General features: G+C 70.0%; 48 protein-coding genes, 3 rRNA genes and 2 pseudogenes (1 of these 53 cut by a window edge). 40 read left to right on the top strand and 13 right to left on the bottom strand.

Going from position 1 to position 57,671, the window contains the following annotated elements; translation table 11 throughout:
- Nucleotides 1-31: 31 nt before the first annotated feature.
- Both ACTRO_RS43500 and ACTRO_RS17535 read right to left on the bottom strand, forming a co-directional pair.
- Nucleotides 32-1,369 (bottom strand): DUF6882 domain-containing protein, encoded by a 1,338-nt coding sequence (locus ACTRO_RS43500; protein WP_051450989.1) that lies wholly within the window; start codon nt 1,367-1,369, stop codon nt 32-34.
- Nucleotides 1,370-1,465: 96 nt separating this feature from the next.
- Nucleotides 1,466-2,314, bottom strand: a complete 849-nt coding sequence (locus ACTRO_RS17535; protein WP_034264315.1) for an SAM hydrolase/SAM-dependent halogenase family protein — start codon at nt 2,312-2,314, stop codon at nt 1,466-1,468.
- A 287-nt stretch (nt 2,315-2,601) separates the two neighbouring features.
- Between ACTRO_RS17535 and aroC the strand changes: the two genes are divergently transcribed.
- From aroC to rrf, 8 genes are all read left to right on the top strand, one after another.
- Nucleotides 2,602-3,831: a chorismate synthase gene (aroC, locus tag ACTRO_RS17530; protein ID WP_034264313.1), complete on the top strand. Its 1,230-nt coding sequence runs from the start codon at nt 2,602-2,604 to the stop codon at nt 3,829-3,831.
- Between the two features lie 73 nt (nt 3,832-3,904).
- Nucleotides 3,905-4,438, top strand: coding sequence for a shikimate kinase (locus tag ACTRO_RS17525; protein ID WP_034264310.1), 534 nt, complete (start codon nt 3,905-3,907; stop codon nt 4,436-4,438).
- Nucleotides 4,435-5,517 (top strand): 3-dehydroquinate synthase, encoded by a 1,083-nt coding sequence (gene aroB / locus ACTRO_RS17520; protein ID WP_034264307.1) that lies wholly within the window; start codon nt 4,435-4,437, stop codon nt 5,515-5,517. The genes ACTRO_RS17525 and aroB overlap by 4 nt, the downstream gene beginning before the upstream one ends.
- A 53-nt stretch (nt 5,518-5,570) precedes the next feature.
- Complete coding sequence (efp, locus tag ACTRO_RS17515; protein WP_034264305.1) at nt 5,571-6,134, top strand: elongation factor P; 564 nt, start codon at nt 5,571-5,573, stop codon at nt 6,132-6,134.
- Nucleotides 6,135-6,191: 57 nt separating this feature from the next.
- On the top strand, nt 6,192-6,626 hold the full coding sequence (nusB, locus tag ACTRO_RS17510; protein WP_034264304.1) for a transcription antitermination factor NusB: 435 nt from the start codon (nt 6,192-6,194) through the stop codon (nt 6,624-6,626).
- 432 nt (nt 6,627-7,058) lie between these two features.
- Nucleotides 7,059-8,585: ribosomal RNA gene (locus ACTRO_RS17505) — 16S ribosomal RNA — on the top strand.
- A gap of 382 nt (nt 8,586-8,967) precedes the next feature.
- Nucleotides 8,968-12,091: ribosomal RNA gene (locus ACTRO_RS17500) — 23S ribosomal RNA — on the top strand.
- Nucleotides 12,092-12,197: 106 nt separating this feature from the next.
- Nucleotides 12,198-12,314 (top strand): 5S ribosomal RNA (gene rrf / locus ACTRO_RS17495).
- Together the 16S, 23S and 5S rRNA genes form the textbook arrangement of a ribosomal RNA operon.
- A 155-nt stretch (nt 12,315-12,469) precedes the next feature.
- Here rrf and ACTRO_RS48975 read toward each other — a convergent pair.
- Nucleotides 12,470-14,101, bottom strand: a complete 1,632-nt coding sequence (locus ACTRO_RS48975; protein ID WP_034264302.1) for a hypothetical protein — start codon at nt 14,099-14,101, stop codon at nt 12,470-12,472.
- Here ACTRO_RS48975 and ACTRO_RS48970 point away from each other — a divergent pair.
- The gene (locus ACTRO_RS48970; RefSeq protein WP_211244307.1) at nt 14,075-14,896 is read left to right on the top strand and encodes a tetratricopeptide repeat protein; all 822 of its coding nucleotides are present in this window, start codon (nt 14,075-14,077) and stop codon (nt 14,894-14,896) included. The genes ACTRO_RS48975 and ACTRO_RS48970 overlap by 27 nt on opposite strands.
- A gap of 119 nt (nt 14,897-15,015) precedes the next feature.
- On the opposite strand, the gene ACTRO_RS17480 is transcribed toward ACTRO_RS48970, so the two are convergent.
- Nucleotides 15,016-16,302, bottom strand: coding sequence for a DUF1015 family protein (locus ACTRO_RS17480; protein WP_034264296.1), 1,287 nt, complete (start codon nt 16,300-16,302; stop codon nt 15,016-15,018).
- A gap of 161 nt (nt 16,303-16,463) precedes the next feature.
- Here ACTRO_RS17480 and ACTRO_RS17475 point away from each other — a divergent pair, with 161 nt between their 5' ends.
- Together ACTRO_RS17475 and ACTRO_RS17470 are read left to right on the top strand one after the other, a co-directional pair.
- Nucleotides 16,464-16,934, top strand: coding sequence for a tetratricopeptide repeat protein (locus ACTRO_RS17475; protein ID WP_245594403.1), 471 nt, complete (start codon nt 16,464-16,466; stop codon nt 16,932-16,934).
- A 77-nt stretch (nt 16,935-17,011) separates the two neighbouring features.
- Nucleotides 17,012-17,827: pseudogene (locus ACTRO_RS17470) on the top strand (HAD-IIA family hydrolase); the annotation flags it as partial.
- 40 nt (nt 17,828-17,867) lie between these two features.
- On the opposite strand, the gene ACTRO_RS17465 reads toward ACTRO_RS17470, so the two are convergent.
- Complete coding sequence (locus ACTRO_RS17465; protein WP_034264293.1) at nt 17,868-18,218, bottom strand: SCP2 sterol-binding domain-containing protein; 351 nt, start codon at nt 18,216-18,218, stop codon at nt 17,868-17,870.
- A gap of 53 nt (nt 18,219-18,271) precedes the next feature.
- Between ACTRO_RS17465 and ACTRO_RS17460 the strand changes: the two genes are divergently transcribed.
- From ACTRO_RS17460 to ACTRO_RS17445, 4 genes are all read left to right on the top strand, one after another.
- On the top strand, nt 18,272-18,475 hold the full coding sequence (locus tag ACTRO_RS17460) for a hypothetical protein (RefSeq protein ID WP_051450988.1): 204 nt from the start codon (nt 18,272-18,274) through the stop codon (nt 18,473-18,475).
- Nucleotides 18,476-18,550: 75 nt separating this feature from the next.
- Nucleotides 18,551-19,498, top strand: coding sequence for a TlyA family RNA methyltransferase (locus ACTRO_RS17455; protein ID WP_034264290.1), 948 nt, complete (start codon nt 18,551-18,553; stop codon nt 19,496-19,498).
- A gap of 406 nt (nt 19,499-19,904) precedes the next feature.
- Complete coding sequence (locus tag ACTRO_RS17450) at nt 19,905-20,891, top strand: NAD kinase (protein WP_034264289.1); 987 nt, start codon at nt 19,905-19,907, stop codon at nt 20,889-20,891.
- 111 nt (nt 20,892-21,002) lie between these two features.
- Nucleotides 21,003-22,181 carry a low temperature requirement protein A gene (locus ACTRO_RS17445; protein ID WP_034264287.1) on the top strand — a complete coding sequence of 393 codons (1,179 nt, stop codon included), beginning with the start codon at nt 21,003-21,005 and terminating at the stop codon, nt 22,179-22,181.
- Here the strand turns inward: ACTRO_RS17445 and ACTRO_RS17440 are convergent.
- Nucleotides 22,166-23,221 (bottom strand): C40 family peptidase, encoded by a 1,056-nt coding sequence (locus ACTRO_RS17440; protein WP_157436312.1) that lies wholly within the window; start codon nt 23,219-23,221, stop codon nt 22,166-22,168. The two genes, ACTRO_RS17445 and ACTRO_RS17440, sit on opposite strands and share 16 nt — an antisense overlap.
- Nucleotides 23,222-23,579: 358 nt before the next feature.
- Here ACTRO_RS17440 and recN point away from each other — a divergent pair, with 358 nt between their 5' ends.
- The 11 genes from recN (at nt 23,580) to ACTRO_RS17390 (ending at nt 35,294) form a co-directional block, all read left to right on the top strand.
- Nucleotides 23,580-25,358, top strand: a complete 1,779-nt coding sequence (gene recN / locus ACTRO_RS17435; protein WP_034264282.1) for a DNA repair protein RecN — start codon at nt 23,580-23,582, stop codon at nt 25,356-25,358.
- Between the two features lie 67 nt (nt 25,359-25,425).
- On the top strand, nt 25,426-26,634 hold the full coding sequence (gene steA / locus ACTRO_RS17430) for a putative cytokinetic ring protein SteA (protein WP_034264279.1): 1,209 nt from the start codon (nt 25,426-25,428) through the stop codon (nt 26,632-26,634).
- On the top strand, nt 26,631-27,719 hold the full coding sequence (locus ACTRO_RS17425; protein ID WP_034264276.1) for a copper transporter: 1,089 nt from the start codon (nt 26,631-26,633) through the stop codon (nt 27,717-27,719). Before steA ends, ACTRO_RS17425 begins: the two co-directional genes overlap by 4 nt.
- Nucleotides 27,720-27,783: 64 nt before the next feature.
- The gene (locus ACTRO_RS17420) at nt 27,784-28,776 is read left to right on the top strand and encodes a hypothetical protein (protein WP_211244306.1); all 993 of its coding nucleotides are present in this window, start codon (nt 27,784-27,786) and stop codon (nt 28,774-28,776) included.
- Nucleotides 28,769-30,541 carry a murein biosynthesis integral membrane protein MurJ gene (gene murJ, locus ACTRO_RS17415; protein WP_051450986.1) on the top strand — a complete coding sequence of 591 codons (1,773 nt, stop codon included), beginning with the start codon at nt 28,769-28,771 and terminating at the stop codon, nt 30,539-30,541. Before ACTRO_RS17420 ends, murJ begins: the two co-directional genes overlap by 8 nt.
- Nucleotides 30,541-31,524, top strand: coding sequence for a glycosyltransferase family 4 protein (locus tag ACTRO_RS17410; RefSeq protein WP_034264273.1), 984 nt, complete (start codon nt 30,541-30,543; stop codon nt 31,522-31,524). The genes murJ and ACTRO_RS17410 overlap by 1 nt, the downstream gene beginning before the upstream one ends.
- 41 nt (nt 31,525-31,565) lie before the next feature.
- On the top strand, nt 31,566-32,381 hold the full coding sequence (locus ACTRO_RS17405) for a GOLPH3/VPS74 family protein (RefSeq protein ID WP_084316348.1): 816 nt from the start codon (nt 31,566-31,568) through the stop codon (nt 32,379-32,381).
- Between the two features lie 72 nt (nt 32,382-32,453).
- The gene (locus tag ACTRO_RS17400) at nt 32,454-33,146 is read left to right on the top strand and encodes a maleylpyruvate isomerase family mycothiol-dependent enzyme (protein ID WP_034264270.1); all 693 of its coding nucleotides are present in this window, start codon (nt 32,454-32,456) and stop codon (nt 33,144-33,146) included.
- 40 nt (nt 33,147-33,186) lie between these two features.
- The gene (locus tag ACTRO_RS50360; protein WP_211244305.1) at nt 33,187-33,357 is read left to right on the top strand and encodes a GrpB family protein; all 171 of its coding nucleotides are present in this window, start codon (nt 33,187-33,189) and stop codon (nt 33,355-33,357) included.
- A complete protein-coding gene (locus tag ACTRO_RS17395) occupies nt 33,357-33,752 on the top strand; it encodes a GrpB family protein (RefSeq protein ID WP_211244304.1) in 396 nt (131 codons plus the stop codon). Before ACTRO_RS50360 ends, ACTRO_RS17395 begins: the two co-directional genes overlap by 1 nt.
- A 198-nt stretch (nt 33,753-33,950) precedes the next feature.
- Nucleotides 33,951-35,294, top strand: a complete 1,344-nt coding sequence (locus ACTRO_RS17390; RefSeq protein ID WP_084316347.1) for a cellulose-binding domain-containing protein — start codon at nt 33,951-33,953, stop codon at nt 35,292-35,294.
- A 76-nt stretch (nt 35,295-35,370) separates the two neighbouring features.
- Here ACTRO_RS17390 and ACTRO_RS17385 read toward each other — a convergent pair whose 3' ends face one another.
- The 4 genes from ACTRO_RS17385 to ACTRO_RS17370 form a co-directional block, all read right to left on the bottom strand.
- A complete protein-coding gene (locus tag ACTRO_RS17385; protein WP_034264268.1) occupies nt 35,371-36,309 on the bottom strand; it encodes a hypothetical protein in 939 nt (312 codons plus the stop codon).
- Between the two features lie 112 nt (nt 36,310-36,421).
- A complete protein-coding gene (locus ACTRO_RS17380) occupies nt 36,422-37,438 on the bottom strand; it encodes a lytic polysaccharide monooxygenase auxiliary activity family 9 protein (RefSeq protein WP_245594402.1) in 1,017 nt (338 codons plus the stop codon).
- A gap of 294 nt (nt 37,439-37,732) precedes the next feature.
- On the bottom strand, nt 37,733-38,404 hold the full coding sequence (locus tag ACTRO_RS17375) for a dienelactone hydrolase family protein (protein WP_034264266.1): 672 nt from the start codon (nt 38,402-38,404) through the stop codon (nt 37,733-37,735).
- Nucleotides 38,405-39,936: 1,532 nt separating this feature from the next.
- Nucleotides 39,937-40,863: a helix-turn-helix transcriptional regulator gene (locus ACTRO_RS17370; protein WP_063628018.1), complete on the bottom strand. Its 927-nt coding sequence runs from the start codon at nt 40,861-40,863 to the stop codon at nt 39,937-39,939.
- Nucleotides 40,864-40,963: 100 nt separating this feature from the next.
- On the opposite strand from ACTRO_RS17370, the gene ACTRO_RS17365 reads away from it, so the two are divergent.
- The 10 genes from ACTRO_RS17365 to ACTRO_RS17320 all read left to right on the top strand — a co-directional run bounded on the left by ACTRO_RS17365 (nt 40,964) and on the right by ACTRO_RS17320 (nt 52,236).
- On the top strand, nt 40,964-42,439 hold the full coding sequence (locus ACTRO_RS17365) for an MFS transporter (RefSeq protein WP_084316345.1): 1,476 nt from the start codon (nt 40,964-40,966) through the stop codon (nt 42,437-42,439).
- Nucleotides 42,440-42,853: 414 nt separating this feature from the next.
- Nucleotides 42,854-44,713, top strand: coding sequence for an ABC transporter family substrate-binding protein (locus tag ACTRO_RS17360; protein ID WP_034264261.1), 1,860 nt, complete (start codon nt 42,854-42,856; stop codon nt 44,711-44,713).
- Between the two features lie 173 nt (nt 44,714-44,886).
- Nucleotides 44,887-45,879: an ABC transporter permease gene (locus tag ACTRO_RS17355; RefSeq protein WP_034264258.1), complete on the top strand. Its 993-nt coding sequence runs from the start codon at nt 44,887-44,889 to the stop codon at nt 45,877-45,879.
- The gene (locus tag ACTRO_RS17350; RefSeq protein WP_245594401.1) at nt 45,872-46,825 is read left to right on the top strand and encodes an ABC transporter permease; all 954 of its coding nucleotides are present in this window, start codon (nt 45,872-45,874) and stop codon (nt 46,823-46,825) included. The genes ACTRO_RS17355 and ACTRO_RS17350 overlap by 8 nt, the downstream gene beginning before the upstream one ends.
- Nucleotides 46,822-47,973 carry an ABC transporter ATP-binding protein gene (locus ACTRO_RS17345; RefSeq protein ID WP_051450982.1) on the top strand — a complete coding sequence of 384 codons (1,152 nt, stop codon included), beginning with the start codon at nt 46,822-46,824 and terminating at the stop codon, nt 47,971-47,973. The genes ACTRO_RS17350 and ACTRO_RS17345 overlap by 4 nt, the downstream gene beginning before the upstream one ends.
- Nucleotides 47,970-48,998, top strand: coding sequence for an ABC transporter ATP-binding protein (locus ACTRO_RS17340; RefSeq protein WP_034264256.1), 1,029 nt, complete (start codon nt 47,970-47,972; stop codon nt 48,996-48,998). The genes ACTRO_RS17345 and ACTRO_RS17340 overlap by 4 nt, the downstream gene beginning before the upstream one ends.
- Nucleotides 48,999-49,180: 182 nt before the next feature.
- A complete protein-coding gene (locus ACTRO_RS17335; protein WP_034264253.1) occupies nt 49,181-50,899 on the top strand; it encodes an ABC transporter family substrate-binding protein in 1,719 nt (572 codons plus the stop codon).
- 125 nt (nt 50,900-51,024) lie between these two features.
- The gene (locus ACTRO_RS17330) at nt 51,025-51,216 is read left to right on the top strand and encodes a hypothetical protein (RefSeq protein WP_157436311.1); all 192 of its coding nucleotides are present in this window, start codon (nt 51,025-51,027) and stop codon (nt 51,214-51,216) included.
- An 8-nt stretch (nt 51,217-51,224) separates the two neighbouring features.
- Nucleotides 51,225-51,554: a type II toxin-antitoxin system PemK/MazF family toxin gene (locus tag ACTRO_RS17325; protein WP_034264247.1), complete on the top strand. Its 330-nt coding sequence runs from the start codon at nt 51,225-51,227 to the stop codon at nt 51,552-51,554.
- A 70-nt stretch (nt 51,555-51,624) separates the two neighbouring features.
- Complete coding sequence (locus tag ACTRO_RS17320) at nt 51,625-52,236, top strand: HAD family hydrolase (RefSeq protein WP_034264244.1); 612 nt, start codon at nt 51,625-51,627, stop codon at nt 52,234-52,236.
- On the opposite strand, the gene ACTRO_RS17315 is transcribed toward ACTRO_RS17320, so the two are convergent.
- Genes ACTRO_RS17315 through ACTRO_RS51040 form a run of 3 tightly spaced genes read right to left on the bottom strand, consistent with a single transcriptional unit; the run spans nt 52,237 to nt 53,523 of the window.
- Nucleotides 52,237-52,680, bottom strand: a complete 444-nt coding sequence (locus ACTRO_RS17315) for a DUF4279 domain-containing protein (RefSeq protein WP_034264241.1) — start codon at nt 52,678-52,680, stop codon at nt 52,237-52,239.
- 25 nt (nt 52,681-52,705) lie between these two features.
- On the bottom strand, nt 52,706-53,062 hold the full coding sequence (locus ACTRO_RS17310) for a nuclear transport factor 2 family protein (RefSeq protein WP_157436310.1): 357 nt from the start codon (nt 53,060-53,062) through the stop codon (nt 52,706-52,708).
- A gap of 26 nt (nt 53,063-53,088) precedes the next feature.
- Entirely contained in the window at nt 53,089-53,523 is a 435-nt protein-coding gene (locus ACTRO_RS51040) for a DUF2000 family protein (protein WP_034264235.1), read from the bottom strand.
- Between the two features lie 48 nt (nt 53,524-53,571).
- On the opposite strand from ACTRO_RS51040, the pseudogene ACTRO_RS51035 reads away from it, so the two are divergent.
- From ACTRO_RS51035 to ACTRO_RS17285, 4 genes and pseudogenes are all read left to right on the top strand, one after another.
- Nucleotides 53,572-54,374 (top strand): annotated as a pseudogene (locus ACTRO_RS51035) (AraC family transcriptional regulator).
- Between the two features lie 772 nt (nt 54,375-55,146).
- A complete protein-coding gene (locus ACTRO_RS17295; RefSeq protein ID WP_034264233.1) occupies nt 55,147-55,863 on the top strand; it encodes a hypothetical protein in 717 nt (238 codons plus the stop codon).
- A gap of 86 nt (nt 55,864-55,949) precedes the next feature.
- Nucleotides 55,950-57,278 carry an IS256 family transposase gene (locus ACTRO_RS17290; RefSeq protein WP_051450066.1) on the top strand — a complete coding sequence of 443 codons (1,329 nt, stop codon included), beginning with the start codon at nt 55,950-55,952 and terminating at the stop codon, nt 57,276-57,278.
- Nucleotides 57,279-57,382: 104 nt separating this feature from the next.
- Nucleotides 57,383-57,671, top strand: the 5' portion of a protein-coding gene (locus tag ACTRO_RS17285) for an HNH endonuclease signature motif containing protein (RefSeq protein WP_034264231.1). It continues 272 nt past the right edge of the window; 289 of the gene's 561 nt are visible here — the first part of the coding sequence; the start codon lies at nt 57,383-57,385; its stop codon lies off the right edge, out of view.

Raw genomic sequence — 57,671 nt, 5'->3', positions numbered from 1 at the left:
GGCGTCACCCCGCGGCGTCCTTCGGTTACCCTCAGTGCAGTGAGATGCCGGTGAGCGCGCCGTCGCCGGACACCTCGGCCGTGAACGAGCCCAGTCCGGCCGCGCTGACCTCGATCCCGTCGGCGCTGCGGCTCCAGTCCCAGCCGTGGTGCTCGACGTAGCCGAGCACGCACTCGGTCGCGCCCTCCTCGAACTTGACCACGCCCTGGGTCAGGAACCGCGGCACCTCGCCGAGCTCCGGCCTGGCCGCGGGGATCGCCTCGTCGAAGGCCAGGTAGTAGATCCGCCCGCGCTCGCCCTGGCTGTGCCCGATGTACGCGCGCGCCCCGGCCAGCCCCATCACGGTCCAGGCCAGCATCTCGGCGGCGGTCTCCGGATCCTCGGCGTCGTCGTTCGCGGACAGGTCGAGCACCGGCGCCGCGAGCTCCGCGATCCCGACCTCGCCGGCCGCCTCGCACACCGCGCGCACCCGCTCGGTGATCCGCGGATCCGCCGACCACGCCTCGGGTTCGGCCCACGCCCAGCGCCAGCGCCCGTCCTCGGTCAGCCGCCCGAGCGCGTCCACCGCGAACTCCCGCCCGGCCTGCCGGTAGAGCCGCCGCTCGTGGTCCACGCTCCACTCGTCCACCGGCATGAACGCCAGGAACTCCTCGATCTGCTCGAGCACCCAGGCCGCGTGCCGGTTGCCGGCCTCGGTCAGCTCACGGCTGAAGGAGAGCACCCGGAGCGCGTCCGGCACGGGCTCTTCGGCGGGGGCTTCGAGGGCCTGCTCGGCGGGGGTTTCCGCGGCTTGCTCGGGCAGCCAGAGCGAGGGCGCGGGCGCGGACGCCTGCTGCGCCACGGCTTCCGGCACTGCGTCAGGTTCGGGTTCGGGTTCGGGTTCGGGCTCGGGCTGCGGCTCCGGCGCGGGCGCCTGGGCCGGCACCGCCCGCTGCCGCCGTCGCGCCGCCGCGAGTTCCTCGAGCATCTGCGCCGCCGCGGCCTGCCGCACCGGCTCGGCCACCGCGCCCACCTCGTAACCGCGAGCCCTGATATGCGCGACCAGGTCCGGTTGCGGCGGCAGCCGGTACTGGCTCAGGTAGTAGCCGACCGCCGCGGGCCAGATCCAGTACCCGTCCGTGTGATACGCCCGCGGAACCGCCATGCCCGCGTCCGGCGACATCTCGTCCGGCGCGGTCTTCGTCGTGGCCAGCGCCACCGGAGCCGTCGTCAGATACCGGGAGAGCGCCTCGAACTCGTCCTCGCCCACCGGCGGCCGCTTGATCAGCACGCCGCCGTTCGGCCCGCGCCCGTCGAAGACCTCGGCCACCCGCATCCGGGCCGGCGCCTCGACCGCGCCGCCGGTAGCCGCCTCTCGCTCGTCAGTCACGCTCCGAAGATCCCCTCGAGCCGCCGCGCCCGCGGGCGGCGGGCAGTCTCGGAGCGGTTTGGTCGCCGCCCTCGAAGAAGAAAGTCTAGCTACCGATCACCGGGAGATGTCCATGGTCGCGGGCAGCCGGACCGCCACCGAGTCCCCCGGCTGCAGTCCGAGCTCGAGCGCCGCCGAGTTCGTGTGCCGGGCCAGCGCGAACAGCCCGGCCGAGTCCAGGTAGCCCACGGACTCGCCCGGCCGGACGTCGGCGTGGCTGCGGCCGAACGGCACCTTCACCTCGCCGGTCCGGCAGTGCACCGTCAGCGTGTCGCCGACGCGCAGGCCGGCCTCCTCGAAGAGCCCCGCGCCGAGCGTGGTCTGAACCGTCCCCCACCGGTCCACCGAGAGCACCTCGCCCTCCAGCCGATGCGCCGTCAGCCGCGAGACCGGCTCGGGCAGCCGCACCAGCGCGTCCACCGGGACCTCCGGTCCGAGCGCGGCGGGGGAGAGCCCGGCCGCGATGTGCGCCGCCACCGGCGCGAACAGGTCCCGGCCGCGGAAGGTCGCGGAGATCGGGTGGCGCACGTGCGTCTTCGAGACGATCTGGTGCGCCGCGCTCGCCCCACCCAGCGCCCGCGCGGCCGGCAGCAGCAGTCCGTTGTCCGGACCGACCAGCACGCTCTTGCCCGCGATCACGGCGAGGGCCCGCCGCCGGGTGCCCGCGCCCGGCCCGGTCGCCGGATCGACCACGGCGAGCAGCACCCCGGCCGGCAGGTACGGCGCGGCCTGGGCCAGCAGCGCGCTCCCGCTGCGCAGATCCCCCGGCGGCACCTCGTGGCACAGGTCGATCACCCGGGCCGCGGGCGCCGTCGCGGCGATGACGCCGTGACAGATCCCGACGTGGCAGTCGCTCAGGCCGTAGTCGGAGAGGAACCCGATCCAGGACCTGGCAGAGGCGCTCACGCAGCCACCGCGCGAGCGCTCGGTAGGCGCGTTCGCGCACACTCTGTGCCTGATGATTCGCTCGCAAGCTCGCTCACGACGCGACCTCGCTAGAGCTCGGTCGGCGCGTTCGCGCACACTCTGTGCCTGATGATTCGCTCGCAAGCTCGCTCATTCCCGCACTGTAGGCAAGCCAGATGGCCGCGACGTGGCCGCCCGGTTACCGGGGGTCGCCCGCCCCCGGCCGGGTGCCCGCGCGGATCTGGACACCCAGGATCCGCAGACCCCCGGTGTGGGATGATCGGGGCATGTTGCGTTGGCTCACCGCAGGCGAATCCCACGGTCCGGCCCTCGTCGCGATCGCCGAAGGCCTGCCGGCCGGAGTGGAGACCTCGACCAAGGATCTCGCGCACGCACTGGCGAGGCGCCGGCTCGGGTACGGCCGCGGAGCTCGGATGAAGTTCGAGCAGGACGAGGTCGAGTTCCTCGGCGGCGTGCGCCACGGCCTGACCCAGGGCGGACCCGTCGCGGTGCGCATCGGCAACTCGGAGTGGCCCAAGTGGCGCACCGTGATGGCCGCCGACCCGGCCGAGGGCGAGGGCGAGCTCGACGCGATCGAGCCCGGCAGCTCCGGGCAGGCCCGCAGCGCCCCGCTCACCCGGCCCCGCCCCGGCCACGCCGACCTGGCCGGCATCCAGAAGTACGGGTTCGAAGAAGCCCGCCCGGTGCTCGAGCGGGCCAGCGCCCGGGAGACCGCCGCCCGGGTCGCGCTCGGCGAGGTCGCCCGCGCGTTCCTGCGCCAGGCCGCCGGCGTCGAACTGGTCTCGCACGTGGTCGAGCTCGGCCCGGTGCGGGCCAAGGCCGGCCTGCTCCCGCTGCCTTCCGACGAGGAGCGCGTCGACGCCGACCCGGTGCGCTGTCTTGACCCGGAGGCCTCGGCCGCGATGGTCGCCGAGATCGACGCGTGCCACAAGGCCGGCGACACCCTCGGCGGTGTCGTCGAGGTGCTCGTCTACGGCCTGCCCCCCGGCCTCGGCAGCCACGTGCACTGGGACCGGCGCCTCGACGCCCGCCTCGCCGCGGCGCTGATGGGTATTCAGGCGATCAAGGGCGTCGAGCTCGGCGACGGGTTCGAGCTGGCCCGGGTGCGCGGCTCGCAGGCCCAGGACGAGATGGAGCCCGCCAACCCGGGCGTGCGCCGGCGTACCGGCAAGTCCGGCGGTACCGAGGGCGGCATGTCCACCGGCGAGGTGCTGCGCGTACGCGCGGCGATGAAGCCGATCTCCACCATCCCGCGCGCCCTTGCCACCGTCGACGTCGCCACCGGCGAGGCCGTCACCGCGCACCACCAGCGCTCCGACGTGTGCGCGGTCCCGGCCGCCGCGATCGTGGCGGAGGCCATGGCCGCGATGACGGTCGCCGACGCCCTGCTGGAGAAGTTCGGCGGCGACTCGGTCCGCGAGACCCGGCGCAACGTCGAGGCCTACCTGGCCGAGCTGGCCGAGCGCGGCCTGCAGGTCGGTGGGGGAGCGGCATGAGCGAGCTCGCGAGCTCATCTACGAGCACAGTGCCTCGCGAATGCGGCCTACCGAGCTCCAGCGAGGTGGCGGTATGAGCCCCACGAAGCCTCTCGCCGTACTGGTCGGACCGCCCGGTTCGGGCAAGTCCACCGTCGGCGCGGCCTTGGCCGAACGGCTCGAGGTCGGCCTGCGCGACACCGACCACGACGTCGAGGCGCTGACCGGCTCCGCCATTGCCGACCTGTTCGTCGAGCGCGGCGAGGAGTACTTCCGCGAACTCGAGTCCGAGGCCGTGCGCGCGGCGCTCGAGTCGCACTCCGGCGTCCTCTCCCTCGGCGGGGGCGCGATCCTGCGCCGGGAGACCCGCCAGGCCCTGGCCCCGCACTACGTGGTGTGGCTGGACGTGAGCGTGCACAGTGCGGTCAAGCGGCTGGAGATGAACGTGCCGCGCCCGCTGCTGCTCGGCAACGTGCACAGCAAGTTCATCGAACTGCACCGGGCCCGCGCGCCGTTCTACGAAGAAGTCGCCAGCTGCCGGGTCGACACCAGCGATCTGACGGTCGAGGAGATAGTCGACCGGCTGTGCGAGCAGATCCCGTACCCGCCGAAGGAGTCCGAGGCTTGAGCACCGAAACGACGCGCATCCCGGTCGGCGGTGACGCGCCGTACGAGGTCGTGGTGGGCCGTGGCCTGCTCGGCGAACTGCCCGCGATGCTCGGCGACAAGGTCGCCCGGGTCGCCGTGGTGCACCCGAAGGCGTTGGCCGCCACCGGCGAGGCGGTGCGCGACGACCTCGCCGCGGCCGGCCTGAAGGCGATCACCATCGAGGTGCCCGACGCCGAGGAGCAGAAGTCCGCGCAGGTGCTCGCGTACCTGTGGACCGTGCTCGGCCAGGCCGGGTTCACCCGCACCGACGCGATCGTAGGCGTCGGCGGCGGCGCCACCACCGACCTGGCCGGCTTCGCCGCGGCCACCTGGCTGCGCGGCGTGCGCGTGGTGCAGGTGCCGACCACGGTGCTCGGCATGGTGGACGCGGCCGTCGGCGGCAAGACCGGCATCAACACGGCCGAGGGCAAGAACCTGGTGGGCGCGTTCCACCCGCCCGCGGGCGTGATCTGCGACCTCGCCGCGCTCGAGACGCTGCCGCGCAACGACTACGTGGCCGGCCTCGCCGAAGTGGTCAAGTGCGGGTTCATCGCCGACCCGCGCATCCTCGAGCTGATCGAGGGCGACATCGACGGCGCCCGCCGGTACGACGGCCCGCACACCCAGGAGCTGATCGAGCGCGCGATCCGGGTCAAGGCCGAAGTCGTCTCCCAGGACCTGCGCGAGTCCGGCCTGCGCGAGATCCTCAACTACGGCCACACCCTCGGCCACGCGATCGAGCGCAACGAGCGCTACCAGTGGCGGCACGGCGCGGCCGTCTCGGTCGGCATGGTCTTCGCCGCCGAGCTCGGCCGCCTCGCCGGAAAGCTCGACGAGTCCGTGGTCCAGCGGCACCGGGACGTGCTCGGCGCGCTCGGACTGCCGCTGACGTACGAGGCGTCGGCCTGGCCCAAGCTGCTCGAGACGATGCGGGTGGACAAGAAGTCGCGGGCGGACATGCTGCGCTTCATCGTGCTGGCGGGCCTGGCCAAGCCGGTCGTGCTGCCCGGCCCGGATATGCAGCTGCTGGTCAGCGCGTTCGGGGAGATCTCGGCCTAGCCGGTAGACTGGCGCAATCTCACCAATTTCCTCTAGCTAGGAGTCACCCGGCCGTGGCCTCGACCAATGATCTCAAGAACGGCATGACGCTCAACCTGGACGGCGAGCTGTGGAATGTCGTCGAATTCCAGCACGTCAAGCCCGGTAAGGGACCGGCCTTCGTTCGGACCAAGCTCAAGCACGTCCTGTCCGGGAAGGTCGTCGACAAGACCTTCAACGCCGGCATCAAGGTCGAGACCGCGAACGTCGACAAGCGCACCATGCAGTACCTCTACAAGGAGGGTGCCGACTTCGTGTTCATGGACCTCGACACCTACGACCAGCTGCACGTGTCCGGCGACACCGTCGGCCAGAACGCGGACTACCTGCTCGAGAGCGCCGAGGCCATGGTCGCCACGCACGACGGCGTGCCGCTCTACATCGAGCTGCCCGCGGCCGTCGAGATGGTCATCACCTACACCGAGCCGGGCCTGCAGGGCGACCGCTCCACCGGTGGCACCAAGCCGGCCACCGTCGAGACCGGCGCGGAGATCCAGGTCCCGCTGTTCATCGGCACCGGCGAGAAGGTCAAGGTCGACACCCGCGACGGCAAGTACCTCGGCCGGATCAACAACTAAGCGCGTTCCGCACGCTGTCACCAACCGATCCTGGCAACGAGGGACCTGACGAGAACCGTGGCTACACGCAACAAGGCACGCCGACGCGCGGTGGAGATGCTGTACGAGGCGGATCTGCGCAGCGTGAGTCCGTCCGCCGTGCTCGCCGAGCGGATCGCCCGGGTCCAGCAGCTCACGCCGCAGGACTCCGATCCGCGGATCGGCGAGTACGCGGTGAAGCTGGTGGAGGGCGTGGCCCGGCACCAGGAGCGCATCGACACCCTGATCGAGACCTATTCCGTGGGCTGGCCGCTGGACCGGATGCCCGCGGTGGACCGCAACCTGCTCCGGCTGGGCATCTTCGAACTGCTCTGGCAGGAGGACGTGCCGGACGTGGTGGCGATCGACGAGGCGGTGGGACTGGCGCAACAGCTCTCCACCGACACCTCGCCCCAGTTCGTCAACGGCATGCTGAACCGGATCATGGAGCTCAAGCCCTCGCTGCAGCGCTGACCGCGCCCCGCAGCCGGCGCCTCGGCGCCCATCGGCCACCCGGCCCGCACCCGATTTGACGGGGGCGGGCCGGACGCGTAATGTAGACCAACGTCGCCAAGAGCGATCGGACCGGGTCCAACCGGGCGATAGCGGAGCGGCGAAACCCCAACTTCGTGAGACGGATCCTCAAGCCTTAGGGCCGAAGGGATCGGTTTTCCGTCGTTCCGGTCGAAAGATCGAAACAGCGAGAAAACCCGGTGGAAATAACCGCCGCGAAAGTCTGATAGAGTTGGGAACACCGCAAGGGAAACGGAACAAAAACAAAGTACCTAGCGCGTGACTGTTTCTTGAGAACTCAACAGTGTGTCATTTGTTTACGATGCCAATAGTTTTGAATTGGCTAGTATATCCCGACCCCCGTCGGGATGTTTAGCCAGGTCATTGAATTCTTTTTTGGAGAGTTTGATCCTGGCTCAGGACGAACGCTGGCGGCGTGCTTAACACATGCAAGTCGAACGATGATCCGGTTTCGGCCGGGGATTAGTGGCGAACGGGTGAGTAACACGTGGGCAACCTGCCCTCCACTCTGGGATAACTCCGGGAAACCGGGGCTAATACCGGATATGACCTGGGGTCGCATGGCCTTGGGTGGAAAGTTTTTCGGTGGAGGATGGGCCCGCGGCCTATCAGCTTGTTGGTGGGGTGATGGCCTACCAAGGCGGTGACGGGTAGCCGGCCTGAGAGGGCGACCGGCCACACTGGGACTGAGACACGGCCCAGACTCCTGCGGGAGGCAGCAGTGGGGAATATTGCGCAATGGGCGGAAGCCTGACGCAGCGACGCCGCGTGAGGGATGACGGCCTTCGGGTTGTAAACCTCTTTCAGCAGGGACCAAGGGTGACTGAGTGTACCTGCAGAAGAAGCACCGGCTAACTACGTGCCAGCAGCCGCGGTAATACGTAGGGTGCGAGCGTTGTCCGGATTTATTGGGCGTAAAGGGCTCGTAGGCGGCCTGTCGCGTCGGGAGTGAAAGCCCACTGCTTAACGGTGGGTCTGCTTCCGGTACGGGCGGGCTAGAGTATGGCAGGGGAGACTGGAATTCCTGGTGTAGCGGTGGAATGCGCAGATATCAGGAGGAACACCGGTGGCGAAGGCGGGTCTCTGGGCCATTACTGACGCTGAGGAGCGAAAGCGTGGGGAGCGAACAGGATTAGATACCCTGGTAGTCCACGCCGTAAACGTTGGGCGCTAGGTGTGGGGACTGTTTCCACGGTCTCCGTGCCGGAGCTAACGCATTAAGCGCCCCGCCTGGGGAGTACGGCCGCAAGGCTAAAACTCAAAGGAATTGACGGGGGCCCGCACAAGCGGCGGAGCATGCGGCTTAATTCGATGCAACGCGAAGAACCTTACCAGGGCTTGACATGCACGGTGCACCTCTAGAGATAGAGGGTCCTTTGGGGTCGTGCACAGGTGGTGCATGGTTGTCGTCAGCTCGTGTCGTGAGATGTTGGGTTAAGTCCCGCAACGAGCGCAACCCTCGTCCTGTATTGCCAGCAGCATCTTCGGATGGCTGGGGACTTGCGGGAGACTGCCGGGGTCAACTCGGAGGAAGGTGGGGACGACGTCAAATCATCATGCCCCTTATGTCCTGGGCTGCACGCATGCTACAATGGCCGGTACAGAGGGCTGCGATACCGTGAGGTGGAGCGAATCCCGTAAAGCCGGTCTCAGTTCGGATCGGGGTCTGCAACTCGACCCCGTGAAGTCGGAGTCGCTAGTAATCGCAGATCAGCAACGCTGCGGTGAATACGTTCCCGGGCCTTGTACACACCGCCCGTCACGTCACGAAAGTCGGTAACACCCGAAGCCCATGGCCCAACCCTTTTAGGGAGGGAGTGGTCGAAGGTGGGACTGGCGATTGGGACGAAGTCGTAACAAGGTAGCCGTACCGGAAGGTGCGGCTGGATCACCTCCTTTCTAAGGAGCTTCTCGCCCAGGTAGGCCTGTAGTGTGCCGGCCGGGCTAGACCCGCTTCACCGGCGAGTGTCCGGTGGCGGTGCTCATGGGTGGAAACATCGTAGACAGCCGGGTCCCTTCGGGGTCCTGGCGGGCACACTGTTGGGTCCTGAAGGGACAGCCACAGTGGAGCCCGGATCGTGTGGTCCGGGTTCCTCGCGTGTGGTGGGTCTTCTTCGTCCGGGTTCAGGCCTGGGACGTATACCGCGCAGCCTTCCGGGGTTGTGGTCTGGTGGGTTCCTTGGTGGTCTGGGGTTCGGTGGGGTGTTTGTGAACTGGATAGTGGATGCGAGCATCTGAATATCGCCGCCTTTGAGCGGCGAATCAAGTCTGTTCTCTGTGTGTGTAAGTGTTTAAGGGCGCACGGTGGATGCCTTGGTACCAGGAGCCGATGAAGGACGTGTCTGGCCGCGATAGGCCCCGGGGAGCCGCCGAGAGGGCTTTGATCCGGGGGTGTCCGAATGGGGGAACCCGGCACCCGTCATGGGGTGTCACCCTCGCCTGAATGTATAGGGCGAGTGGAGGGAACCCGGGGAAGTGAAACATCTCAGTACCCGGTGGAAGAGAAAACAACATGTGATTCCGTGAGTAGTGGCGAGCGAAAGCGGATCTAGCCTAAACCTTGTGCGTGTGATACCCGGCAGGGGTTGCGTGTGAGGGGTTGTGGGACGTGCCTGGATCGTCTGCCGGCGATCCGACGAGTAAGAAACCTGTGGTGTAGTCGAACGGCATGCGAGTGGCCGACCGTAGTGGGTGAGAGTCCCGTAGACGACATGCTGCAGGCTCGTGGCGCTGTTCCCGAGTAGCGCGGGGCCCGTGAAATCCCGTGTGAATCTGCCAGGACCACCTGGTAAGGCTGAATACTTCCTGGTGACCGATAGTGCACGAGTACCGTGAGGGAAGGGTGAAAAGTACCCCGGGAGGGGAGTGAAAGAGTTCCTGAAACCGTGTGCCTACAATCCGTCGGAGCGTCGTCTCACCGGTAGCGGTGAGGCCGTGACGGCGTGCCTTTTGAAGAATGAGCCTGCGAGTTAGTGGCGCGTGGCGAGGTTAACCCGGGTGGGGTAGCCGTAGCGAAAGCGAGTCCGATAAGGGCGTTTATAGTCGCGCGTTCTAGACCCGAAGCGGAGTGATCTAGCCATGGGCAGGGTGAAGCGCCGGTAAGACGGTGTGGAGGCCCGAACCCACCAGGGTTGAAAACCTGGGGGATGACCTGTGGTTAGGGGTGAAAGGCCAATCAAACTCCGTGATAGCTGGTTCTCCCCGAAATGCATTTAGGTGCAGCGTTGCGTGTGCGTGCCGGAGGTAGGGCGCTGGATGGCCGATGGGCCCGACCAGGTTACTGACGTCAGCCAAACTTCGAATGCCGGTACGTTGAGCGTGGCAGTGAGACTGTGGGGGATAAGCTCCATGGTCGAGAGGGAAACAGCCCAGAACATCGACTAAGGCCCCTAAGCGCGTGCTAAGTGGGAAAGGATGTGGGACCGCGGTGACAACCAGGAGGTTGGCTTAGAAGCAGCCACCCTTGAAAGAGTGCGTAATAGCTCACTGGTCAAGTGGTTCCGCGCCGACAATGTAGCGGGGCTCAAGTACGCCGCCGAAGTCGTGTCAATGCCATGAGCCCGCCCCGGGTCGTTCCGGGGCCAGGTGTGGTGTTGGGTAGGGGAGCGTCGCATGTCCGGTGAAGCGGCCCTGTGAGGGAGTCGTGGAGGGCATGCGAGTGAGAATGCAGGCATGAGTAGCGAATCCACCGTGAGAATCGGTGGCACCGAATGACCAAGGGTTCCTGGGCCAGGCTGTTCCGCCCAGGGTGAGTCGGGACCTAAGGCGAGGCCGACAGGCGTAGTCGATGGACAACGGGTTGATATTCCCGTACCCGCTGTGGACCGCAAGGGCCGAGCCCCGTGATACTAAGCCCGCTGAATCTTCCGGAAGCCTTCGGGCCATGGGAGTGGAGGCCGGTGACCTGATCGGGTAGTAGGCGAGCGATGGAGTGACGCAGGAAGGTAGTTCATCCCGGGCGGTGGTCGTCCCGGGCCAAGCAGGTAGGCCGGCTGGTAGGCAAATCCGCCAGTCATCAAGGCTGAGATGTGATGGGGAGCCCGTAGGGGCGAAGTGGATGATCCTATGCTGTCGAGAAAAGCTTCTAGCGAGGGACACGGCGGCCCGTACCCCAAACCGACACAGGTGGTCAGGTAGAGAATACCGAGGTGTTCGGGTGAACTGTGGTTAAGGAACTCGGCAAAATACCCCCGTAACTTCGGGAGAAGGGGGACCCGTGCTGGTGACGAGCTTCGCGCTCCGAGCTGGTGTGGGTCGCAGAGACCAGCGGGAAGCGACTGTTTACTAAAAACACAGGTCCGTGCGAAGCCGCAAGGCGATGTATACGGACTGACGCCTGCCCGGTGCTGGAACGTTAAGGGGACCCGTCAGCCTCACGGCGAAGCGGTGAACTGAAGCGCCAGTAAACGGCGGTGGTAACTATAACCATCCTAAGGTAGCGAAATTCCTTGTCGGGTAAGTTCCGACCTGCACGAATGGCGTAACGACTTCCCGACTGTCTCAACCACAGGCCCGGTGAAATTGCACTACGAGTAAAGATGCTCGTTTCGCGCAGCAGGACGGAAAGACCCCAGGACCTTTACTATAGCTTGATATTGGTGTCCGGGGCGGCTTGTGTAGGATAGGTGGGAGACTGTGAAGTCGTGGCGCCAGCCATGGTGGAGTCGTTGTTGAAATACCACTCTGGCCGTCTCGGGTGTCTAACCCGGGTCCGTGATCCGGATCGGGGACAGTGTCTGGTGGGTAGTTTAACTGGGGCGGTTGCCTCCTAAAGAGTAACGGAGGCGCCCAAAGGTTCCCTCAGCCTGGTTGGCAATCAGGTGGCGAGTGTAAGTGCACAAGGGGGCTTGACTGTGAGACTGACGGGTCGAGCAGGAGCGAAAGCTGGGACTAGTGATCCGGCGGTGGCTGGTGGAAGCGCCGTCGCTCAACGGATAAAAGGTACCCTGGGGATAACAGGCTGATCTTGCCCAAGAGTCCATATCGACGGCATGGTTTGGCACCTCGATGTCGGCTCGTCGCATCCTGGGGCTGGAGTAGGTCCCAAGGGTTGGGCTGTTCGCCCATTAAAGCGGTACGCGAGCTGGGTTTAGAACGTCGTGAGACAGTTCGGTCCCTATCCGCTGCGCGCGTTGGAGGATTGAGAAGGGCTGTCCCTAGTACGAGAGGACCGGGATGGACGGACCTCTGGTGTGCCAGTTGTCCCGCCAGGGGCATGGCTGGTTGGCTACGTTCGGAAGGGATAACCGCTGAAAGCATCTAAGCGGGAAGCCTGCTTCGAGATGAGTCCTCCCACCACCTTGAGTGGGTAAGGCCCCCTAGAGACCATGGGGTTGATAGGCCGGACATGGAAGCGCCGTGAGGTGTGGAGTGGACCGGTACTAATAGGCCGAGGGCTTACACACCCCAACATAGACTTTCTTGATCTTCTGCTTGCTCGCATCCACTAGCCGGTTCACAGGTACCCGGCCGCTCCCGCCCGGGAGTAGTTGCTAGGAAACCTGAATGACGTGCGGCGGTCATGGCGGCGGGGAAACGCCCGGTCCCATCCCGAACCCGGAAGCTAAGCCCGCCAGCGCCGATGGTACTGCCAGGGAGACCTGGTGGGAGAGTAGGACGCCGCCGCGCAACCCGTAGAGCTGTAGGCCCCCGGACCCGAAACGGTCCAGGGGCCTACAGCTGTTTCACCCCAACTGCTCATCCGCGCCCGCACACCCGTGCCCGGGCGATTGGCCATCGGCGCGGACGGTGGGGGAGAATGGGGGGATGCGTCTAGGCAACGCCTAGATCGGTTCACTAGAAGTTCCTCTACGCGCCACGACAGGAGCCCCACTCGCATGTCTACTTCCTCTTCCGGCCGCCCCAAGCGTCCTATGACGGGCCGCCCCTCGGGGGGAAACAAGCGTGTGGCCGGCCAGTCCCGTGGCGACCGGAACGTCGGCCGCCGCGAAGACGACAAGGGCCGTTCGGGCGGCGACCGCCCCTCGTACGGTGACCGTCGTCCGTCCTACGGCGACCGTGACAACCGCGGTGGTGGTGAGCGCGGCGGTTTCCAGCGGCGCGATGACCGCGGTGGTGACCGTGGCGGCTATCAGGGCCGTGACAACCGCAGTGGCGGTGGGGACCGTCCGGACCGTGGCGGGTTCCAGCGCCGTGATGACCGGGGTGACAAGCCGTCGTACGGTGACCGTCGTCCCTCTTACGGCGACCGTGACAACCGCGGTGGTGGTGAGCGCGGCGGTTTCCAGCGGCGCGATGACCGCGGTGGCGAGCGTGGCGGCTATCAGGGCCGTGACAACCGCAGTGGCGGTGGGGACCGTCCGGACCGTGGCGGGTTCCAGCGCCGTGATGACCGCGGTGACAAGCCCTCGTACGGTGACCGTCGTCCCTCTTACGGCGACCGTGACAACCGCAGTGGCGGTGGGGACCGTCCGGACCGTGGTGGCTTCCAGCGCCGCGATGACCGCGGTGGCGAGCGCGGCGGGTTCCAGCGTCGTGACGACCGTGGCGGGGACCGCCCGTCGTACGGTGACCGTCGTCCGTCCTACGGCGACCGTGACAACCGCACAGGCGGGGACCGTCCGGACCGTGGTGGCTTCCAGCGTCGTGACGACCGTGGCGGGGACCGCCCGTCGTACGGTGACCGTCGTCCGTCCTACGGCGACCGTGACAACCGCACAGGCGGGGACCGTCCGGACCGTGGTGGCTTCCAGCGTCGTGACGACCGCGGCGGGGACCGCCCCTCGTACGGTGACCGTCGTCCGTCCTACGGAGACCGTGACAACCGCACAGGCGGGGACCGTCCCTCGTACGGTGACCGTCGTCCCTCCTATGGCGACCGTGACAACCGCAGTGGCGGTGGGGACCGTCCGGACCGTGGCGGCTTCCAGCGTCGCGATGACCGCGGTGGCGACCGTCCCTCTTACGGTGACCGTCGTCCCTCCTATGGCGACCGTGACAACCGCAGTGGCGGTGGGGACCGTCCGGACCGTGGCGGGTTCCAGCGCCGTGATGACCGGGGTGACAAGCCGTCGTACGGCGACCGTCGTCCCTCTTACGGCGACCGTGACAACCGCGGTGGCGGGGACCGTCCGGACCGTGGTGGCTTCCAGCGTCGTGATGACCGCGGCGGGGACCGTCCCTCGTACGGTGACCGTCGTCCGTCCTACGGCGACCGTGACAACCGCGGTGGCGGGGACCGTCCGGACCGCGGCGGCTTCCAGCGTCGCGACGACCGTGGCGGCGAGCGCGGCGGGTTCCGCCGGGACGAGCGTCCCGCGCAGCCGGCGGCCGAGCGCGAGCAGGCCCCGCACCTCGAACTGCCGGACGACATCGACCTGAACGACCTCGACGAGGACATCCGGGCCGAGTTGCGCACCCTCGTGCGGATGAAGGCCCAGCTCGTCGGCGGCCACCTGGTCATGGCCGGCCGGTTCATCGACGAGGACCCGGAGAAGGCCTACCAGTACGCCCGTTCGGCTCAGCAGCTCGCGCCGCGCCTGGCCGCGACCCGCGAGGCGCTCGGCCTGACCGCCTACCTGTCCGACCGGTACGCCGAGGCGCTCGCCGAGCTGCGTGCCGCGCGGCGCATCACCGGGTCCAACCACCAGTGGGCCGTGATGGCCGACTGCGAGCGCGGGCTCGGGCGTCCGGAGAAGGCGCTGGAGATGGCGCAGGCGCCGGAGGCCAAGGAGCTGGACAAGGGCACGCAGATCGAGCTGCGCATCGTCGCCGCCGGCGCGCGCCGCGACCTCGGCCAGGTCGACGCGGCCGTGGCCATGCTGCAGGGTGCCGACCTGACCCCCGCTCAGATCGAGCCGTGGACCGCGCGGCTGCGCTACGCCTACGCCGACGCGCTGCTCGAGGCCGACCGTGAGCCCGAGGCCCGCGAGTGGTTCGCCCGCGCGGCCGAGGCCGACTCGGACGGCGTCACCGACGCCGAGGACCGTATCGCCGAGCTCGACGGAGTCGTCTTCGGCGAAGACGACGAGAGTGCCGAGGGCGCGGCCGAGCTCGACGAGGAGTTCGACGACGAGGACGACGAACTCGACGACGAGGATGACGAAGAGTACGAGGACGACGACGAGGACGACGAAGACGACCTCGACGACGACGAAGATGACGAAGACGACGACGAGGAGTTCGAGCAGCGCGCGCCGCAGCTCGACGCCGCCGAGCTCGCCGCCGGCATCGAGGACGAAGAGCAGTAAGCGTCCGCGATAGCCCAGCGCATCTCAGCACAGTGCCCCCGAGGCCCTTTACGGGCATCGGGGGCACTGTGCTGTGGTCTCGCGTACAGCGCGGAAGGCGCTGAGAGAGTTGGCCCGGCTCAGCCCTCTTCGTCCAGCAGACGCAGCACCAGACCCGTCGCGGGCTTGGGCGAGAACGAGGTCGACTTGCGCGGCAGCATGACGCCCGCGGCGGCGAGCTCGTGCACGGTCGCCTCGGGCACCGGCCGCAGCAGCACGGCGATGCCGGCGTGGCGGTAGGCCTCGGTCACCGCGCTGCGGGCGTCGTGGTCGTAGCGGATGCTCTGCGCGGTGTCGGGTATCCCCCAGACGCCGACCGCCAGGGCGTGGTGGAGCACCGTCGCGTCCAGCTTCCGCCAGGCCTCCGGGCGGTCCGGCGGCACGTGCTCGGCGATCAGCTTCGGGTCCGGGTCCGTCAGCAGCCAGGCGTCGTGGCCGGCCACCACGGCCATCGCGATCCGGTCCGGGCCCACCGCGTCCAGCGCCTCGATGGCGGCCCGGTAGTTGCCCTCGACCTTCGTCACCGTGAACCACTTGCCCGCCTCGGCGACGGCCTGCGCGGCCGGCAGATCGGGCAGCCAGCGGTGTATCCCGCGCACCCGCAGCGGGTGCCGTCCGGTGTTCACCAGCAGCGCCAGGCCGTGGTCGGTGCCCGCGCGCCCGAGCGTGGCCAGCTCGCGGTAGGCGGCGTAGCGGTGGTGGCCGTCGGCGATCAGCGCCTCGCGTCCGGCCAGGTCCTCGGCCACGGCCGCGAGCTGCTCCGGGTCGTCCACGGCCCACAGCCGGTGGCGTACGCCGTCGAGTCCGGCGACCTCTACCAGCGGCCCGGAATCTTCGGCCATCCGCTCGACCAGATCGGACGCGGCGCCCTCGCCCTGGTACGCGAGCAGTATCGGCTCCGGGTTCGCCCCGAGCGCGTACATCAGCGAGCGGCGGTCCTGGACCACCGCGTCCACCACGTCCTCGTGCGGGTGCACCGGCCCGGCGCCGGCGCCCGGCAGCCGCAGCGCGCCGATCAGGCCGCGCTGGACCGAGCCGGGGCCGTCCGGACCGTCCGGTACGTGCTGCTCGTAGACGTACAGGGCCGGGCGCTCGTCGAGCGCCAGCAGGCCCTCGTCGCGCCATTCCCGCAGCGTGCGGGCGGCGCGGCGGTAGCGCAGGCGCGGGTCGGGCTCGTGGAGCTCGGGGAGTATCACGCGGACGATGTTGTGCACGTCGCCGTCCGCGAGCCGCTGCGCCTGATCGTGGTCGATCATGTCGTAAGGCGGGCTGATCACGGCGGCCTGGTCGGCGGCGGTGAAGCGGAGTCCGCGAAACGGCGAAAGGACGAGGCGGCTCGGCGTGTCGGCGGCAAGCTCGGCGGTCATAGCGAAATGCTAAAGGGGACCGTGCCTCTCCGGTGAACGGGTGGTGTGGTCGACGTTGAGGCATCGAGCGGACGAGGAGCGGGGAAGGTACGGCTCTATAGGGAGTCACGCAACCACCGACCTCTTCGGGATCGGGTGACGGGACGGGTAGGAGGCGCGGGATGATGGCGGGCGAGCGGCAGCAGGGCGAGAACGGCTGGCTGGACGAGGCGGACGAGCAGGAGCAGGGCCTGCCCAGCGGCGAGGTCTACGACTGGTACCAGCGGGGCGTGCAACTGCTCGACGAGGGCGACCCGGCCACCGCCTCCCAGGTGCTCCGGCGCGCGGCCGCCCGGGTTCCGCACTCCCGGTCCGTGCTCGAGGCCCTCGCCCGGGCCCAGTTCGACTCCGAGCAGTACGACGAGGCGGTGGTCTCCTTCCAGCGCCTGGTCGAGGAGGACCCGGACGACGACTACGCCCAGTTCGGCTGGGGCCTGTCGGCGGCGAAGCTCGGCCGGTTCGACCTGGCGGTCGAGCATCTGGCCGTGGCCGCGGCGATGCGCCCGGATGTGAACTACTACACGCTTGCTCTGCGCGGCGCGCGGGCGACGGCGCGGGCCCACGCCCACCGGCCGCCGCAGGAGCAGCGCTGACGCGGTCCCCGGCGTCGCCCGGGCCCCGGCCGTACCTGGCCGGATCGCCCGGCGGCGGCGCTCAGTAAGATCGAGGGGTGACCCAAGACTCGACATCGCCGCACTCGACGCTGCCGCTCGCCCGCCGCTACGACACCGCCCTGCTCGACCTCGACGGGGTGGTCTACCGCGGCCCCGACGCCGTCCCGCACGCCGTCTCCGCCCTGCTCGCGGCGGCCGACCAGGGCATGCGCCTGGCATACGTCACCAACAACGCCTCGCGCACCCCGGAGGCCGTCGCCCAGCACCTGGTCGAGCTCGGACTGCCGGCCAAGCCGGAGGACGTGGTCACCGCGGCCCAGGCGGTCGCCCGGATGATCGCCGAGTCGGTGCCGGCCGGCTCGAAGGTGCTCGCGGTCGGCGGTGAAGGGCTGAAAGTGGCGCTGACCGAGCGCGGCCTGGTCCCGGTCACCTCGGCCGACGACGACCCGGCCGCGGCCGTGCAGGGCTACCGGCCGGACACCTCCTGGACGGACCTCGCCGAGATCGCGTACGCGGTACAGCGCGGTGTGCCGTGGTTCGCCGCCAACACCGACCTGACCATGCCGACCGCGCGCGGCATCGCCCCCGGCAACGGCGCGCTGGTGACCGCAGTCGCCCAGGCCTGCCCGGGCCAGTGGCCGCGGGTGGCCGGGAAGCCGGAGATCGCGCTGCACCGCGAGACGATGCTGCGCACCAAGGCCGAGCGTCCGCTGGTGGTCGGCGACCGGCTCGACACCGACATCGAGGGCGCGAACCGGGCCGGGGTGGACTCGCTGCTGGTGCTCACCGGCGTGACCACACGGGAGCAGGCCGACGCCGCGGACGGGGCGCACCGGCCCACCTACGTCGCCGAGGACCTCAGGGCGCTGCTGCAGGCGGGCTGACGGACCGTGCGGGCCGCGCGGATCGGTGTCAGAAGATCTTGCGCAGCTTGAGCATGTCGCCGAAGGACGCGCTCACCTTGATCCGGCCGGAACCGAGTGCCTGCAGGAAGTTGAGCCGTCCGTCCACCAGCGCCGGCAGGTCGTCGCTGGGGATGGTCAGCCGGATCTGCGCCTGCGGCACCGATCTGACGTCGTCATAGGCGACGACGTCGATCAGCCGCGCGTCCTTGAGCCGGCCGTGGAAGGCGACGCCGAGGTCCGGGACGGTGCAGCTGACGGTGCGCTCGTCGCCGTTGCCGGCACGCCGCGCGTCGTCCAGTCCGCCGAGCTTCGCCGCCAGCCGGTCGAGCGCCGCCGCGCATTCCTCCTTGGTCGCCACGCAAGGCACCCTACACATCCCGGTTGTCGGCTGCACGCGATACCGTCTTGTCCATGAACAGCCCCGAGATCGCCGAGCTGCCGCAGGCCCAGGCCGACACGCCGTTCCCGGAACCCGAGCCCACCGGCGACGAGGCGGTCGACGACGCACTGGACCGGCTGCGGGAGCTGGGCGAGCGGTCCACCGATCAGCACCCGGAGGTCTACGACGGAGTGCACCAGGCGCTGCAGGCGGCGCTGGCCGATCTGGGCCGCTAGGCCGTGTCTTCGAACTAGCGCGCCGATCCGGACGCAGCGGGGCACCGTCGACGGGGAAAAGAGAACGAGCAGAGCATGGCAGGTCAGGCGCGACGGCGTCTCGACGCGGAACTGGTCAGGCGCCGGCTGGCGCGCTCGCGCGAGCAGGCGGTGGAGCTGATCGCGGCCGGGCGGGTCAGCGTGGGCGGGCAGCGGGCGACCAAGGCGGCGACCCAGGTGGAGACCTCGGCCGCGATCGTGGTCGCGGCCGCGCCCGAGGGCGAGCCGGAGTACGCCTCACGCGGCGGCCACAAGCTGGCCGGGGCCCTGGCCGCGTTCGGCCGCGGCCCCGGCGGGCTGAGTGTGGAAGGGCGGCGCGCCCTGGACGCCGGCGCGTCCACCGGCGGCTTCACCGACGTGCTGCTGCGGGCCGGCGCGCGGCAGGTGGTCGCGGTCGACGTCGGCTACGGCCAGCTGGTGTGGGAGCTGCAGAACAACCCGCGGGTCGTCGTGGTGGACCGCACGAATGTGCGCGAACTCACCCTCCATCAGATCGGCGGCGAGCCGGTGGAACTGGTGGTGGGGGATCTTTCGTTCATCTCCTTGACGCTGGTGCTGCCGGCCCTGTCGCGCTGCGCCCTGCCGGACGCGGACTTCGCGCTGATGGTCAAGCCGCAGTTCGAGGTCGGCCGGGAACGCCTCGGCACGGGCGGCGTCGTGCGCGACCCGGCGCTGCACGCCGAGGCCGTGCGCACGGTCGCCGCCTCGGCGCGCGAGCTCGGTCTCGGCGTGCTTGGCGTCACCGCCAGCCCGCTGCCCGGGCCGAGCGGCAACGTGGAGTACTTCCTGTGGTTGCGTCGCGGCGCGGAGCCGCTGCGGGACGAGGATGTGGCGCGCGCGGTGGCGCAGGGGCCGGCCGGCACGGCGAAGGGCAGCGTGGCGAAAGACGGCGTCGAGGGCACAGGGGGCGCAGAGAGCTCGGCGGACGCCGAGAACACGCAGGGCGCGGGGAACTCAGGGGGCACGCCGAGTTCGGCGGCGTAGGGACGTACGTATCGGAGCGCGCAGGCGCGGCGCGGAAGGAGACCGCCATGGCAATGGGGCCTGAGGCGGGGCGGAGAGCGGGCGTGCGGGCACGTACGGACGGCTCGGTAATCCGAGGTGCTCGCTACTCGGCCGGGGCCCTGCGTGAGCCCTGCCGTGCGTTCTGCGGGCCTGTCGCGCAACCCGGTCGCGCGTTCTCCGGGCTGGCAAAGGAATCTCGCCCCGCGTTGCGCGGACGTGTCGCGCCTTCCGGCGAAGCGCATGCGCAACCCGTCGGTGCTCGCGTGCATCATCCGGGGCGGCCCGATCGCGCCGTCGCCGTGGGCGCGGATGCCGTACTGTCCGATCCACAGCACCCTCACCACCCACTGCACCCGCAGATCGGCACCGCTCGAAGGGAGGACCGGTGAACGAGTCCGAGCGCACCGTCCTGCTCATCACCCACACCGGCCGCAGCGAGGCGCGCGACGCCGCGCGCAAGGTGGCGCACTGGCTCTCCGTGGCCGGGATCGGCGTGCGGATGCTCGCGCCCGAGGTCGAGCTCGACCGGCTGGAGGTCGGCGAGCCGGGCAGCTGGATCGTGCCCGAGGACCGGCACGCCGTCGAGGGCTGCGAACTCGTCGTCGTGCTCGGCGGGGACGGGACGCTGCTGCGCGGGGCGGAGCTGGCGCGGATGGCCGACATCCCGCTGCTCGGCGTGAACCTCGGGCGGGTCGGCTTCCTGGCCGAGGCCGAGCTCGAGGACCTGCACGAGGTCGTCGAACGCATCGTGGACCAGCGGTACGAGGTCGAGGAGCGGATGACGCTCGACGTCCAGGTCACCGCGGGCGGACGGCTGGTCGGGCAGACCTGGGCGCTGAACGAGGCGTCGGTGGAGAAGCGCTCGCGCGAGCGGATGCTCGAGGTCCTGGTCGAGGTGGACGGGCGGCCGCTCTCCCGCTGGGGCTGCGACGGCGTCATCTGCGCCACGCCCACCGGCTCCACCGCCTATGCCTTCTCCGCCGGCGGCCCGATCGTGTGGCCGGGTGTGGAGGCGCTGCTGCTGGTACCGATCTCGGCGCACGCGCTCTTCGCCCGGCCGCTGGTGGCCGCGCCGTCGTCGATGCTCGCCATCAACGTGCAGGACGGCGCGGTCGTCGAGCACCTGGCCGGGGTGTCGATGGACGCGTCCGCCGGCACCACCGAGGAGTTCGAGCAGGGGCACGGGCACGAAGGCTCGGGCGTGCTCTGGTGCGACGGCCGGCGCACGCTGCAGCTGCCGGCGGGCTCGCGGATCGAGGTGCGGCGGGGAGAGCGCGCGGTGCGGCTGGCCCGGCTGCACCAGGCGCCGTTCACCGACCGGCTGGTGGCGAAGTTCGCGCTGCCGGTGGAGGGATGGCGGGCGATCCGGTAGCGGGGGCGCCGCGGCTCACGCCCGGCCACCGTCCGTCCGCCGCGCCTCCGTCCGCCGCGCCGAGGCTCGCGCTGCCGCCGAGGTACCTCAATAGTCTGGCAAGCTGGGCGGATGGTGCGTGTCCCTCGGCTCAGACAACCCGTCGGCGCGGTCCAGGCCCGGGAAAAGGGCGAGAGCAACCGGGTCTCCACACCGCTGGAGCTCTTCTTCGACCTCTGCTTCGTCGTCGCGGTCGGCCAGGCCGGCCGGGAGCTGGCGCTGGCCGTGGGCGCGGGGCAGGTGGGGCACGGGCTCGCCTCTTACGCGGCGGTCTTCTTCGCGGTGTGGTGGCCGTGGATGAACTACTCCTGGTTCGCCACCTCCTTCGACCCCGACGACATCCCGTTCCGGCTGGCCACCTTCGTCCAGATCGCCGGGTCGCTGATCATCGCGGCGGCGGTGCCGCGGGCCTTCGCCGAGCACGACTTCCACCTCGTGGTGGTCGGATACGTGGTGCTGCGCCTGGCTTTCTGTTCGCAGTGGCTGCGCGTGTACCGGGACAACCCCGAGCTGCGCGGCACGGCCGCGCGCTGGGGGTGGGGCGTGTTCGTCATCCAGGTGTTCTGGGTGCTACTCCAGCTCGTGCACGACAAGGCCGACTACGACATCGGATTCGCCGTGCTGGTGGCGGCCGAGATCACGGTGCCCTACTGGGCCGGGCGGGCCGGGCGCCTCCCCTTCCACCCGCACCACATCGCCGAACGCTACGGCCTGTTCACCCTGATCGTGCTGGGGGAGACCGTCTCGGCCGCCACCGTGGCGGTGCAGGAGGCGACCGTGGCGCAGGAGGATCTCAAGGAGTTGCTCGCGCTCGCCCTCGGCGGCCTGCTGATCGTCTTCTCGGCCTGGTGGATCTACTTCGCCCACGAGATGGCCGATCTGCTGGAGCGTCAGCTCTCGCCGTTCCTCTGGGGATACGGGCACTACGTCGTCTTCGCGGCTGCCGCGTCGATCGGTGCCGGGATGGAGGTGGGCGCGGCCTGGACGACCGGCGAGGACCACATCTCGGCGCGCCTGGCCGCGGCGGCCGTGACCGTGCCGACGGCGGTGTACTACCTCGCCGTCTGGGGGCTGCAGGGCCGGTTCTTCAAGCACGGCCGGGCACAGGCGCTCATGCCGATGACCGCGGTCGCCGTCCTGCTGTGTACTCAGGCAGGCGGCTACGCGGTCATCTTGGCTGGGGCGTGCTGCACGGTCGCGCTGACCGCCGGGGTCTACGTGGGGCGCCGGGCGGATCAGACGCCGGAGTAGCCCAGGATCGTCATGTTGACGTAGTACTCGGAGGACGGGTCGATCGAGGCGAACTGGACGTACGAACCGGGGTGGGTCGCGTGCTCCATCATGCCGTTGCCGAGGTACATCCCGACGTGGCCGGGGCCGTCGCTCGCCGACGCGCCCGGCTCGAGGAAGTAGATCAGGTCGCCCGGCTGCAGCTGCGCCCGGCTGATGTGCGGCAGCTGGTCCCACATGTCGAACGAGGTGCGCGGCAGCGAGACGCCGGCGGCCAGCCAGGCCTGCTGGACCAGACCGGAGCAGTCGAACGCGTTGGGCCCGTTGGCGGCGTAGACGTAGGGGTCACCGATCTTGGACTCGGCGTAGGCCACGGCTATGGCGTTGCGGCCGGTGGGCACCGGCAGCGTGCCGGAGTAGTGCGTCCACATGCCGCCGCTGCCGAGGTTCATCGCCTGCTGCTCGGACGGGGTGAGCGAGGCGACCAGGTCCTTGGCCTCCTTGGCCAGCTGGTCGGCCTCGGCCTTGGCCGACTGGGCCGAAGCGAGCGCGGCCGCCTGCTGCTTGGTCAGCTGGGCCGCGAGGGCCTGCTCCTGGGCGAGCTCGGCCTGGTCGGACTTGAGCGTCTTGAGCTGCTCGGCCTCCTGCGAGGCGATCTCGCTCTCGCCGGAGACCTTGTCCAGGTAGGTGTCGGGGCTGGCCGAGAGGGTCAGCTCGAGGGTGCTGCTCACGCCGCTGCTGCGGTACTGGGCCGCGGCCTGCGAGCCGATGGCGCCCTGGAGCTGGGCGACCTGCGCGTTCTGCGTGCTGATCTGGTTCTGCAGCGCGTTGATCTTCTGCTGGAGCTGGGCGTAGGCCTGCTCCTGCTGGTCGTATACCTGGCCGGCCGCCTCGGCCTTGCCCTCGTCCGCCTGGTACTGCGCCTTGGCCTGGGCCAGGGTGAGCGCCTGGCTGGAGCCCGCGCTGATCGCCACCGATCCGGCGGTCAGTCCGACCACTGCGACGGCGGTGGCTTTTCGGGGCGTGACGGCCTTCGGTGCGCGGTGCGTGGCGGTGCTCATGGACTCCCACAATCCCTTCTGAGGGCAGAACTCAGACTGAACGAGGTATGGACGGGCTGAACCGTTACCTTGCCAGGGACTCACTCCGCAGAGGTAGTCCATGGCCGAAATTGCTTTGCGTCGGGCCGGATCCGGCCCGTCGGCGCCGTGCGCGCGGCACCGAACGGATTGTCGCAGTGCGCCGTTGTATGCCCGTTTCGCTCCCGGGATGAATCGGACCTTCCGGGCCGATATCACGGGCTGGTCACGGCGCCTGGCGCCACCCCCGTGTTACCGACGTGTTGTCGCCAAGTGGTCCGGACCCTAAGATCGCCGCCCGGACGCCCGCGTACCCGTCGGAACCGGCTAATCTCATTGTGTGCTGGAGCAGATGCGCATCCGCGGGCTCGGCGTGATCGAAGACGCGGTTCTCCGATTCGCGCCGGGTTTCAACGCCGTCACCGGGGAGACCGGCGCGGGCAAGACCATGGTCGTGACCGGGCTGGGGCTGCTCTTCGGCGACCGCGCCGAGTCCGGCCGGGTCCGGCCCGGGGTGGAGCGCGCCGTGGTCGAAGGACGCCTGGAGCTGGCCGACGCCTCGCGCGCGGCCAAGCGCGCCCAGGAGTACGGCGCCGCCCTCGACCCCGCCGACCCGGCGCCGGACGGCGGCGAGCGCTCCGAACTCCTGATCAACCGCGCGGTCGCGGCGGCCGGATCGAGCGGTTCGCGCGCCTTCCTCGGCGGCCAGCCGGTGCCGGTGGCCGTGCTCGCCGAGCTCGCCGAGGACCTGGTGGCCATGCACGGCCAGTCCTCGCAGCAGCTGCTGCGCCAGCCCGCGCGCCAGCGCGACGCGCTCGACCGGTACGCCGCCGAACCGCTGCTGGGCGTGCTCGGCGCCTACCGCGCTGCATATACGGAGTACAAGGCCGTCTGCGCCGAGATCGACGAGCTGACCACCCGCGCCGCCGAGCGGTTCCGCGAGGCCGACGCGCTGCGCTACGGCCTGGCCGAGATCGAGAAGGCCGAGCCGCGCGAGGGCGAGCGCGAGGAGCTCGTCGCCGAGATCGACCGCCTGGGCAGCGCCGAGTCGCTGCGCACCGCGGCCGCCCGCGCGCACGAGGCCCTGAGCGCCCAGGACTCCCCGGAGTCCGTGGGCGACGCGCTGACCCTGCTCAACCACGCCCGCCGCGCGCTGGATCCGGAGAAGGACAAGGACCCGGCGCTCGCCGCGCTGGCCGGCCGGCTGGAAGACCTCTACTGGCAGCTGACCGAATCCGCCGCCGACCTGGCCGGCTACCTGGCCGGGATCGAGGCCGACCCGGCCCGGCTCGAGCACGCGCACGAGCGGGTGGCCGACCTGGACGCGCTGTGCCGCCACGTCGGGCGCTACCTCGAGGCCGAGCCGGAGGTCACCGTCGGCGCCGTGCTGGCCTGGGGCGAGCGCGCCGCGCTGCGGCTGGCCGAGCTCGAGGGCGACGACGGCCGCATCGACGAGATGACCGGCCGCCGGGACGACCTGCACGCGCGCCTCGCCCCGCTCGCCGACCAGGTCAGCGCGCTGCGCACGGAGGCGGCGGGCACCTTCGCCGCCGCCGTCGGCACCGAGCTGGCCGCGCTGGCCATGCCGCACGCCCGGATCGAGGTGCGGGTCAACGGCCGGGAGGAGTTCGGCCCGTCCGGCCGGGACGAGGTGGAACTGCTGCTCGCGCCGCACCCCGGCGCGCCGTTCCTGCCGATCGCCAAGGGCGCCTCCGGCGGCGAGCTCAGCCGGGTCATGCTGGCCATCGAGGTGGTCTTCGCCGGCGCCGACCCGGTCCCGACCCTGGTGTTCGACGAGGTCGACCAGGGTGTGGGCGGCCAGGCGGCGATCGAGGTGGGCCGCCGGCTGGCCCGGCTCGCCCGCAGCTGCCAGGTCATCGTGGTCACCCACCTGCCGCAGGTCGCCGCGTTCGCCGACCGGCAGCTGGTGGTGGCCAAGGACACCGCCGGCGCGGTCACCTCCTCGGACGTGACCGTGGTCGCCGACGCGGACCGCTATACCGAGATCGCCCGGATGCTCTCCGGGCACACCGAGTCCGACTCCGCCAAGGACCACGCGCGCGAGCTCGTCGACGCGGCGGCGGCCGAGCGGGGGCGGGCCGGCTCCGGCGCGGCCTGAAGATCCGGCGAGAAGATCCCGGGCCGGACGCGCGCAGGCCCGGGGACCTGGCAGGATGGGGGAGACCATGAGCAGCAGCACGCGCGCCCGGCGCGCCCGGAACGAGGACCCCGACGAGGCGCGCGCCCCCGACGCCACGCTCGGGGAGCAGACGCTGCGGATGGACCGGCGCACCAAGAACCTCACCAAGCGGCTGCGCCCGGGCGACATCGCGCTGATCGACCACGAGGACATCGACCGAGTCGCCGCCGAGGCGCTGGTCGCCGCGCGGCCCGCGGCCGTGCTCAACGCCGCCGTCTCGATCACCGGGCGCTACCCCAACCTCGGCCCGGAGATCCTGGTCACCGCCGGCATCCCGCTGATCGACGAGGTCGGCGACGAGCTGTTCCAGATCGCCAAGGAGGGCGAGCGGGTCCGGGTGGAGGGCAACATCCTGCTGCGCGGCGACGTCCCGCTCGCGGCCGGCCGGCTGCTCGACGCGGCGTTCGTGCTCGCCGCCATGGACGAGGCCAGGTTCGGCCTGTCCGCGCAGCTCGAGACCTTCGTCGAGAACACCCTCGAGTACCTGCAGAAGGAACGCGAGCTGCTGCTCGACGGCGTGGGCGTGCCGGACATCCGCACCGACCTCGCGGACCGGCACGTGCTCGTGGTGGTGCGCGGCTACCACCACCGAGAGGACCTGGCCGCGCTGCGCCCCTACATCCGCGAGTTCCGGCCGGTGCTGATCGGCGTGGACGGCGGCGCGGACGCCATCATCGAGGCCGGATACAAGCCCGGCCTGATCGTCGGCGACATGGACTCGGTCTCCGACAAAGCCCTGACATGCGGCGCGGAGATGGTGGTGCACGCCTACCGCGACGGCAAGGCCCCGGGCCTGGACCGGCTGCACGGGCTCGGCCTGGACGGCGTCGTCTTCCCGGCCACCGGCACCAGCGAGGACATAGCGCTGCTGCTCGCCGACGAGAAGGGCGCCAAGCTGATCGTGACCGTGGGCACGCACACCACGCTGATCGAGTACCTGGACAAGGGCCGCTCCGGCATGGCCTCGACCTTCCTGACCCGGCAGCGGGTGGGCGGCAAGCTGGTCGACGCCAAGGGCGTCTCCCGCCTCTACCGCAGCCAGATCTCCTCCGGCTCGCTGCTGCTGCTGATCGCCGCCGCGGTGGTCACATTGGTGGCCGCGGTCGCGGTCTCGCCCTGGGCCGGCGCGTACGGGGAAGTGCTGCGCGGATACTGGGACAACTTCGTCTTCTGGGTGCAGGGGCTCTTCTCGTGATCGATTTCCGGTACCACGTCGTGTCGATCGTGGCGGTGTTCCTGGCGCTGACCGTCGGACTGGTGATCGGCGCGTCCATCCTGTCCAAGGGGCTGGCCGACAGCCTGCGCGGCAGCCTGGCCCAGTCCAACTCGCAGATCAAGAGCCAGCAGGAGCAGATCAACGAGCTCAAGGGCGAGGTCGAGCAGCGGGACAAGTACATCTCCGCCACCGCGGCCGGCCTGGTGGCCCACCAGCTCGACGCCGGCTGCGTCGCGGTGGTCCAGATCGCCGGCGCGGACGCGGACGCCTACGGCACGATGGCCACGCTGCTGCAGAAGCAGAGCGGCGCCTCGATCTGCAGCGAGACCACGATCAACACCTCGTTCACCGCCGACGGTTCGCGCCAGCAGCTGACCGCCCTGCTCACCCGGCACACCCCGGCCGGCCAGACCCTCGCCGGCACGACCGTGCAGCAGCAGGCGGCGCGGCTGCTCGGCGAGGCGCTGACCGCGGCGCAGCAGGGTTCGACCGCGCCGGCCCACCCGTCCACCTCGCCCTCGTCGACGCCGACGACCGCGCCCTCGACGGCGGTGGGCGCGAAGACGAACGCGTCGCCCGGCGCCGGGGCGGGGAGCGGCACCCCCTTGGCGGGCTCGACCGCGGCGATGACGCCGGCCGACGCGCTCGAGACGCTCCAGGACTTCCAGAAGGACGGCATGATCACCATGACCGTCCCGCCGACCGCGTGGGGACCGGCCAACCTGACCTACCTGGCCGCGCCGAGCGGCACCGGCACCGACGCCCAGAACCAGACGTATCTGGCCCTCGCCCAGGCGCTGCGCGCGGGCGGGGCGCTGCCGGTGGTGGGCGGCTCCGGGCAGTCCGCGGACAAGGGCGGGCTGATCTCCGCGGTGATCGCCGACTCCGTCTCCGTGCACGACATCCCCACCGTCGATAACACCGACTCGCCGATGGGACAGGTAGCCTCGGTGTTCTGCCTCGCCGAGCTGCTGCAGGGCGGCGGTACGTCGGTGGCCGGGCACTACGGCACCGGCGTGGACAACGACGGGCTGGTCCCGCCGAACCTGGCCGGCCTCGGCTGACCGGCGCGGGCGGGCGGAGCGGGTGCGGGCAGGACGGACGATGAGGCTAAGGGCGGATCGGGCGATGCGGAACGCGACGGCCACAGCACTGCTGACGGCGGCGGTGGGAGCGGCCGGAGCGCGGCTCGGCCTGCGCGGGGCCCAGCGGCTCACCCGCCGGACCGACCCCGGCGCGGGCGCGGCGTTCGGCGCGGCGCTGTTCGCCCCGGAGCGGTGGAACCGGCTCAACCACCGCGGCGAGCAGGTCACCCTGCTCGAGGGCCCGGCGTACGCCGCGGGCGCGGCCGCCGCCGTGTGGCTGGCCCCCGGGCTCGCGCCGCGGGTGCGCACCGCCGGGGTCGCCGCCGCGCTCGGCGCGGGCGCGCTGGGCGCCTACGACGACCTCTACGGCACCGCGGATCGGCGCGGACTGCGCGGGCATCTCAGCGCCCTCAAGAACGGCGAGCTGACCACCGGCGGCGTCAAGCTCGTCGGCATCGGCGCGCTCGGGCTCGGCTGCGGCGCCCTGGTGCGGCGCGGCAGCGTGCTGGACAAGGCCTTGGCCGGGATCGTGGTCGCGGGCGCGGCGAACGCCGTCAACCTGCTGGATCTGCGCCCGGGCCGTGCGGTGAAGGCGGCCGCCGTGGTCGCCGGCCCCGGCCTGGTCCGCCGGTCCGCCGGCCCGGCCGAGGACCGCGGCGCCCTCGTGCTCGGCGCGGCCGGGCTCGGCGCCGCGGCGGCGCTGCTGCCGGAGGACCTCGGCGAGCGCGCGATGCTCGGCGACGCCGGCGCCAACGCCCTCGGCGCGCTGCTCGGCGTGGCCGCGGCGGCCGGCGCGTCGCGGGCCGGGCTGGTGTGGCGCGCGGCCGCGCTCACGGCGGTGACCCTGGCCGGCGAGAAGGTCTCCTTCACCCGGCTGATCGCGGCGTGCCCGCCGCTGGACGCGTTCGACCGGCTCGGGCGCCGTCCCGTCACCGAGGCCAAGGTGCCCGCGCAGGCCGCCCGGGCGGCCGAGGCCGACCCCGTGCTCACCGCCGACCTCGACGATCCGCCGCACGACCCGGATACCCGTGGCTGAGCAGTCCCGCGCTCAAGGCCGGCCGGTCTCGGCGGCGTCCGCGCCGCCGGCGGAGCCGGCCCGTCCGTCCCGGCGGCACCCGCCGGGCCCGCGCGGGCTCGACGACCCGCTGCTCGAACCGGTCGACGAGCTGCACCGGTCCGACTCGCCGGGGTCCTTCAGCGGCGGCGCTTCGGTGGCCCGGGCCGCGGCGATGATCGCCGGGGTCACCGTGCTCTCCCGGCTCTTCGGCTTCCTGCGCACCCTGGTCTTCTCGCACACCGTCGGGCACGGCGACCTGGCCGACGCGTACAACTCGGCGAATCAGATCCCGAACACCATCTTCGACATCGTGGCCGGCGGCGCGCTGGCCGGGGTGGCGGTGCCGCTGCTGGCCGGGCCGTTGGGCCGGGGCGAACGCGGCTACGCCTCGCGCACCGTCTCGGCCCTGCTGACCTGGGCGGTCGGCGTGCTGCTGCCGTTGTGCCTGCTCGGCATAGGGCTGGCCATACCGCTCGGCGCGCTGATCGCCGGCCCGCACGGGCCGGCCGGGACGTATCCGGACCAGGTCGGGCGCTTCCTGATCCTGTTCATGCCGCAGATCCCGCTCTACGGCGTGGCCGTGGTGCTCTCCGCCGCGCTGCAGGCCGACCGCAGGTTCTTCTCCCCGGCGATAGCGCCGCTGCTCTCCAGCCTGGTGATGGTGGCCACGTACTCGGCCTTCGGGGTGCTCGACCCGCGGGCCGCGGACGACCTGGGCCGGCTGACCGAGGGCGCCTGGCTGGTGCTGGGCATCGGCACCACGCTCGGCGTGGCGACGCTCGCGCTCAGCCTGGTCCCGGCCGCGCGCCGGGCCGGTTTCCGGATCCGTCCGACGCTGCGGTTCGCCCCGGGCGTCGCCCGCCAGGCGCGGCAGCTGGCCGCCGCCGGAATGATCACGCTGGTGGCGCAGAACTGCGCGGTGCTCGGCGTGGTGTTCCTGACGAACTACGCGGACCCGACCGGCGGCGCCCTGACCGTCTACAACTTCAGCTGGGCGGTGTACCTGCTCCCCTACGCGGTGCTCGTGGTGCCGATCGCGACCAGCGCCTTCACCGAGCTCGCCGCGCTCGCCGACAGCGAGGACGAGCCGGCGTACCGGGCCGGCATCGCGGCGACCGCGCGGGCGGTGACCCTGGCCGGCTTCGCGGGCGCGAGCCTGCTCGCGGCGGTGGCCTGGCCGATGTCGAGCCTGTTCATCTCGCACGGCAGCGCCGGCCCGGGCGCCGCGTCGATGGCCGGCGGTCTGCTGGCGTTCGCGCCGGGGCTGCTGGGCTACGCGGCGATCGCGCTGCTGGGCCGGGTGCTCTACGCCTCGGGGTACGGCCGGGACGCGGCTTCGGCCACGTCGATCGGCTGGCTGGTGGTCTTTGCCGCGGACGCGGTGCTCATCTTCGTCTGGCGCTCCCAGCCGGTCACCGCACTGGGCGTCGGCAACTCGCTCGGGATGTCGCTGGCCGGGCTCCTGCTGCTGCGCGCTGTGCACCGCCGGGTGGGCCCCGGCGCGTTCGCGGGCCTCGGCCGGACCGCGCTGGCCGGTGCTCTCGCGGCGGTGGTCGCGGGCGGCGCCGGCTGGTGGATCGGCATCGGCTTCGGCTGGACCAGCGCCCGCGCCGCGCTGCTCGTCGGGCCGCTGTGCACGGTCGTCGCACTGGCGCTGTACGTGGGCGTGGTGCTGCCGTTCGACGGCGCGCAGCTGCGGCCGTTGCTGGACCGCTTCCGCAGCCGGACCAGGCGGCGGCGCTGATGCGCGTCATGCAGGTGCTCGGGCCGAGCACGGGAGGCATCGGCGTCTACGTGCGCGCGCTCGCAGAGCACTGCGTCGCGGCGGGCGACGAGGTGGCGGTGGTCACGGTCGATCTGCGGCGCAACCCGGCCGATCTGCCGAACCTTCGCAGGAGATTGATGCGTGAGCGGCCGGAGGTCGTCCACGCGCATGGCGTCAAGGCGGCCGCGGCGGTCAACCTCGCGCTGCTCGGGGTGAGCCGGGCCCGGCGGCCCCGGCGCGTCGTCACACTGCACAACGCGGTCGACGCGCGCGCGGTCGAGATGGTCGCGATCCGTCCCGCGGACGTCGTGCTGGGGGCCTCGGCAGACCTCGTCCATCGAGCGAGATCCCTGGGGGCCAAGGCGGCCGCGTTCGTGCCGGTGCCGGCACCGGAGCTGCCCAAGGCTGCGAGTTCGAGGTCGGATATGCGCGCCGCGCTCGGCGTCGAGGAGGACGCGCTGCTGCTTCTGAGCATCGGCCGGCTCGCTCCGCAGAAGAGCATGTCGGTACTGCTCGACGCGCTGGAGATGCTGACCACCGGCCCGGTCCGCCTGGTGATCGCCGGAGACGGGCCCCAGCGCGGCGAACTCGCCGCCCGCATCGCCGCCAGAAGCCTGCCGGCGACGCTGCTCGGCCACCGCACCGACATCGCGGACCTGCTCGAAGCAGCGGACGTGTTCGTCCTGGCGTCGCAGTGGGAAGCCCGTGCCCTGGTGGTGCAGGAAGCGTTGCGCGCGGGTCTGCCCGTGGTGGCCACGGCCGTCGGCGGCCTGCCGCAGCTGGTCGGCGACGCGGCGTTGCTCGTGCCGTGGAACGACGCGTCCGCGCTCGCCGAGGCCGTGCACCGGATCGAGGCCGACCCGCGGCTGCGCGAGCGCCTGACCACCGCCGGCCCGGCGCGCGCGGCGAGCTGGCCGCAGCCCGCCGAAGCGCTCGCCCTGGCGCGCCAGTGGTACTCCTGACCGGGGCGTTTGCCGGGAGACGGGGCGGAGAGAATCAAAGTATGGAAACGACCATGGGGGAGGACCTGGTCCTGCTCGCGCTGCGGCCGAACGGAACGATGCACGCCCAGCAGAAGCTCCGCTTCGCCCTGTCCGGCGCGGAGCTTCTGCTCCTCGCGGAACTGGGCCGTCTCGACCCGGCCGGCCGCATCCGCGTGCTCGATCCGCACAAGACCGGCGACGCGCTCCTCGACGCCGCGCTCGCCGACATCTGCAAGCGCGGCGCGGGCCGCCCGCCGCAGGCCTGGATCGCGAGCGCCCGGCCGGGCCTGCGCGAGCGCTACCTCGAGCGCCTGGCCGGGAAAGGCGTGGTGCGTCTCGAGGAACACCGCACCCTCGGCCTGTTCCGGGTCAACCGCTGGCACGTCCTCGACCTCGGCCGCGTCCAGCAGGTGCGCGCCCGGCTCGACGCGATCGCCGCCTCGACCGGCGAGCTGACACCAGATCAGGCCGCCTTCGCCAGCCTCGTCCACGTCGCCGGTCTCGACGAGGCGCTCTACCCCGGCGGCCACGGCGCCCAGGCACGCGCCCGCCTGCGCCAGATCGCCCGCAAACGCCCCACATCCGCATCCGCGGCGGCGGCAGTGCCGACCCAGGATCCGGCGAGCTGGCTGCTGAGCGTGGTAGTCCTGGCCTCGCTCGACGCGGCCGCGCCCGCCTCGGTGCTCTCCGGCCCGGACAGTTTCCCCGCGCAGCACGACGTCCACCACGGCGTGGCGCACGACCACAACACGCACCACAGCCACAACGGCCTCGGCCCCTCGCACCACCACACAGACCACGGCGGCTTCGATGCCGGGGGCGGGCACCACCACTGACGCCGTGGCGCCGCGTCTCAGCGCCCGCCGGCCGCCGGCCGTCGGCTGTCGGCAGCGGCGTAGGCTCCCGTTGTGGATCCCGCTGAGTTTCTCGTCCACCTGCGCCGCGAGCTGCAGGCCTTTGCGACGTGTCTGTGCGGTGACTTGTCTGCGCGGGTCACCACCTGCGGCGACTGGACCCTGCGAGACCTGGCGGAGCATCTCGGCCGGTCCAACGAATGGGTCGTGGCGGCCGTGCGCGAAGGTCGCGGGGACTATCAGGCTCCTGAAGCGCCGACGGACCCGGTCGAGCTGGCGGCTTGGTTCGACCGCACCGGCGCCAGCCTGCTCGAGGTGCTGCAGCAGGATCCTTCGCAGGATGCGTGGACGATCTATCCGCCCCATACCGTCGGCTTCTGGCGTCGGCGCCGATGCCTGGAGACTCTGCTTCACCGCTGGGATGCCGAGCACGCGTTGGGCATCGACAGCGGGATGGACCCGGAGCTGGCGGGAGAGGGCATAGCAGAGGTCATCGATACCATTGCGCCGCGCCAGATCGCGCTCGGCCGCGCAGCGAGCCCAACCACGGCGGTACGGCTGCTCGCCACGGACACCGACGCATCCTGGGTGCTCGGCCCGGGAAATCCGGTCGCCACGGTAGCCTCCACGGCGCCGAACCTGTTGCTGATGCTGTGGAACCGGCTGTCGTCAGGGGATCCGGCGCTCGGCTGGGAGGGCGACCATGCGGCCGGGCGCGAGGTACTGAGCGGCGCGCTGGTGCCGTAATACCGAGCAGGACTCTGACGCCGTGCGTCAGGATGCATTCATGCCTTCGAACTTCGGTATCCAGATCGTCGACTACGACCCCGCCTGGCCCGCGCGAGCCGCCGACGCGATCGCGGAGCTGGGTTCGGCGCTGCCGGGCGCATTCGCAGAGATCGAACACATCGGCTCCACTGCCGTGCCGGGCTTGGCCGCGAAGCCCATCATCGCCTGATGGCTGCCGTGGGAAGCCTCGAGACGTTCGCGAAGCACGTGGCGGCGCTCGGCAGCATCGGGTATGCCCGCCACCAGAACGGCATGGTCGACCGGCTGCTGTACGTCCGCGCCGTCGACAGCGTCCGGTCACACATCCTGCACGTCGTCACGCTGGAGAGCTGGCCGACGCGGAACCAGCGCATTCTGCGCGACTTTCTGCGCCGCGACCCGGATGCCGCCGTGCGCTATGGCGATCTGAAGCGGCGGATCGCGGCCACGGGGATCGCTGCGGGCGATTACGCCACGGCGAAGACCGTTCTCATCCAGGAGCTCACTGATCGCGCCCGCGCGGAGCAGGGGCTGGCGCCGGTGCCGGTCTGGGAGAAGGGGCCTTCGCGCTCGGCCGCGGCCTAGACGGCGGGGGATCGGAGCCGGCGGCGAGCGCGCTCGTTCCGGAACCGCGATGGAAGGTTCACGCGGCGTCCGGCGCGGGCGCAGGTCACGGCGCCGAGCATGCTGAATACGGGCCCTGACTCTTGTCGGGTCGGCGGGCCGGGCGCAGCCTGCGTCTGACGCGATGGCGTCGAGACGTGAACGAGGAGGAGCGCGCACATGCCGAACTTGAGACAGCGATTCCGGCGCCCGTCCGACGGATCCGTCGACGCGCGTCGGCGCCGGGGACTGCTCGCTGCGGCGGTGGCGGTGGCCGCCGTGGCCGCCACGCTGCCGGCTGCTATCGGCTCGAGCGGGGCGGCCGCGGCGACGGCCCCGTGCTCGGTCGGCTATCAGGTCAACCAGTGGACCGGCGGGTTCACCGCCAACGTCAGCGTCACCAACGGGGGCGGCGCGCTGACGGCGTGGACGGTCAGCTGGAGCTTCGACGGCAATCAGCAGATCACCTCGGCCTGGAACGCCCAGGTCACCCAGAGCGGCAAGGCGGCGACCGCGACCAACGAGTCCTACAACGGCGCCGTCGCGGCCGGCGGCAGCATTCAGTTCGGGTTCCAGGGCACCTGGTCCGGCACCAACGACACGCCGACGAACTTCGCCCTCAACGGGGTCTCGTGCGGCGGAGGCGGGTCGGCGTCCGCATCCGCGTCGGCCTCAGCCTCGGCCAGCGCCTCGGCGAGCCGTAGCGCGAGCCCGTCCGCGTCGGCCTCGGCCAGCGCGTCGGCATCCGCTTCGGCCTCGGCCTCGGCCTCCGCTTCGGCGAGCGCGAGCGCGTCGCCGACCGGCGTCTCCACCGGCTCCGGCTGCACCGTGACCGGCGTGGTCTTCTGCGACGGCTTCGAGAACCAGACGTCCTCGGTCCCCTCGGGCCGTTGGAGCGTCTACAACCTCGACTGCTCCGGCAGCGGCACGGCGGCGATCGATTCGACCACGGCACACGCCGGGACCAAGTCGGCCAAGGTGGTCGGCGTCGACGGGTACTGCAACCACGTGTTCATCCGCGACGCCGCCGACATGGGCCTGGCCGGGCCGGTGTGGGACGTACGGTTCTACGTCAAGCACACGACGGCGCTCCCCACCGGGCACGTCACCTTCGTGGCGATGAACGACTCCTCGGAGGGCAACACCGACCTGCGCTTCGGCGGGCAGGACGGCGCGCTGATGTGGAACCGGCAGGAGGACGACCAGACGCTGCCCGACCAGAGCCCGGCCGGGGTGGCGCAGAGCACCGCGCTGCCGATCAACACCTGGAACTGCGTCGAGCTCCAGGTGAACGGCTCCACCGGGGCCATCACCACCTGGATCAACGGCAGCCAGATCGCCGGCCTGAGCGAGAACGGCACGCCGGTCTCCAACGTCAGCGACCAGTGGCTCTCCGGCAACGGCGCCTCCTGGCGGCCGAAGCTGACCGACCTGAAGCTCGGCTGGGAGAGCTACGGCGGGGGCGGCAACGACACCCTCTGGTTCGACGACGTCGCCCTGAGCAGCGGGCGGATCGGCTGCTGAGCGTTTGACAACCCTGACGGGGTGCGGGCCTGGCATCCGGCGGCCCGCACCCCGTCAGGGTTCGTGGTCCAAGGAATCAGGCCACGTTGACCGTGAGCACGGCCGTGTGGACCGTGCCGCCCGCGTCGAACTGGACGAACACCTGCCAGGTTCCGGCCTCCGGGAACAGCGCCTCGGCGGTCATCGCGCCGGTGGAGGCGTTCACGCCGCCGAGCGAGAGGATCTGGGCGAAGGCCAGATCTCCGGCGTGGAACGCGGTCAGGTGCACATAAGAGTCCAGATACCGTTGGAAGGACTCGACGACGCTTGCGCCCTTGGACACGACGATGCTGAGCGGCCCGGTCCTCCCCGCCTTCGGGCTCCCGGTGAGCGAGACGGTGTAGCCGTCCGTGGTCGCGCTGGACGCCGGCGCGGGTGCGGGCGACGGGTCGGCGGCGCCGGGGACGGTGAACGGGGTGGAGAGCTGGTAGGTCAACGGCGTGCCCTGGCTCGAGTCGGGCGCCGCGAACGTGGCGAAAGTGCGGTAGGAGCCCGCGGGCAGCGCCGGCAGGGTGACGGTCCAGGTGCCGTCCTGGCGCATGGCCGGCTGCAGATAGCTGAACTCGGTCAGGTCCGAGCGGATGATGTAACAGAGAACGAATTCGCTCTCATAGGTCTGATATCTCGTGACGGCCTTCCCGTCCGGACCGTCGATCCGGAAGCTGTACATGCTCGACTTGCCGGCGGCCACGGTGTGCGCGGCCGGGACCAGGCTGTAGCCGTGCAGGCTGCTCGACAGGCCGGTTCCGGTCGGCGCCGCGGCGGCGAACGCGGCGGTGGTCGGCGCGGCGGTGACGTCGCCCATGCCGGGCATGTCGCCGCCGCCGGTCTGGCCCATGTCCATCCCGGTCGCCCCGGAGGAGGGCGCCGCGGTGGCAGAGGTCGAACACGCGGCCGCGCTCAGCGCGAGTCCGGCGGCCAACCCCGCCGCCAGGGCCCGGCGCCGACGGCGGTGAGACACGGAATCAATCAGCACGATGACACGCCTTTCAGGGGTGGAGGTGGAACCGGCCGCGGCGGAACGGGCCGTGGGCGGCCACCGGAGCCGCATGGCTCCGGTGGCCGCCCACGATCCCGCCGATCCGTGATTACGGGCTCTGACAGGAGATGCTGCTGGGCGCCGCCGGGGTGCCCGTGTAGTTGGCGGTGAATCCGAAGCTGGTGCTCGCGCCGGCCGCGAGCACGCCGTTCCAGGCGGCACTGTTGACTGTGGCCAGAGTGCCGGCCGAGGTCAGCGTGCCGTTCCAGGCGCTGCTGATGGCCTCGCCGTTCGGCTCGTCCCAGCTCACGTGCCACTTGTTCATCGTGCTGGTGGTCGGGTTGGTGATCGTCGTCGAGGCCTGGTATCCGCCGGGCCACGTGCTGGTGATCGTCTCGACCGCGGTGCACGCCACCTCGGGCGGCGGCGTGCCGCCGCTGGTGCCGAGGCCGGTCACGTTGCCGTTGCCGCCGTCGAACACGACGTCGGAGCAGCCGTAGAACGTCTCGGTGCTGTCCGACCGGGCCCAGATCGAGTAGATCATCTGGTATCCGGTGTAGCCGGTCGGCAGCGTGGCGTTCCAGTAGTAGTAGCTGCTCACGCTGCCCGGGCTGCCCACCGAGGGCGGGTTCGTCGCCGTGGAGAACGGCGTCGGCTCCAGGTCAGCCCAGGTCAGCGGCTGGGTGGAGTCCCAGCCCGGCTTGGTGATGTAGAGCGAGAAGGTCCCCGGGTGCGCCGCCCACATGTTGTACTTGATCTGGACGGAGGATCCGGAGGTCAGGTGGGTCTTCGGCCAGTTGGCGTTCGCCGAGTTGAAGCCGGAGAAATCGAAGTAGTTGCTGTCGCCGCTGCACAGGTCCCCGTCGGGGATCAGCGCGCTGGTCTCGCCGCTGGTGGCGCCGGAGCGGTTGCCCACGGCGAACCAGTTGTAGAGCGGGGTGGTGCCGCTCGACGCGATGGCCGCCTGGCAGGCGGAGTTCTGCGGCACGATCTGGCCGGTAGAGGTCAGCCCGTCCTCGTAGCACAGGTACGTGCGGCTGCCGATCGACTCCATGGCGCCGTGCGCCGAGGCGGGGGCCGCGGCCAGAACCGTCGCCGCCAGCGCGCACAGGGTCGCGATCAGCAAGGCACGCAGCGTTCTGCGTTGTCGTCTCAAAATTTTCCCAGCCCTCCTTGAAGGTATGGGTGGATGAGTCGATTTGAGCGTAAGAGCGCTGACGCGTAATGTGAACACGGCTATTTCGAGACGAAACATTCGAGCTGAAGCGCGCTGTATCCTTGCAGGTCACGGCCATGTAGGTGCTGCCGTCGGGACGAACTCGGTGAAACTTTCCGCACATTTGACGGCATGCGGATTCACGTGAACCACGGTGCGGGATTCACGCGAATGTCATGTGGTGTGAACCGGAGCCGGCCGATCTCAGCCGACGGTGGACGGTTCGGGCCCGGGCCGGGTGAACCAGAGCCGGGCGGCGAGCGCGACGGTCTCGAGCGCGTGCTGCTCGGCGAACAGGTGGGTGGCGCCGGGGACCACCTCGAGCCGGTGCGGCGCGGTGAGCCGGTCGGCGGCGTCCCGGTTGAGCGCCAGCACCTGCGGATCGCGGCCGCCGACGATCAGCAGCACCGGCGCCCGGACCCGGTCCAGCACGTCCTCGGCCAGATCCACCCGGCCGCCCCGGCAGACCACCGCGGTGACCCGCTCCGGCCGCTCCGCCGCGGCGATCAGCGCCGCCGCCGCGCCGGTGCTCGCCCCGAACAGCCCCACCGGCAGTCCGCGCGTGCCCGGCTGCTCGGCCAGCCGGTCGACCACGGCGGTGGTGCGCCGGCCGAGCAGCGGGATGTCGAAGCGGTACTCGGCGGTCACGTCGTCGATCTCCTCCTCGCGCTCGGTGAGCAGGTCGAGCAGGAGGGTGGCGACGCCGGCCCGCTGCAGCACCTCGGCGACGGCACGGTTGCGCGGGCTGTGCCGGGAGCTGCCGGTCCCGTGCGCGAAGATCACCGCCGAACTGGCCCCGACCGGCACGCTCAGGTCCGCGTTCAGGTGGGCGCCTTCCTCGATCGGGATGCGTACGGCGCTGGTGACCGTATCCACTGGTGACGGAGCGTGTTCAAGACTCATGGCGTCCGGGTTCCCGGATTCGCGGGCGCAATGCGTGCCGAAGCTGCCCGTCTCGGGACCACGCGGGCCTGCCTAGGCCGTTTAGGCCATCTAGAGCGAATTGATGATCGGCTGGGTGCTGGTGGGATGGATGGCTAGTCGGGTCGGGGTGGTTGTCGGGGTGGGGGCGGCCGCTTTGCGTCGCCTGGTTTGCCTGTCCACGCCCACCCGTTGCGTTGGCGGGTGGACGGGCTGCGGTTTCAAGATGAAAATCGCTGCCGGCGGGCCCTTCCCTCGGAGAGAGATGCCGGGGTTGGTGGGGTGCTGGCGTGGTGGGGCGGGTTGGGGTTGGGGGTGGTGGGGTTGCGGGTGTGTGCTCTCTCCTCGGTTGGTCCCCGGAGGCAATCAGGGACCTGCCGGGAGGTCAAGCGGCGGTGGCTTCCGCTGATGCTGGATCTTGCATGGCGCCGCTTGACCTCCCGGCAGGTCCCTGATCGGGCTTCGCCTGCCCGACCGAGGAGAGAGCCCACCCCCTGGGGGAGTGGTGCGAGCTGCGCTCGGGCTGAGCCCCGGCCCGTGGCCCGGCCGCGCTCGGCGCGGAAGGATTCTGCATCGCCGTGGTCCTGCCATCCGGATCTGTGATCCGCGTGAAGGATCGGCGCCCGGGTCATGCTTGCTGTTGAATCGTGCATTGCCTTGGTGCGATCGACCTTGATCCCAGGCCTCGCGGCAGAATCCCGCAGGCCGGCCGCGTTCGATGCGGAAGGATTCTGCATCGCCCCGGTCCGATCCGCCCGGTGCTCGCGTACCGCGCAGGATCGCGTGGCCCGGCCGCACCCCGAGGGGAAATCCTGCACTGCTTTCGGCCGCACCCCTGACGCCGTCCGCGCAGCCATCCCGTCCACCACCCCTCCCGTCGCAAGTCCGATCCCCCGTACTCTTCCATGCTAGACGCCGCCACCGACAAAAGCCGTGAATCCAGCTTTCGCCGTATAAGTAAAAATACTGGAGATTTCCGGGCACTCGAGCGCGCTTTCCGGCGTTGAAGTAGTAGAGATGGAACAAGCGACCCGGAACGGCGATGCAGAATCCTTCCGCATCGTGGGTGTTCCCCTTGAGGCCGGGCCACGGGACGGGTCTCGGGCCGAGCACAGCTCGTACCGATCCTCAGGGGGTGTGCTCTCTCCTCGGTCGGGCAGGCGAAGCCCGATCAGGGTTCTGCCGGGAGGTCAAGCGGCGCCATGCAAAATCCGCCACCAGCCCAAGCCACCGCGCCGCTTGACCTCCCGGCAGGTTCCTGATTGCCTCCGGGGGCCCGGCCGAGGAGAGAGCACGCCCCCGCAACCTCACCATCCCGAACCCCAGTCCGCCCCGCCGACGTCAGCACCCCACAGACCCCGGCATCTCTCTCCGAGGGAAGGGCCCGCGCCGGAGACGAGATCTTGAAACCCCAGCCCGCCCCGACAACGCAACGAGTGGGCGGGCGGTCCCGCGTCGACGATCACGCTCCGGCCCCGAGGCGAGCTTCAGGCCACCGGCCCGACCGTGGCGCGGGTGTGGATCCACTCGTCCCAGGTGTGGCCGCAGGACAGCACCTCGGGGTGCTCCGCGTCGCCGACGGCCAGCTTCGCCTCGGCGAGCCGGGTCTCCTCGTCGGCGGGGACGAAGACGTTCATCCGGACCCCGGGCGCGTCCAGCACGCCGAAGGTGCTCATCTCGTAGCGCAGCAGGCCGACGGCCGGCTGGTAGAACACCCGCTGCATCCGGCCGAAGCCGGCCACGTCGTTGCGCGACCACAGCTCGGCGAAGTCCGGGCTGCGCTCGAGCAGGTCCTTGATGAACTCGTCCCAGTGCGGTTCGCCGATGTGGCGGGCGTAGGCGCCGCGCAGCGTGGCCACCAGCGCGGGGATCGTCTCGTGCCGGTTGACGAAGGGGTGGCAGCAGGCCGGCAGCAGGAAGGTGCACCACAGGGTGTTGCGTTGCGGGCCGTCCTGGTCCAGAAGCGACGGGAAGACGGCGTCGAACCGGCTGTTGGTCGCGATCAGGTCGAAGCGCTCGTTGAGCACCGCCGCCATGTGGCCCATCCCGTCCAGGATCGGTCGGAGGGTGGCGGGCAGCGCGGCCAGATCGGCCTCGGCCTGGGCCACGTCCGGGACCTGGGCCAGCACGTACAGGTGCCGGTGCTCCGCGGTGTCCAGTTTGAGGGTGCGGGCGATCGCGTCCAGCACCTGCGTGCTCGCGTTGATCGGGCGCCCCTGCTCGAGCCAGGTGTACCAGGTCACGCCGACGGCGGCGAGCTGGGCCACCTCCTCGCGGCGCAGGCCCGGGGTGCGCCGGCGCGGCGCGGGCGGCAGGCCGGCCTGCTCCGGGGTGATGCGTTCGCGTCGGGAGCGCAGGAACTCCGCCAGCTCCGCCCTGCGCGCCGCTCCGTTCTCCACCGCCACGTTCGTCACACCCCCGTGTCACGCCCCGCCCGGCCGGCTGCCGGGTGCTGCCGGTACCAGGATAACCAGGCTCTAGGTATGACGATCACAATCCTCTGACCATAGTCACATGGCGACTTCCACACTGACCGCTTCCGCAGGGTCCTCATCCTCATCCATCCCTGCTCCGGCCTTGGCCGGGTCCTCCACGCCGACCGGCGCGTCCCGGCCCGGGGCCGTGCTGACGGTGATTCTGCTCGGCTACTTCATGGCCATCCTCGACGTGGCGATCGTGAACGTGGCCCTGCCCACCATTCGAAGTAGTCTGCACTCCTCCGGGGCGGGGCTACAGCTATCGGTATCTGGATATACGATCTCTTACGCCGTCTTCATCGTGACCGGGGCCAGGCTGGGCTCCCGGTGGGGCCACGGCCGGGTCTTCCGCGGCGGGCTGGTGCTGTTCACCCTCGCCTCCCTCGCCTGCGGGCTGGCGCCCAGCACCGGCGCGCTGGTGGCCTTCCGGCTGCTTCAGGGCCTCGGTTCGGCCGTGATGATGCCGCAGGTGCTCTCGTTGATCCAGCGCACCTTCAGCGGCCCGGACCGGATCAAGGCGATGAGCCTGTACACCGCGGTCATCTCCGGCGGCGCCGTGGCCGGGCAGGTGCTCGGCGGACTGATCATCAGCGCCGACCTGTTCGGCTGGAGCTGGCGGCCGTGCTTCCTGGTGAACGTCCCGGTCGGCCTCGTCGTGCTGGTCGCCGCCGGCAGGGTGCTGCCGAAGGACCGCGGCGAGCCCGGGCGCGGGCTCGACCCGCTGGGCGTGGCGGTGCTCACCCCGGCCGTGCTCGCCTTCGTGGTGCCGCTGGTGCTCGGGCACGACGAGCACTGGCCGCTGTGGGGGTGGCTGCTGCTCGGCGGCTCGCTGCCCGGCTTCGCGCTCTTCGCCAAGGTGGAGTCGCGCCTGGCCCGGCGCGGCGGCTCGCCCGTCATCCCGGCGCGGGTGCTGCGCCACCCCGGGTTCGCGGTCAGCGTCGGGACGCTGTTCCTGTCCATGGTGCTGATGATGGGCCTGCTCTTCGCCATCACCCTGCACCTGCAGGGCGCCCTCGGCTTCAGCGCGCTCGGCTCCGGTCTCGCCTTCGCGCCGCAGGCGGCCGCCGTCTTCGTGGTCTCGATGACCTGGCGCCGGCTGCCCGAGCGCCTCTACGTGCCGGCCGTGGTGGCCGGGTTCGGGCTGCTCGCCGCCACCCTGCTGCTGCTGGCCGGGACGCTGCGGGGCGGCGGCGCCGGCGGATTCGATCGCTGGGCGCTGATGACCGCGCTGGGCTTCGGTCTCGGACTGGCCTTCAGCCCCCTGATGGGCTTGATCATCTCCCGGGTGCCGCCGGCCGACGCGGCGGACGCCAGCGGCGTGATCAACACGCTGACCCAGCTGGGTCAGGTTACCGGCGTGGCCACGGTCGGCACCCTGTTCCTCGACCTGGACGGAGCCGGGACGCCGCACGCCTCGGCGCACGCGGTGGCCGTGGCGCTGTGCGTCACCGCCGGGCTCGCCGTGTTCGGCGCGGCGCTCGCGAGCCGGATCCCGCGGCCTCGGCGAAGCTGACCGGCGCGTTCAGGTCCGTACTTTGGAACCCTGTTGCGATCTCAACGACAGTGCCCGGACGAACTCCGGGCACTGCGCTGTCCCCGGGGCGCGAGTGGTCATTTGTTGCGGATGTGTTGCGTGGGACCTGGGTATGTACGGGGCGCAAGGCCATCATACCCATGACACGTCGCGATCTTCATGACTTCTTGATCGGATTGTGACGCGACCCCATGTCCTGCACGGGGATTTCTGCGCTACAAATTCAGCCAAGCACAACGTGATTCCACAAACTCGCGATGTGCAATCACGCGGGCGAGAGCGCCCCGGCTAAGGCAGCAAGACCCCGCGCTGCGAGAGTCGCTACGTGGGGACCGACGAGCAGCAGCCCGGTTTACGAGACCGGCCAGCGCGTGCGAGGAGATTGACATACTCATGTCTGGGTACGGTAAGCGGCGCTTCGCGGGCGGCATAGCCGCGGTGGGGGCCCTCGCTCTCGCCGCGACCGCCTGCAGCAGCAGCAGCGCAGCGAAGTCCACTACGCCGGTCACCAAGTCGACCACCGGCCTCAATACGATCAACAGCGGTACTCCCAAGAAGGGAGGATCGATCACGATCGGCATCGAGAAGAACGTCACCGACTGGAACTCGCTCGACGCCAACGGCAACACCGAGGACTACATCTACCTCGAGAACGGCATCTACTCCTCGACGGGAGACCCGTACGTCCCCCAGCCTGACGGTTCGGTCGCTCTCAACGCCGACCTGTTGACGTCGGCCACGCTGACCAGCTCCTCGCCCGAGACGATCCAGTACGTGATCAACCCGAAGGCGGTCTGGAGCGACGGCACGGCGATCAACGCCGACGACTTCATCTACAACTGGCTGGCCCAGTCCGGCGCGGACCCCAACGTCAGCGCTGCCTCCACCACGGGCTACACGGACATCGCCTCGGTGGTCGGTTCCGGCACCAACAACCAGACCGTCACGGTCACCTTCAAGCCGGGCAAGCTCGACCCGGACTGGAAGGGCCTGTTCGACCTCCTGCCGGCACACCTGGCCGCCCAGCACGGCTACGACACGTCGTCGACGATCGCGCAGCTGAGCACCGCCAAGTCGGCCCAGGCCACTGGCATCGAGCAGTCCTGGAACTGGTTCGACAAGACCGTCCCGACCTGGTCTGAGGGCCCGTACCTGATCCAGTCCTCCTCGTCGGACGGATCCACCATCGTCGAGGTGCCCAACCCCAAGTGGTTCGGCAAGGACGGCCCCTACTTCGACAAGATCACCTTCGTGACGATCACGGACTCCGCGCAGGAGGTCCCGGCGCTGCAGAACGGCGAAGTCAACGCCATCATCCCGCAGCCGGACCAGAACATCGTCAAGGGTGTCAAGGCCATCGGCTCTAAGGTCAAGTACCAGCTCGACGCGGGTCTGACGTACGAGCACATCGACCTGAACCTGAAGAACACCTTCCTCGGCGGCACCACCCAGGCCGCGCAGGAGGACCCGGTCAAGCTGGCGCTGCGCCAGGCCATGTTCACCGCGACCGACCGCTCCGCGATCATCGCGCGCACCCAGGCCCTGGTGGACCCGGCCTCGAAGCCGCTCAACAGCCGGATGTTCGTGCCGAGCCAGTCGCAGTACCAGGACAACATCTCCAAGTACGACCTGGGCAACGGTGACATCGCCAAGGCCAAGCAGATTCTGACGACCGCGGGCTACAAGAACATCGGTCCCGGCCAGAAGCTGACCACGCCGAGCGGCCAGCAGGTGCCGGCGTTCCTGATGCGCTACACCACGACCAACACCGAGCGTGCCACCGAGTGCCAGATCTTCGCGCAGGAGATGGCCCAGCTCGGTATCACGATCAAGGTCGAGGGCACCGACGACCTCGGTGCGACGCTGACCCAGGCCGACTCCAACCACACGTACGACATCATCGTCTTCGCGTGGGTGGACACCCCGTTCTGGGACACCGGCAACGCGCCGCTGTACGAGACGAACCCGACCTCGACGGTGACCGGCGGCAACTACGGCTTCTACACCAACAGCACGGTCGACTCGCTGCTGGAGCAGGCCACCGGCACGACGGACCTGACCAAGGCCGCGTCGCTGGAGAACCAGGCCGACCAGCTCGTCTCCCAGGACGCGTACACGCTGCCGCTGTTCCAGAAGGACACGATGATCGCGTTCAGCTCGGACCTGGTGAACGTGCGTGACAACCTGACCTCGGCCGGCCCGACCTACAACCTCCAGCAGTGGGGTTACTCGGCGACGGCGGCGAGCCAGTAGTCAAGTACGGTTCGCAACGGCTCAACCCGCGCACCCCGCGTGCGTCCTGACCCCGAGCGACAGACCGGGGCGGGCCGGACTCAGTCCGCCCGCCCCGGTTCCTTACGTCACGTCTATCCGCGCGGCGGCGAGGTCACAAGCACACGCCGCGCGGCCTCATCAGCGAGGCACTCATGTTCGCATTCACCGTTCGCAGACTACTGGTATCCATACCAGTGCTCTTCTTCTCGACCATGCTCGTGTTCTTCCTCGTCGCGTCGTCCATCGACCCGCTCGCACCGCTGGAAGCACGTAACCCCCCGATCCCGGAGGCGACCAAGCTGGCCGAGGCGCACCGACTCGGCCTGGACCATCCGCTGGTCGTGCGCTACTGGGACTGGCTCACCGGCCTCGTCCTGCACGGCAACTGGGGCCCGACCGTCTCGCCCGGCTACGACATCGGCCAGCGCCTGACCAGCTCGTTCTTCGTCACCTTCCGCCTGGTGTTCCTCTCGATCCTGTTCTCGCTCATCCTGGCGGTCGCCGTGGGCGTGCTGACCGCCGTCCGGCAGTACAGCAAGATCGACTACGTCGCCACGGCGATCGGCTTCCTGTTCCTGTCGCTGCCGACCTTCGTCTTCGCGATCCTGCTCAAGTCCTGGGCGATCGAGTTCAACCAGGCCGTGCGCCCCAACGGGCCGCCGTTGATCGCGACGTTGTTCGAGGCGAGTCCCAATCCGCCGACGAGCTTCCTCGGCAAGATCGGCGACTCCGCGGGCCACCTGCTGCTGCCGACCATCGTGCTCTCGCTGATCTCCTACGCGTCCTGGTCGCGTTACCAGCGCGCCTCGATGCTCGAAGTGCTCAACAGCGACTACATCCGCCTCGCGCGCGCCAAGGGCCTCTCGCGCACCCGGGTGCTGCTGCGCCACGCGCTGCGCAACGCCCTGATCCCGCTGACCACGCAGGTGGCTCTGGACACCGCCGGCCTGCTCGGCGGTGCGGTGATCACCGAGCACATCTTCGAGTGGCACGGCATGGGCTACATGTTCCTGCAGGCGATCGGCAACTACGACCTGTATCCGTTGTTGGCGTGGCTGATCGTCACCGCCACGCTCGTGATCGTCTTCAACCTGATCGCCGACCTGCTCTATGCGGTCCTGGACCCGAGGATCCGCCTTGCCTGACAAGAACACCGTCGCCACCCCCGGGGCCCCGTTCGATCAGGTGGCCACCGCGGCGCATCCGGAGCGCGAGTTCACGGTCAAGGTGCGTACCCAGCGGGAGATCGTCTTCGGGCGCTTCCTCAAGCACCGCGCGGCCGTCGCCTCGACGATCATCTTCCTGCTGGTCGTGCTGTTCGCCTTCATCGGCCCGCTGCTGTGGGGCCAGCAGTACACGACCATGTCCAACGACATCCAGGTGCCGCCGTCCGGGACGCACCCGTTCGGCACCGACAGCAACGGCTACGACCTGTTCGCCCAGGTGATGCACGGCACGGCCCGGAGCCTGGAGATCGCCCTGTCGGTCGCCATCGGGTCCACCGTGATCGGGGCGATCTACGGCGCCGTCGCCGGGTACTACCGCGGCTGGGTCGACACCCTGCTGATGCGCTTCGCCGACCTGATCCTGACCATCCCCGCGATCGTCCTGGCGATCATCATCGCGGACAAGCTCAGCGCGTCCATCGCCACCGCCTGGTACTTCCTCGCGTTCGTCCTGTCCGCGCTGTTCTGGCCGGTGTGCGCCCGAATCGTGCGCGGCCAGGTGCTCTCCCTGCGGGAGAAGGAGTACGTGGAGGCCGCGCGGGCACTGGGCGCGCGGGACGGCCGGATCATCTTCCGCCACATCCTGCCGAACTGCCTGGGCTCGATCATCGTGGTGCTCACCCTCACGGTGGCCAACACGGTGCTGACCGAGACGGCGCTGTCCTACCTGGGCTTCGGTGTGCAGCCGCCGGACACCTCGCTCGGCACGCTCGTGAGCAACGGGCAGACCTCGATCCAGGACGGCTACTCGTGGCTGTTCTACTTCCCGGCGCTGTTCATCGTGCTGATCGTGCTGACCATCAACTTCATCGGCGACGGCCTGCGTGACGCCTTCGATCCGCAACAGACAAGGGTGCGCGCATGACCGAGTTCGCGACCGAATTCTCCACCTCCCTCACCGGCTCCGACGTGCTGCTCGCGGTCGACAACCTGACCGTGGACTTCCCGACGGCCGACGGCGTCGTGCGGGCGGTGCGCGGAGTCTCGTACGAGCTGCGCGCCGGTGAGGTGCTGGGCATCGTCGGCGAGTCCGGTTCGGGCAAGTCGGTCTCCTCCATGGCCGTGATGGGCCTGCTGCCGAAGACGGCGCGGATCAACGGTTCCATCACGTTCCGCGGAGAGGAGCTGCTCGGGCGGACCGAGAAGGAGTTCATGCGGATCCGCGGGAACAAGATCGCGATGATCTTCCAGGACCCGATGACCTCGCTCAACCCGGTCTACAAGATCGGCTTCCAGCTGGCCGAGGCGGTGCTGGCGCACAACGACATCTCCCGTCAGGAGGCGCGCAAGCGCGCGCTGGAGCTGCTCGAGCTCGTCGGCATCCCCTTCCCGGAGAAGCGGATCGATCAGTATCCGCACGAGTTCTCCGGCGGTATGCGCCAGCGTGTGGTGATCGCGATCGCGATGGCCAACAACCCGGACGTGATCATCGCGGACGAGCCGACCACCGCGCTCGACGTGACCGTGCAGGCGCAGGTGCTCGACGCGCTGCGCGCCGCGCAGCGCGAGACCGGCGCCGCCATGGTGCTGATCACGCACGACCTGGGCGTGGTGGCCGGCCAGGCCGACCGGGTGGTCGTGATGTACGCGGGCAAGCCGGTGGAGATCGGCGGCGTCGACGAGATCTACTACGAGCCGCGGATGCCCTACACCCTCGGCCTGCTCGGCTCGCTGCCGCGGCTGGACGCGGACCGGGCCGACCGGCTCACCCCGATCCAGGGATCTCCGCCCTCGCTGCTCTCGCTGCCGCCGGGCTGCCCGTTCGTCCCGCGCTGCCCGCTGGCCAAGCCGATCTGCGACGAGCAGGAGCCTGAGCTGGTGCCGACCGGCGAACCCGGTCACTCCGCGGCCTGCCACTTCAGCGCCTCGCTGATCGGCAAGCGGGCCGACGAGGTGTTCGCGGCCACCGCCGCCGACTCCTCCCTGCCGGCGTCCTACGGCGCCGAGATCGAGGGCGTCACCGGACACATCACCGCGATCCCCGAACAGCCGAAGGCGGAGCAAGCCGAATGACCGTTACAGACACCGACCTCGGCGCGCCCATTCTGGAGGTGCGCGACCTGGTCAAGGAGTTCCCGATCAAATCGGGCGGGGTGATCCGGCGCACGGTCGGCGCGGTGCAGGCCGTGTCCGGCGTGAGCTTCGCGATCCGGCCCGGCCACACCCTGGGCTTGGTGGGCGAGTCCGGCTGCGGCAAGACCACGACCAGCCGCGCGATCCTGCACCTGCAGCCGGCCAACTCCGGCCAGGTGCTGTTCGAGGGCCGCGACGTCACCACGATGAGCCCGGCCGAGCTGCGCCGGATGCGCCGGAACATGCAGATCGTGTTCCAGGACCCGTACGCCTCGCTCAACCCGCGGATCACGGTCAACGAGATCATCGCCGAGCCGCTCAAGATCCACGGGCTCTTCGACGACGCGGGCCCGCAGCAGGTGGCCTCGCTGATGGCCCGCGTCGGGCTGAACCCCGAGCACGGCAACCGGTATCCGCACGAGTTCTCCGGCGGCCAGCGCCAGCGCATCGGCATCGCCCGCGCGCTCGCGCTCAAGCCGAAGGTGCTGGTGCTCGACGAACCGGTCTCCGCGCTCGACGTCTCCATCCAGGCCGGCGTGATCAACCTGCTGGAGGACCTGCAGGACGAGCTTGGCCTGGCGTACCTGTTCGTCGCGCACGACCTGTCCGTGGTCCGGCACATCGCCGACGAGGTCGCGGTGATGTACCTGGGCAAGATCGTGGAGATCGCCTCGACCACGGAGCTGTTCGATCACAGCCAGCACCCGTATACGAAGGCACTGATCTCGGCGATCCCGATCCCGGACCCGCGCCGGGAGCGCGAGCGGGAGCGGATCATCGTGCAGGGCGACGTGCCCTCGCCGGCCAACCCGCCCTCGGGTTGCCGGTTCCGCACCCGCTGCCCGCTGCGGATGACCCTGTCCGAGGCGAACCAGGAACGGTGCGCGGGCGAGGAGCCGGCGCTGGTCGGCCGCGGCCGGAGTGAAGCGCACCGGGTGGCCTGCCACTTTGCGGAGAACGGCTGACGACACCGGCGGTATCCGCCCATGCTGCCGGCTATCACGTGATCGCCCCTTTCCCGGGAATACCCCCGGAAAAGGGGCGATTCGCGTTGGTCTGAGCGGCCGTCATAGACTGCCCCACGCACCGGCCGCGGCTCACGGCGTACCACCCGCCGAGAACCGACGAACAGGAATGTGGGGGCAGCATGCGCCTCAGGAAGCCGAGTGGCGCACTCGCCGCTTCGTTGGTCGCGCTCGCGCTGGCGATCAGCGCGTGCGGCGGCGCGAAGGACTCCCGGAACGCGGGCCGCACCGCGCCGATCTCGATGCTGGAGCAGGTCGCCTACCAGCCCCGTGACGCGCTGCAGCAGGGCGGCACCCTGCATCTCGCCATGGACCAGTGGAGCACCAACTGGCAGGTCGAGTCGAGGAACGGCGACACGGGCGCGGACACGGCGTTGGTCATGTCGGCGATGCTGCCCTCGCCGTTCCACTTCGGCGCCGACGGCACGCCGGTCTCCGACGGCGACTACCTCACCGCGGAGCCGGTCGAGACCACCGTCGCGGGCAAGCAGACCATCACCTACGACCTGAACCCGAAGGCGATCTGGTCCGACGGCACTCCGATCACCTACAAGGACTGGGTCGCCGACTGGAAGGCGCTCGACGGCGGCGACAAGGCGTATGCGCCGGCGGACACCGAAGGCTACGACCGGATCTCCTCCGTGGCCGAAGGCGTGAACGAGCACGAGGTCGTCGTCACCTTCGCCAGCGCCTTCACGGACTGGAAGTCGCTGTTCGCCCCCCTGTATCCGGCCTCTGAGGTCGCGACCGCGGAAGCCTTCAACCACAAGCTGACCGCCTCCCTCGGCCTCTCCGCCGGCCCGTTCACGCAGGGCTCGATCAATGCGGCGGACCAGACCGTCACCCTGGTCGCGAACCCGAAGTGGTGGGGCGAGCCGCCGATGCTGAGCGCGATCACGTTCACCACGGTCGCCGCGGACGGCCAGGCGCAGGCGTTCGCCGACGGCGAGATCGACTCCGTCGACATCGGCGTGGACCCCGCCGCTCTGAAGACCGCCGAGGCCGCGAAGAACGCCGTCGTCGTGAGGGCGGGCAGCTCGCAGTACCGCCAGCTGACCATGAACGCCGCGAGCCCCTACCTGGCCGACCAATCGGTGCGCCAGGCCATCGCCGAAGCCCTTGACCGCCAGGCGATCGCGCAGTCCGACCTCGCCGGTATGGACGTGCCGGAGACGGTACTCGACAGCCACTTCTTCATGCCCAGCCAGCTCGGCTACGCCGACGACGCCGGCGAAGTGGGCGCCTACGACCCGGCCGCCGCCAGGCGACTGCTGACCCGGGCCGGCTGGATCCAGGCGGCGGGCAGCCGCTACCGGACCAAGGGCGGCAAGCAGCTCGATCTCAGTCTACTGATCCAGAAGGGTGTGCAGGTCGCAGCCGGCGAGGCGAGTCAGATCATTTCAATGCTCGAACAGGTCGGCATCAAGGTCACCGTCACGCAGGAAGGCGACGACTTCCTCACCAAGGTCGCCGCGGGCGGTTTCGATCTGGCCGTGTTCGCCCGGACCCTCGACGAGTTCCCCGTCTCCAGCAACGTCGCCCACTACCAGGGCGACACCGCGCAGGGCGGCACCTGGGGCACCAACTACTCCCACCTGGCCAGCCTTTCGCTTGACTCGCTGCTCGCGAAGGCGACCTCGGCCGTGACACTCGCGGACGAGACCACGATCATCAACCAAGCTGACCAGCAGGTCTGGCAGGAGGCCGGCAGCATCCCGTTCTACCAGGGGCCTGAGATCGACGTGCAGGCGCCGAACCTGGCCAACTACGGCGCGTTCGGATACGCCGACGTCGTCTGGCAGAACGTCGGCTTCGTGGCCGACGGGACCCCGACGTCCTGACGGTGGCGCCGCCGCAGCCATCTGGCTCCCTTGCCGCGACGGCGCTGTATCTTTAACCAGGAAGCTGTCATTTTGCCGTGATCTGGGAGGGTGCGGTGAGACGGTTCGAGTGGCAGAGGATCACAGTGTTCGTCGTGCTTGACGTCGCTGGGACGGGGGGCACCGCCCTGGGCTGGTATCTGAAAGGCCGCCACAACGGGACGCCGCTGCCGCTCGCGCTGGCGGCGCCGTCGTTCGGGATCGCCGTCGCGCTGATCGGGCTCGGCGTGTACGCGCGCGTCAAGCGGTCGGGGCAGGCGCCGGAGCGGGACGTTTGATACCGCGAGTGCAGCGGGGCGAGGTGTGGTGGGCGGTTCTCGATGAGAAGCGACCGGTGGTGATCCTCTCGTCGGCGGGGGAGGAGTTGCGGTGCATGCAGATCGTCGCTCCCGCTGACGCGGACATCACCGGTGCCGCCGTCGAGGTCCGATTGGGTGTCGAGGAAGGGCTCACGGAAGCAGGTGTCGTGCGTGTCGCGCTGCCTCGCGTCGGGCTCATCCCTTGCACGTGGCTCGTGACGCTGACCCGCGAGGACTTGGTCGAGCGGGCGGGAACGCTCTCGCCGGCGAAGCTGCGCGAGCTCACGGATGCGCTTCGGCTGGCACGGCTCGAATAGGCGCCGCTGACTTCTGTCGCCCAGGGCTCGGTATCTTGAGCGTGCAACCGCCGCTGGGAATGAGGATCGCGTGCCCCGACTGTCGATCGGTTTCGACCTGGACATGACGCTGATCGACTCCGCGGCCGCGTTCAAGGCCGTTCTCGACGAGCTCTCGGCGCAGACGGGCGTCTTCATCGACAGCGCTGCGGCCGCCGCGCGGCTGGGGCCGCCGATCGAGGACGAGCTCGCGAACTGGTTTCCGCCGGCGCAGGTCGCGGATGCCGTTGCGCAGTACCGGGAGATCTATCCGCATCAAGGCATCGCACATCTCAGTGCACTGTCCGGTGCGCATCAGGCTACTGATGCTGTGCGTGGCCGCGGCGGGCGGATCGTCGTGATCACGGGGAAGATCCCCGCGATCGCCGAGCAGTGCCTGCAGCAGGTCGGACTGGATGTCGATGTGGTCGTCGGGTCGGTGTTCGGTGCGGCGAAGGGCACTGCGATTCGCGAGCACGACGTGTCCGCCTACGTGGGGGACCACCCCGCTGATGTCCTTGGCGCGCGGGCCGGAGGCGCCGTCCCGGTGGGCGTGGCCACGGGCGCTTTCACCGCCGACCAGCTGCTCGACGCGGGCGCCGCCGTGGTTCTGGCGGACCTGTCGGCGTTCCCGGCGTGGCTGGGCACGCACGTGTCAGCGTGATCAGGAGTCTGTGCCGTACTCGTCGACGTCCAGGACCGCGCGGGTGGCCTGGAGGAAGTCGAGGATGTCGCGTCCGAGGTGCCAGCCGAAGTCGCCCGTGGGCACCCACCTCGCCTCCGTGAACCGGCTCTCGCCGTCGTCGAAGTAACGCACGACCTGGAGTGTGGCGCTGATCTCGGCGTCGGGGGCGTTCGTCAGGGCTGCGATGGCGTCGGTGTGCGGCCTGAGGCGTCGCAGGACGCATGCGATCTGCTCGTCCACCGCCAGCCCTGGCTCTCGGCACTCCACGCGCCACCGGTGCACGGGCGGGGAGGGCCGCGGCTCGGTCCTGCGGCTGCCGCGGACGTCGGTTCGGTCGGGTTCGATATCGAGAGCGGCCGTGATCTCGGTGGCCGGGGTGGAGTCGCTGGCGAGGACGAAATAAGCGTACTGATGGACCGGCATGGCTGCAGGATAGGTCGCGGGCCGATTACGCGGCGCGGTAGGTCCAGAGGTCGGTCAGGCGCCCGTCGGCCACGTGGAACAGCCAGACGAGGCGGGCGCCGGCCTGGCCGGGGAGGTTCACGCCGCCGATGCCGCCGACCACGCAGACGCGGTGGTCCTCCGCCAGGATCGCCTCGATCTCGAAGCGCATCTCCGGGCGAGCAGCGCGGATCGCGGCCACCGCGGCCTGCACACCGGCCGGGTCGGCCACCTCGGGGTGGGAGTGGTCGTTCCAGGTGGCGCTGAGGATTTGCGGAGCGGCGGCGGTGTCGCCTGTGTTCCACATGGCGAAATACTGCTGAGCGAGGTCGCGGGGCGAGAGTGTATTCGAGTCCTTAATCACGAGCCTGATGATAGGGGTCTCACGGACTAGGGGTGCTTGCGCGCGCCCTTCACGACCTTGTCCACGATGTTGCGCGGGCCGTAGAAGGCGATGCCGACCAAGTCCAGCGCGTCGCGGCCGACCGCACGCACGGCGGCCCGGTTGTCCTCGTCATTGCCGGTGACGAACATGTCGGCGATGAAGACCGAGGTCGCGACGCCACGTTCGAGCGCTCGGGCGTGAGCGGTGGCCAACTGCTCTTTGCTGCCCTCGAAGACCATCACGGGCTGCCGGAACATCGGCAGGTACGGCGTGCCGTCCCCGTCTGCGTAGGGTTGGCCGATCACCTCCGGGTCGTGCGTACCGAAACCGCTGACCAGGAAAGCGGTCACGTTCAGGCGCTGCCAGGCTTCGAGGTCCTCGCGCAGCAGGACGGCGATCTTGTTCGTGAAGCGGGCGGGCGACGGGATCTCTGGGTTCATGTACTGATCAAAGCCCGTTTTGTCGCCCAGATCTTGTACGATCTTTGCATGGCGGCTCACGACCGGTTCCGTGCGTGGCGCCCGGCGGTCGCGGGGGTGACCGAGGTGCTCCACGCGCACTTCGTCGAGCACGCGTACCCGATGCACGTGCACGCCTCGTGGACCCTGCTCATCGTCGACGACGGCGCGGTCAGCTACGACCTCGACCGGCACTCGCACCTCGTCGCCGACGCAGTCACCCTGCTCCCCCCACACGTCCCGCACAACGGCCGCTCCGCCACCGCCGCCGGGTTCCGCAAGCGCGTGGTCTACCTGGACTCCGCGCAGCTCCCGGAGGCCTTCATCGGGCGCGCGGTCGATCAGCCCGTCTTCGTCGACGCCGCGCTGCGCCGCCGAATCCACCAGATCCACGGCGCGCTCGCGCACCCGGGGGAGGAGTTCGAGGCGGAGAGCCGGCTCGCCCTAGTCGCCGAGCGGCTCGGCGAGCACCTGCGCCGCCGAGTAGGAGAAGCCGCGCCCATCACCGATCCGCCGCTAGCGCGGGCACTGCGCGACCTGCTCACAGAGCGCTTCCGCGAGGGCCTGGCCCTGAGCGAAGCGGCCGCGCTCCTGCACGCGCACCCCGCGCACCTCGTGCGCACCTTCAGCCGGGAATACGGCATGAGCCCGCATCAATACCTCACCAGCCTCCGCGTCGACTACTCCCGCCGGCTACTGCTGGCAGGAATGCCCCCGCCGCCGTGGCGACCGAGTCAGGCTTCTACGACCAGCCCCACCTCACCCGCCACTTCACCCGGATCCTCGGCGCGCCCCCGGGCCGCTTCGCCCGCAGCAGCCGCCAAGAGAGCTGAGCAGTTCGGGCTTCTCGTACGGATTGATTCTCGGCTGGGTGATCGTCGGGGTGGGGGTGGGCGCTTCGCTTCGCTGGTTTCGTCTGTCCACCCGCCCACCCCGTTGCGTTGGTGGGGTGGGCTGGGGTTTCAAGATCTCGCCTCCGGCGGGGGCCCTTCTCTCGGAGAGAGATGCCGGAGTCTGTGGGGTGCTGGCGTTGGCGGGGCGGGCTGTTGTTCGGGGTGGTCGGGTGCCGGGTGTGTGCTCTCTCCTCGGTCGGTCCCCGGAGGCAATCAGGGACCTGCCGGGAGGTCAAGCGGCGGTAGCTTCCGCTGATGGTCGATTGTGCATCGCGCCGCTTGACCTCCCGGCAGAACCCTGATCGGGCTTCGCCTGCCCGACCGAGGAGAGAGCCCACCCCCTGGGGAGTGGTGCGAGCTGCGCTCGGGCCCGGGTCCCGGCCGGTGTCCCGGTCGCGCTCGGTGCGGAAGAATCCTGCACCGCCCTGACCCGACCGACGCTCCTCTTCGGCTGCCTGGTTCGCTCAGCCTTGTGGTGTGGTGTCCGGTGGTTCGGCTGTGCTCGATACAGGATGTTGCATCACGTAGATTCCTGTATCGCCGGTTGCGGTACCGCTCCCATCTCCTACTTCAACGCCCGGGGACGTCCGCGAGTTCCCGGGAATATCCCTGATTCTTTTACCACGCAAGGGTCGTATACACGTCTTTTGTCAGTGGCGGCCTCTAGAATAGAAGTGTTCGGGGATGTCGGGGCCGGTGATGGGAGGGTGTCGTGGACGGGGTGGCTGGGCAGGTCGCGTCGATGTCCCGCGTGGTGCGGGGGGTGCTCGAGCGTGCGCGGGCGGGTGGGGATGATGTGGGGCGGGTTGATGCGGTGCGTGAGGCGATCGTGGAGGTGGGCCGGGCGGCGCAGGCGCTGCAGGGGATGCTGCTGGCGCTGGTCGGTGAGGGCGACCGGCTGGGTATCGCGCGTGGGGGTGTGGGTCCGTGGCTGGGGACGGTGCTGGATGTGACCGAGGGCCGGGCCCGCGCGCTGGCGCACGACGCCCGGCTGCTGGCACGGCTGCCGGGGGTGGAGGCGCAGTTGTGCTCCGGGATGATCGGGCCTGATTCGGCGCGGGCGTTGGCGCGCACGGTCAAGGCGGTGCGGGCGACGGGCCTGGACCCCGCGGAGGAAGCCGCCAAGACGCTCGAGGTGACCCGGGAGCGCGGTGCGCGGGCCGGGTTGGAACGGGTACGGGTGCTCGAGGAGCAAGTCGCGCCGGGTTCGATCGAGGCGCGTCACGCGCGGGAGCGCGAGCGTTCTTTCGCCCGGATCAGCACGTGCGGGGAGGGTCAGATGCACCGGTGTGAGATCCTGCTCGATCCGGTGCGCGGCGCCGTTTTCCAGGCCGCGATCGATCTGCAGGTCGCCGAGATGATCCGGACCCGGCAGTTCGACGGCGGAGAGATCGTACCGGAGGATGTGCGCAGCACCGAGCGTGTCTAATGGAGTGTGTAAGCGGGTGACCTGTTGAGCAGCAGGTGGTAGTGCCTGGCTGCTAGAAATGGTGACACGCTGTGAGTGGCAAGAAGATGGACCAGGTGCTGTCGGTGGAGGCCGAGGAGCATCTGGTGGAGGAGCTCGAGCAGGTCGAGGGTGCCCGTCGGGTCGCTGCGATCCTGGCTCCGGAGGCGATCGACTCTCTGCTGGCCGAGGCCGAGAAGGCCGGGGGCGGGGCGCAGGAGCTGCTGGCTGCGATCACCAAGGCGGTGCTCGAGCGGGCGCTGCAGGTGGAGATGGCGGATCACCTCGGCTACGAGAAGGGGGATCCGGCCGGGGTCGGCTCGCCCAACTCGCGCAACGGCTCCTACCCCAAGACCGTGGTCACCGCGTCCGGGCCGGTGCGCCTGCAGGTCCCGCGTGATCGGGCCGGCTCGTTCGAGCCGCGGATCGTGCCCAAGCGCACCAAGAGGCTCGGGCAGGTCGACGAGATGATCCTCTCGCTCTACGCCCGGGGGATGTCCACCCGCGACATCCGCGACCACCTCGCCGAGGTCTACGGCGCCGAGATCTCCCCCGCGCTGGTCTCCAACGTGACCGAGGTGGTGCGCGAGGAGATCGCCGAATGGCAGAACCGCGCGCTCGACGCGGTGTATCCGATCCTTTACATCGACGCGATCGTGGTGAAGGTCCGCGAGTCCGGCAGCGTCGTGAACAAGGCCGCGCACCTGGTGATCGGCGTGGACACCGACGGGTACAAGCAGGTGCTCGGCATCTGGATCGAACAGAAGGAGGGCTCCCGGTTCTGGCTCAACGTCCTGACCTCCCTGCGCAACAGGGGCCTGAAAGACGCCCTCGTCGTGTGCTGTGACGGGCTGAGCGGGCTGCCCGAGGCGATCGGGCACGTATGGCCCGAGGCGATCGTGCAGACCTGCGTGGTCCACCTGATCCGCACCTCGATGCGGTATGTCGCCTACGCCGACCGCAAGAAGATCGCCGCCGCGCTGCGCCCGATCTACACCGCCGCGAACGCCTCGGCCGCCGAGGCCGCGCTCGAAGCGCTGCGCGGCACGTTCGCCCGCAGCGCACCCGGGGTGATCTCCGCATGGGAGCGGTCCTGGGAGACGTTCATACCGTTTCTCGACTTCCCCCTCGAGCTGCGACGGGTCATCTACACGACCAACGCCATCGAGTCGATGAACTTCCAGCTCCGCAAGATCAGCAAGACCCGCGGGCACTTTCCCGACGACGACGCCGCGATCAAACTGCTCTACCTCGGCATCCGCCGCATCGAGGGCCGCCACATCGACGGCGAGGGCCGCCACGTGCCGGCCGGACAGCTGCGCGGCACCGGAACCTACGGCTGGAAGCGGGCCCTGAACGACTTCGCGATCCGCTTCCCCGGCAAACTCCCGGTCTGACCAGCAAAACCGTCACCGACGGCAACCGCCGACGGAGACCCGAAGAAGGAAGAACCGTCCCCAAACTTACACACTCCAATTGACAAGCCCGCAGCACCGAGCAGATGAACGCGGAAGCGGTCACCCGGCTCGCACAGGTCTTCCTCGATGCCCCGCCCGAGCAGCGCCACGCCCACTTCTCCCTGCCCGCGCTCGCCGTCACCATCGAGCCTCCCGCACCCGCGGCGGCCGTGAAGAAGCCTGCCGTGCCCGCGGCGGCCGTGAAGGACCCTTCCGCGCATGTGGCGGGCATGAAGGATCCTGCCGTGCACACCGAGATCCCCGCCGGCTGTGCGCGCACGGTGTTCGGGGCGTTGGTTCCGGCCGGGCGCCTGCCCAAGCGCGGTGATCCGC

Origin of the sequence: Actinospica robiniae DSM 44927, from assembly GCF_000504285.1 — a bacterium.
Classification (GTDB): Bacteria; Actinomycetota; Actinomycetes; order Streptomycetales; family Catenulisporaceae; genus Actinospica; species Actinospica robiniae.
The sequence above is the reverse complement of the archived record's forward strand: the minus strand, read 5'-3'. Positions and strand labels throughout refer to the sequence as shown.

Coding starts and splice junctions, on each gene's coding strand:
- aroC (WP_034264313.1), top strand. CDS start 2,602: ATGTTGCGTTGGCTCACCGCAGGCGAATCCCACGGTCCGGCCCTCGTC.
- ACTRO_RS17525 (WP_034264310.1), top strand. CDS start 3,905: ATGAGCCCCACGAAGCCTCTCGCCGTACTGGTCGGACCGCCCGGTTCG.
- ACTRO_RS48970 (WP_211244307.1), top strand. CDS start 14,075: ATGAAGGCCCAGCTCGTCGGCGGCCACCTGGTCATGGCCGGCCGGTTC.
- ACTRO_RS17480 (WP_034264296.1), bottom strand. CDS start 16,302: ATGACCGCCGAGCTTGCCGCCGACACGCCGAGCCGCCTCGTCCTTTCG.
- ACTRO_RS17475 (WP_245594403.1), top strand. CDS start 16,464: ATGATGGCGGGCGAGCGGCAGCAGGGCGAGAACGGCTGGCTGGACGAG.
- ACTRO_RS17460 (WP_051450988.1), top strand. CDS start 18,272: ATGAACAGCCCCGAGATCGCCGAGCTGCCGCAGGCCCAGGCCGACACG.
- ACTRO_RS17455 (WP_034264290.1), top strand. CDS start 18,551: ATGGCAGGTCAGGCGCGACGGCGTCTCGACGCGGAACTGGTCAGGCGC.
- ACTRO_RS17445 (WP_034264287.1), top strand. CDS start 21,003: ATGGTGCGTGTCCCTCGGCTCAGACAACCCGTCGGCGCGGTCCAGGCC.
- ACTRO_RS17440 (WP_157436312.1), bottom strand. CDS start 23,221: ATGAGCACCGCCACGCACCGCGCACCGAAGGCCGTCACGCCCCGAAAA.
- steA (WP_034264279.1), top strand. CDS start 25,426: ATGAGCAGCAGCACGCGCGCCCGGCGCGCCCGGAACGAGGACCCCGAC.
- ACTRO_RS17420 (WP_211244306.1), top strand. CDS start 27,784: ATGCGGAACGCGACGGCCACAGCACTGCTGACGGCGGCGGTGGGAGCG.
- ACTRO_RS17410 (WP_034264273.1), top strand. CDS start 30,541: ATGCGCGTCATGCAGGTGCTCGGGCCGAGCACGGGAGGCATCGGCGTC.
- ACTRO_RS17405 (WP_084316348.1), top strand. CDS start 31,566: ATGGAAACGACCATGGGGGAGGACCTGGTCCTGCTCGCGCTGCGGCCG.
- ACTRO_RS50360 (WP_211244305.1), top strand. CDS start 33,187: ATGCCTTCGAACTTCGGTATCCAGATCGTCGACTACGACCCCGCCTGG.
- ACTRO_RS17395 (WP_211244304.1), top strand. CDS start 33,357: ATGGCTGCCGTGGGAAGCCTCGAGACGTTCGCGAAGCACGTGGCGGCG.
- ACTRO_RS17390 (WP_084316347.1), top strand. CDS start 33,951: ATGCCGAACTTGAGACAGCGATTCCGGCGCCCGTCCGACGGATCCGTC.
- ACTRO_RS17365 (WP_084316345.1), top strand. CDS start 40,964: ATGGCGACTTCCACACTGACCGCTTCCGCAGGGTCCTCATCCTCATCC.
- ACTRO_RS17360 (WP_034264261.1), top strand. CDS start 42,854: ATGTCTGGGTACGGTAAGCGGCGCTTCGCGGGCGGCATAGCCGCGGTG.
- ACTRO_RS17355 (WP_034264258.1), top strand. CDS start 44,887: ATGTTCGCATTCACCGTTCGCAGACTACTGGTATCCATACCAGTGCTC.
- ACTRO_RS17345 (WP_051450982.1), top strand. CDS start 46,822: ATGACCGAGTTCGCGACCGAATTCTCCACCTCCCTCACCGGCTCCGAC.
- ACTRO_RS17340 (WP_034264256.1), top strand. CDS start 47,970: ATGACCGTTACAGACACCGACCTCGGCGCGCCCATTCTGGAGGTGCGC.
- ACTRO_RS17335 (WP_034264253.1), top strand. CDS start 49,181: ATGCGCCTCAGGAAGCCGAGTGGCGCACTCGCCGCTTCGTTGGTCGCG.
- ACTRO_RS17315 (WP_034264241.1), bottom strand. CDS start 52,680: ATGCCGGTCCATCAGTACGCTTATTTCGTCCTCGCCAGCGACTCCACC.
- ACTRO_RS51040 (WP_034264235.1), bottom strand. CDS start 53,523: ATGAACCCAGAGATCCCGTCGCCCGCCCGCTTCACGAACAAGATCGCC.
- ACTRO_RS17290 (WP_051450066.1), top strand. CDS start 55,950: ATGGACCAGGTGCTGTCGGTGGAGGCCGAGGAGCATCTGGTGGAGGAG.